This window comes from Cupriavidus sp. C3SS-1 (genome assembly GCF_057073755.1).
This window is the reverse complement of sequence record NZ_CP172700.1, coordinates 449,593-507,263: the sequence shown is the minus strand read 5'-3', so window position 1 is coordinate 507,263 and position 57,671 is coordinate 449,593. Positions and strand designations below refer to the sequence as shown.

The 57,671-nt window shown below is 66.4% G+C and carries 45 protein-coding genes and 2 pseudogenes (1 of these 47 running past the window's edge); 16 read left to right on the top strand and 31 right to left on the bottom strand.

Annotation, left to right across the window (positions count from 1 at the left end; all coding sequences use genetic code 11):
- Positions 1–732: 732 nt before the first annotated feature.
- Positions 733–1,395, top strand: coding sequence for a sensor histidine kinase (locus ACIGJC_RS18325; protein ID WP_483713503.1), 663 nt, complete (start codon positions 733–735; stop codon positions 1,393–1,395).
- Complete coding sequence (locus ACIGJC_RS18320) at positions 1,395–2,039, top strand: response regulator (RefSeq protein WP_483714463.1); 645 nt, start codon at positions 1,395–1,397, stop codon at positions 2,037–2,039. Before ACIGJC_RS18325 ends, ACIGJC_RS18320 begins: the two co-directional genes overlap by 1 nt.
- A 61-nt stretch (positions 2,040–2,100) precedes the next feature.
- Here ACIGJC_RS18320 and ACIGJC_RS18315 read toward each other — a convergent pair whose 3' ends face one another.
- From ACIGJC_RS18315 to ACIGJC_RS18235, 17 genes are all read right to left on the bottom strand, one after another.
- Positions 2,101–4,128: an eCIS core domain-containing protein gene (locus ACIGJC_RS18315; RefSeq protein ID WP_483713501.1), complete on the bottom strand. Its 2,028-nt coding sequence runs from the start codon at positions 4,126–4,128 to the stop codon at positions 2,101–2,103.
- A 93-nt stretch (positions 4,129–4,221) separates the two neighbouring features.
- Positions 4,222–6,849, bottom strand: coding sequence for an Ig domain-containing protein (locus ACIGJC_RS18310; RefSeq protein ID WP_483713500.1), 2,628 nt, complete (start codon positions 6,847–6,849; stop codon positions 4,222–4,224).
- Positions 6,846–8,213: an ATP-binding protein gene (locus tag ACIGJC_RS18305; RefSeq protein WP_483713498.1), complete on the bottom strand. Its 1,368-nt coding sequence runs from the start codon at positions 8,211–8,213 to the stop codon at positions 6,846–6,848. Before ACIGJC_RS18305 ends, ACIGJC_RS18310 begins: the two co-directional genes overlap by 4 nt.
- Positions 8,197–11,817, bottom strand: a complete 3,621-nt coding sequence (locus ACIGJC_RS18300; RefSeq protein ID WP_483713496.1) for a contractile injection system tape measure protein — start codon at positions 11,815–11,817, stop codon at positions 8,197–8,199. Before ACIGJC_RS18300 ends, ACIGJC_RS18305 begins: the two co-directional genes overlap by 17 nt.
- Positions 11,814–14,468, bottom strand: a complete 2,655-nt coding sequence (locus ACIGJC_RS18295; RefSeq protein ID WP_483713495.1) for a hypothetical protein — start codon at positions 14,466–14,468, stop codon at positions 11,814–11,816. The genes ACIGJC_RS18300 and ACIGJC_RS18295 overlap by 4 nt, the downstream gene beginning before the upstream one ends.
- Positions 14,465–15,328, bottom strand: coding sequence for a hypothetical protein (locus ACIGJC_RS18290; RefSeq protein WP_483713493.1), 864 nt, complete (start codon positions 15,326–15,328; stop codon positions 14,465–14,467). The genes ACIGJC_RS18295 and ACIGJC_RS18290 overlap by 4 nt, the downstream gene beginning before the upstream one ends.
- Positions 15,318–19,475, bottom strand: coding sequence for a hypothetical protein (locus ACIGJC_RS18285; protein ID WP_483713492.1), 4,158 nt, complete (start codon positions 19,473–19,475; stop codon positions 15,318–15,320). Before ACIGJC_RS18285 ends, ACIGJC_RS18290 begins: the two co-directional genes overlap by 11 nt.
- A 14-nt stretch (positions 19,476–19,489) precedes the next feature.
- Positions 19,490–19,900: a GPW/gp25 family protein gene (locus ACIGJC_RS18280; RefSeq protein ID WP_483713491.1), complete on the bottom strand. Its 411-nt coding sequence runs from the start codon at positions 19,898–19,900 to the stop codon at positions 19,490–19,492.
- A gap of 2 nt (positions 19,901–19,902) precedes the next feature.
- Positions 19,903–20,202, bottom strand: coding sequence for a PAAR domain-containing protein (locus tag ACIGJC_RS18275; protein ID WP_483713490.1), 300 nt, complete (start codon positions 20,200–20,202; stop codon positions 19,903–19,905).
- Positions 20,203–20,221: 19 nt separating this feature from the next.
- A complete protein-coding gene (gene vgrG, locus ACIGJC_RS18270; protein ID WP_483713488.1) occupies positions 20,222–22,009 on the bottom strand; it encodes a type VI secretion system tip protein VgrG in 1,788 nt (595 codons plus the stop codon).
- Positions 22,010–22,011: 2 nt separating this feature from the next.
- On the bottom strand, positions 22,012–22,710 hold the full coding sequence (locus ACIGJC_RS18265) for a CIS tube protein (RefSeq protein WP_483713486.1): 699 nt from the start codon (positions 22,708–22,710) through the stop codon (positions 22,012–22,014).
- Positions 22,711–22,914 (bottom strand): hypothetical protein, encoded by a 204-nt coding sequence (locus ACIGJC_RS18260; RefSeq protein WP_483713485.1) that lies wholly within the window; start codon positions 22,912–22,914, stop codon positions 22,711–22,713.
- Between the two features lie 3 nt (positions 22,915–22,917).
- On the bottom strand, positions 22,918–23,388 hold the full coding sequence (locus ACIGJC_RS18255) for a phage tail protein (RefSeq protein WP_483713483.1): 471 nt from the start codon (positions 23,386–23,388) through the stop codon (positions 22,918–22,920).
- Positions 23,389–23,401: 13 nt separating this feature from the next.
- Positions 23,402–23,860, bottom strand: a complete 459-nt coding sequence (locus ACIGJC_RS18250) for a phage tail protein (RefSeq protein ID WP_483713481.1) — start codon at positions 23,858–23,860, stop codon at positions 23,402–23,404.
- Between the two features lie 49 nt (positions 23,861–23,909).
- Positions 23,910–25,466 carry a phage tail sheath family protein gene (locus ACIGJC_RS18245; protein WP_483713480.1) on the bottom strand — a complete coding sequence of 519 codons (1,557 nt, stop codon included), beginning with the start codon at positions 25,464–25,466 and terminating at the stop codon, positions 23,910–23,912.
- Positions 25,467–25,490: 24 nt separating this feature from the next.
- Positions 25,491–26,207, bottom strand: a complete 717-nt coding sequence (locus tag ACIGJC_RS18240; RefSeq protein WP_483713479.1) for a hypothetical protein — start codon at positions 26,205–26,207, stop codon at positions 25,491–25,493.
- The gene (locus ACIGJC_RS18235) at positions 26,204–26,779 is read right to left on the bottom strand and encodes a Pvc16 family protein (RefSeq protein WP_483713478.1); all 576 of its coding nucleotides are present in this window, start codon (positions 26,777–26,779) and stop codon (positions 26,204–26,206) included. The genes ACIGJC_RS18240 and ACIGJC_RS18235 overlap by 4 nt, the downstream gene beginning before the upstream one ends.
- Positions 26,780–26,900: 121 nt before the next feature.
- Here ACIGJC_RS18235 and ACIGJC_RS18230 point away from each other — a divergent pair.
- Positions 26,901–27,395: pseudogene (locus ACIGJC_RS18230) on the top strand (eCIS core domain-containing protein); the annotation flags it as partial.
- A gap of 138 nt (positions 27,396–27,533) precedes the next feature.
- Positions 27,534–30,023 carry a hypothetical protein gene (locus ACIGJC_RS18225; protein WP_483714525.1) on the top strand — a complete coding sequence of 830 codons (2,490 nt, stop codon included), beginning with the start codon at positions 27,534–27,536 and terminating at the stop codon, positions 30,021–30,023.
- Between the two features lie 397 nt (positions 30,024–30,420).
- On the opposite strand, the gene ACIGJC_RS18220 is transcribed toward ACIGJC_RS18225, so the two are convergent.
- The 3 genes and pseudogenes from ACIGJC_RS18220 to ACIGJC_RS18210 all read right to left on the bottom strand — a co-directional run.
- Positions 30,421–31,197, bottom strand: coding sequence for an SDR family NAD(P)-dependent oxidoreductase (locus tag ACIGJC_RS18220; protein WP_483713476.1), 777 nt, complete (start codon positions 31,195–31,197; stop codon positions 30,421–30,423).
- 14 nt (positions 31,198–31,211) lie between these two features.
- Positions 31,212–31,967, bottom strand: coding sequence for an SDR family NAD(P)-dependent oxidoreductase (locus tag ACIGJC_RS18215; protein ID WP_483713475.1), 756 nt, complete (start codon positions 31,965–31,967; stop codon positions 31,212–31,214).
- 237 nt (positions 31,968–32,204) lie between these two features.
- Positions 32,205–32,405: pseudogene (locus tag ACIGJC_RS18210) on the bottom strand (IS3 family transposase); the annotation flags it as partial.
- 438 nt (positions 32,406–32,843) lie between these two features.
- Here ACIGJC_RS18210 and ACIGJC_RS18205 point away from each other — a divergent pair.
- Positions 32,844–33,737 carry a transporter substrate-binding domain-containing protein gene (locus tag ACIGJC_RS18205; RefSeq protein WP_483713474.1) on the top strand — a complete coding sequence of 298 codons (894 nt, stop codon included), beginning with the start codon at positions 32,844–32,846 and terminating at the stop codon, positions 33,735–33,737.
- A 422-nt stretch (positions 33,738–34,159) separates the two neighbouring features.
- Here the strand turns inward: ACIGJC_RS18205 and ACIGJC_RS18200 are convergent, their stop codons facing one another.
- A complete protein-coding gene (locus ACIGJC_RS18200) occupies positions 34,160–35,062 on the bottom strand; it encodes a LysR family transcriptional regulator (protein ID WP_483713473.1) in 903 nt (300 codons plus the stop codon).
- A 123-nt stretch (positions 35,063–35,185) separates the two neighbouring features.
- On the opposite strand from ACIGJC_RS18200, the gene ACIGJC_RS18195 reads away from it, so the two are divergent.
- From ACIGJC_RS18195 to ACIGJC_RS18185, 3 genes are all read left to right on the top strand, one after another.
- On the top strand, positions 35,186–36,148 hold the full coding sequence (locus ACIGJC_RS18195; protein ID WP_483713472.1) for a Bug family tripartite tricarboxylate transporter substrate binding protein: 963 nt from the start codon (positions 35,186–35,188) through the stop codon (positions 36,146–36,148).
- Between the two features lie 40 nt (positions 36,149–36,188).
- A complete protein-coding gene (locus ACIGJC_RS18190) occupies positions 36,189–37,013 on the top strand; it encodes a substrate-binding domain-containing protein (RefSeq protein ID WP_483713471.1) in 825 nt (274 codons plus the stop codon).
- Between the two features lie 305 nt (positions 37,014–37,318).
- Positions 37,319–37,888: a YdeI/OmpD-associated family protein gene (locus ACIGJC_RS18185; RefSeq protein ID WP_483713470.1), complete on the top strand. Its 570-nt coding sequence runs from the start codon at positions 37,319–37,321 to the stop codon at positions 37,886–37,888.
- A gap of 22 nt (positions 37,889–37,910) precedes the next feature.
- On the opposite strand, the gene ACIGJC_RS18180 is transcribed toward ACIGJC_RS18185, so the two are convergent.
- The 3 genes from ACIGJC_RS18180 to hutH all read right to left on the bottom strand — a co-directional run bounded on the left by ACIGJC_RS18180 (position 37,911) and on the right by hutH (position 41,716).
- Entirely contained in the window at positions 37,911–38,477 is a 567-nt protein-coding gene (locus ACIGJC_RS18180) for a cold shock domain-containing protein (RefSeq protein WP_483713469.1), read from the bottom strand.
- Between the two features lie 210 nt (positions 38,478–38,687).
- Positions 38,688–40,070 carry an amino acid permease gene (locus ACIGJC_RS18175; RefSeq protein ID WP_483713467.1) on the bottom strand — a complete coding sequence of 461 codons (1,383 nt, stop codon included), beginning with the start codon at positions 40,068–40,070 and terminating at the stop codon, positions 38,688–38,690.
- An 89-nt stretch (positions 40,071–40,159) separates the two neighbouring features.
- A complete protein-coding gene (gene hutH, locus ACIGJC_RS18170; RefSeq protein WP_483713466.1) occupies positions 40,160–41,716 on the bottom strand; it encodes a histidine ammonia-lyase in 1,557 nt (518 codons plus the stop codon).
- Between the two features lie 544 nt (positions 41,717–42,260).
- Here hutH and ACIGJC_RS18165 point away from each other — a divergent pair.
- The 3 genes from ACIGJC_RS18165 (at position 42,261) to ACIGJC_RS18155 (ending at position 45,952) form a co-directional block, all read left to right on the top strand.
- Positions 42,261–43,574: a CitMHS family transporter gene (locus ACIGJC_RS18165; protein WP_483713465.1), complete on the top strand. Its 1,314-nt coding sequence runs from the start codon at positions 42,261–42,263 to the stop codon at positions 43,572–43,574.
- Positions 43,575–43,583: 9 nt separating this feature from the next.
- Complete coding sequence (locus ACIGJC_RS18160; RefSeq protein WP_483713464.1) at positions 43,584–44,735, top strand: ABC transporter substrate-binding protein; 1,152 nt, start codon at positions 43,584–43,586, stop codon at positions 44,733–44,735.
- Positions 44,736–44,899: 164 nt separating this feature from the next.
- Positions 44,900–45,952, top strand: a complete 1,053-nt coding sequence (locus ACIGJC_RS18155) for an alpha/beta fold hydrolase (protein ID WP_483713463.1) — start codon at positions 44,900–44,902, stop codon at positions 45,950–45,952.
- A 38-nt stretch (positions 45,953–45,990) separates the two neighbouring features.
- Here the strand turns inward: ACIGJC_RS18155 and ACIGJC_RS18150 are convergent, their stop codons facing one another.
- The 3 genes from ACIGJC_RS18150 to ACIGJC_RS18140 all read right to left on the bottom strand — a co-directional run bounded on the left by ACIGJC_RS18150 (position 45,991) and on the right by ACIGJC_RS18140 (position 47,656).
- The gene (locus tag ACIGJC_RS18150; RefSeq protein ID WP_483713462.1) at positions 45,991–46,254 is read right to left on the bottom strand and encodes a hypothetical protein; all 264 of its coding nucleotides are present in this window, start codon (positions 46,252–46,254) and stop codon (positions 45,991–45,993) included.
- A 196-nt stretch (positions 46,255–46,450) separates the two neighbouring features.
- The gene (locus tag ACIGJC_RS18145; RefSeq protein WP_483713461.1) at positions 46,451–46,924 is read right to left on the bottom strand and encodes an OsmC family protein; all 474 of its coding nucleotides are present in this window, start codon (positions 46,922–46,924) and stop codon (positions 46,451–46,453) included.
- A gap of 135 nt (positions 46,925–47,059) precedes the next feature.
- Positions 47,060–47,656 carry an AraC family transcriptional regulator gene (locus ACIGJC_RS18140; protein ID WP_483713460.1) on the bottom strand — a complete coding sequence of 199 codons (597 nt, stop codon included), beginning with the start codon at positions 47,654–47,656 and terminating at the stop codon, positions 47,060–47,062.
- A gap of 331 nt (positions 47,657–47,987) precedes the next feature.
- Between ACIGJC_RS18140 and ACIGJC_RS18135 the strand changes: the two genes are divergently transcribed.
- Positions 47,988–49,727: a cation:proton antiporter domain-containing protein gene (locus ACIGJC_RS18135; RefSeq protein ID WP_483713459.1), complete on the top strand. Its 1,740-nt coding sequence runs from the start codon at positions 47,988–47,990 to the stop codon at positions 49,725–49,727.
- A 43-nt stretch (positions 49,728–49,770) separates the two neighbouring features.
- Here the strand turns inward: ACIGJC_RS18135 and ACIGJC_RS18130 are convergent, their stop codons facing one another.
- The 4 genes from ACIGJC_RS18130 to ACIGJC_RS18115 form a co-directional block, all read right to left on the bottom strand.
- On the bottom strand, positions 49,771–50,754 hold the full coding sequence (locus ACIGJC_RS18130; protein WP_483713458.1) for a Bug family tripartite tricarboxylate transporter substrate binding protein: 984 nt from the start codon (positions 50,752–50,754) through the stop codon (positions 49,771–49,773).
- 55 nt (positions 50,755–50,809) lie between these two features.
- Positions 50,810–52,018: a tricarballylate utilization 4Fe-4S protein TcuB gene (tcuB, locus tag ACIGJC_RS18125; protein WP_483713457.1), complete on the bottom strand. Its 1,209-nt coding sequence runs from the start codon at positions 52,016–52,018 to the stop codon at positions 50,810–50,812.
- A complete protein-coding gene (gene tcuA / locus ACIGJC_RS18120) occupies positions 52,005–53,414 on the bottom strand; it encodes an FAD-dependent tricarballylate dehydrogenase TcuA (protein ID WP_483713456.1) in 1,410 nt (469 codons plus the stop codon). The genes tcuB and tcuA overlap by 14 nt, the downstream gene beginning before the upstream one ends.
- A 77-nt stretch (positions 53,415–53,491) precedes the next feature.
- Entirely contained in the window at positions 53,492–54,418 is a 927-nt protein-coding gene (locus tag ACIGJC_RS18115) for a LysR family transcriptional regulator (protein ID WP_483713455.1), read from the bottom strand.
- Positions 54,419–54,583: 165 nt separating this feature from the next.
- On the opposite strand from ACIGJC_RS18115, the gene cysK reads away from it, so the two are divergent.
- The 4 genes from cysK to serA form a co-directional block, all read left to right on the top strand.
- The gene (cysK, locus tag ACIGJC_RS18110; protein ID WP_483713453.1) at positions 54,584–55,501 is read left to right on the top strand and encodes a cysteine synthase A; all 918 of its coding nucleotides are present in this window, start codon (positions 54,584–54,586) and stop codon (positions 55,499–55,501) included.
- 220 nt (positions 55,502–55,721) lie between these two features.
- Positions 55,722–56,177, top strand: coding sequence for a universal stress protein (locus tag ACIGJC_RS18105; RefSeq protein WP_483713452.1), 456 nt, complete (start codon positions 55,722–55,724; stop codon positions 56,175–56,177).
- 102 nt (positions 56,178–56,279) lie between these two features.
- Positions 56,280–56,804, top strand: coding sequence for a hypothetical protein (locus ACIGJC_RS18100; RefSeq protein WP_483713450.1), 525 nt, complete (start codon positions 56,280–56,282; stop codon positions 56,802–56,804).
- Between the two features lie 137 nt (positions 56,805–56,941).
- On the top strand, positions 56,942–57,671 hold the 5' portion of the coding sequence (gene serA, locus ACIGJC_RS18095; protein ID WP_483713448.1) for a phosphoglycerate dehydrogenase. Its footprint extends 473 nt past the window's final position; 730 of the gene's 1,203 nt are visible here — the first part of the coding sequence; it begins with the start codon at positions 56,942–56,944; the stop codon falls past the right edge of the window.

Sequence of the window (57,671 nt, the reverse complement as noted above, 5' to 3'; positions counted from 1 at the left end):
AGAAACAGCCTATACCGCTTCTACCAACACCAGGCTCGCAGTTGTTGGCGCCTGTGTACCAAGGTCACCGCCTGATTAAGGTGTCTACGTTCGCTCCGGCATGGAAGACTTTTTTGAATCCGTCCTCTGACGCATTGCGCCGAAGGCTCGCCCCCCATTTGGGTGCAAAGTGCGCAGCGGCTCGCCGCGAGGCATCCCCCCGTTAATGGGTTAAGTTGCCAGGCGATACCCATCCATTAAACAATTCTTAATTCTCGCTTGAATAAAAAGAAATGAAAAACTGCTAACCACCCCCTTGCTGCGGTCATCTTCAAAGTGAAATCGGCATGTATAGTTAGGTGCGGACGATGCCGTTGGGCCCGCGTGGCTTGGCCCTGTGTACACCGATCCGGCAGAGATAAGAATTCCGGCAGCTGGCGCCTGACGCGCCGACACTAAGACTGGCCGGAGCACAAAAAGAAATTTTCGGGATGACGGAACATGGTGAACGGGACAACGCATGCGAAGGCATTGCAGATCGATCCAATGCGCGCACAGCCTGGCCTATGCGCGGGCCATCCCGCTACTGCACAGCAGTTCGTGCTCAAATTGCGCCCGAAGCGCTCACGCCGCACGCGGCCTTTCGCCACGCTCCCCGACAAACCCGCAATTTCGGCGAAGCCCACATTACCAGCGATACTCAGGCGCCATGGAGCGACGGCCACTGATGCTCCCCGCCGGGCATTCGCCTGTATGCCCGCCGCGGGCCGACGCCGCGCGCGCGACGAGTGCGGCGAGTTGGCGCGCGCGCTGCACGACGACCTCGCGCAAATCCTCTCCTATGCGCTGATACAGCTGGACATTGCCCAGGCAGCGTCACCCGATGCCATGCCATGGCGCGACGCCGCGCTGCGGCACAGCCGCGACCTGATCAAGGATGCCTTGCGTACCACGCGCGATGTGATTGGCGGCCTGCAGGACGTAGCCCAGCCCACCGCCCCTACCTTCGATGCGCAATGCGTGCTTCTGGCCGCCGAGATGGGCCGTCTCACGCGCCGGCCCATCGACTTCGATTGCGCGCCGATCACGAGCACCCCGCCCGCCTCGGTCTGCAAGGTGCTGCTGCGTGCCGCGCGCGAGCTGCTTGCCAATGCCTGCAAGCATGCGTCCGGTGCGCGCATCGTGTTGACCCTTCGGCAGGAGACGCACCAAGGTGTCGCATGGACGGTGCTGACCGTCCGCGATAATGGCCCCGGCTTCGATCCCGCCGTGCTGCGCACGGATCAACGCGGCCATTTCGGGCTGCGTCGCCTGCCGGCCATGCTGCGGCAGATAGGCGGTTCGTTCACGCTTGATACCCGTCCGGGTACCGGCGTGTGCGCGCAGATCCGCTGGGCCCACGCCGAGAGGACGTGATGAGCATCCGCGTGGTGGTCGCCGACGATCACGGGATGATCCGCGAGGGGCTGGTCTCGCTGCTGCAGCGCGAAGCCGATATCAAGGTACTGGCCCAGGCCTGCGACGGCATGGAACTGCTGCATCTGGTGCGCTCCCACCATCCCGACCTGGTCATCCTGGACCTTGCCATGCCCGTTCTCAACGGCATCGAGGTCATGCGCCGCCTGCGCGCCGATGAAACGCCGTGCAAGCTGCTGTGCCTGTCCGTGAACAATCAGCACCGGGACGTCATCGCCGCGCTCGATGCGGGCGCCTCCGGCTATGTGCTGAAGGAAAACTCGTATGACGAACTGTCGCGCGCCATTCGCCGCGTCATGGCCAACCAGATCTACCTGAGCGGCGAACTGCTCGGCGGCGTGCTGAACGCCGTGCGCCAGGCGGCCACGCCCGAGCCCACGCAATGCCTGCCACAGCTCACGGCCCGGGAACGCCAGGTGGCGCAGCTGTTTGCCGAAGGCCATAGCACCAAGTCGATCGCGCGCATGCTGTTCCTGAGCGACAAGACCATCGCCAGCCATCGCGAGAACACATTCCGCAAGCTCGGCATCCACAGCATCGCGGAACTGACGCGCTACGCCATGCGCGAAGGGTTGAGCCAGTAGTCACCGTGAGCATGAGGCATGCTGAAACAGGTGCGATCAGTGCAAGACAGGAAACAGCCGACTAAATGTCCTTCGCATCCTTCGCATCCTTCGTGTCCTTCATTTCCTTCGCGTAGTCTTCGGAACTTGTAAAATTCGGCTTGCCGACACGCGCGCGGATGTAGCCCAGGTGCCATTGCGAGTACTCGTCCTTCAACGCTGCCTCGCTCACCTCGTCGCGCGCCACACGTGCGCTCACGTTCGGCCCTTCCTTGCCGCTTCCCGCCTTGTATCCGTCCATCACCAGCTTCGCGCTCGAACAGCCCTTCTCCGCGGCACCAGTGGGATTGGTCGGCGCCTTGTCCTTCAGGGTGTCGTCAAACGCTTGCCAGTACGCACTGTAGGTACTCGCCTGGGCCTGGAAAGAGGCGAGGCCCGTCAGCGGAGTCTTCGTCCCCATGGCCTTCCCGTAGCCTCCCGACGAATGGTGTTCTATCTCCACGACCCATTCAGGCTTGATGTGCTCGAGATACAGTTCCCGATTCTTCCTGACGCTGGCGCCATACTTGTATTTGTTCTTGCTCGTTTCTCCGACGTCCGTGCTCAGTTTCTTCACCTTCTCGGTGGACGGGTTCAGGGATATGAGGCCTTGATCGCTGTAGTGATTCAAGAACAAGACATCATCTGGCACTTTCGCCAGGTCGATCTTCAGGCGGAAACCATCGGCTTCGCGAAAGTTCTCTCCCGCATTGCCGACGGTGCCGCCCACCTTTTCGCTCGAAGTCAGGCTGACACCGCGTTGCTCGGGGCTGCTCCCAAGCTTCTGGTGGGCCATTGCGATCTGCACGGGAGTCAGATTCGAGGCCTTTCCTCCACTCGCCACTTCATCGAGGACCTTTGGGGTGGATATCGCGGGGCCGCCCCGCTCGCCACCGGCCTGCAGGTATTGCTGGAATCTTCCCGTCATCTTCTCAGTCTTGAAGAAATCCATCATCTGGTAGTAATTCTTCTCGACATAGGCATAGCGGCGCGTCTTCACACCCCTGCTGTCATTGACGTACTCCTTGACCTCTCCCTCGGCGGTCCTGAGATCCTTGAGCCCTTTCTTGAAGAAGGTGTCCCGTTGCCCCGGCGTCTTGGCGTTCGCCTCGTAGGCATTCGCGCCGAAGAGCAAGGTGGCGACCTTCACCGGCGCGGCCATGCCTTTCCCTTGATAGGAGATCACGTTTGTACCCGCCGCATAGGTCAACCCGGGTTTCAGCCTGGCCACGAGCAGGTCCTTTTCGTCGCCTAGGGCGTCTAGCGCCGCTGCATACGACGTGTTCGCGCTTCCCCCACCCTTGTACTTCGAGCCCGAGATGTTCGCGTCCATCCACGTGGTTTTCTGGATGCGTCTTTCCTTCTTTGCCTCGGCCCAGGACTCCCTGACGAGCTGGATTCCCGTTGATATATTCGCGTCGCCGCCGTCTTCCCCGAACTGGAACGCCAGCTTCACTCCGCCGGACCCCTTGGCTTGCACGACGGGGGCGGCGGCCGACGACCCCGGCTGCAGTGCAGGGCTCTGCATCGAACGCAGAGTGCCAAGCCCGGCGCCCTGCAGGACCGCTCGCGCGCCCATCCCGTCCGCTTCCTTTTCCAGCGCCGCGTCGTCGTTCAGGCCGACGCCCGCCATCTGCGTGGTTGCCCTCACGCGTCCCTGCCGCTGCTGCACGACATGCCATGCCTCATGGGGCAGGTGCTTTTCCTGGCCGGGGCCCATATGGATATGGTTGCCCTGCGCGTAGGCAAACGCATTGAGCTGCGCTGGCTGCGCGGAGTTGTAGTGCACCCGCACATCGTCCATGGCCATTCCGGAAAGTGTCTCGATGCCGGACTTGAGTGCCTCGGGCATGCCGGTCCGGTTGCCGCTCGCGCTCGCCGGCGCACCCGGCGCAGTTTCCGCGCCCAGGCCGTTCAGGCGCGCCCGCTGTGCGGTCATGCGGGGGCTTTCCTGCACGGTGGTGGCGTCGACACCGTGCGCGCCGGCGGACGACCTGGACTGCTCCGCAGCTTCGCCAGCCCGCTGGACCGGTCCCGCGGGGTCCTGGACTCGCTTCTCGTAAGCCTTCATCGTGAAGTCCTCTTGCGGGAACGGCCGAATGAAAACGTCAGCACCGCTCGATGGCAGTGGATAAGCGGTTGTGCATGTGCCGGACTACCTGACTCAGGGATGCGGCACGCGCGGCTTCAGCAGCGGCACTAGCATCGTGACAAACACCACCGCCAGCACCGCGAACAGCAGCCGCTTGCTGAAATCGGCAGACGCCAGGTCCGGATCGCAGCGCAGCAGCAGTCCGCCAATCACGGCCGGCACGATCCACGCCAGCGCAAGGTACAGCTGGAACGGACGCCCCAGTGCGCGCACGCGGCACGAAAACAGGAACAGCAGCAGCGAGACCAGCGCGACGCCCAGCAACACCCAGAACATCGCGCGCAGCGCCCAGCGCCAGTCGCAAACCAGGTTGCACGTTGCGCCTTCGCGCGTTTCGTCGGCCAGGATGGTGCTGCGCACGGTGGTCTCCACCACCTGCGCCGTAGCCGCATCGGCCGCCGGTTGCGGCCACAGCGCCACGCCGCCGAAGTTGTCGTTGAAATAGGCCATGTCGTCGCTCATCTGGCGCACGCCCGCACTTCCCGCCGACACGAGCGGCACAATGCGCCGCACGACGATGGCACGGTTGGTGCCGGCCAGGTCGGCCGACGCTTCCACCGCCTCGCGCAGCGCCTTCTTGCTGAAGGTGGTGGGTTCGGGCAGCGCGACGATATACCTGACGGTCACGTTGGTCTGGCTCCGGTAGCCGCCGGGTCCGGCCATGATGCGTCCGTCCTGGTAAGGCGGGTCTTCCGCCTGCACCAGGTAGTCGAGCAGGCGGCCGAATGTCCACGAGGCGCCGGCGGGTGCCGGTGCGGCGGCAGGCGCGGCGGACGGGCGCCCTTTGGCAGGCGCGGCGGCAGGCGGCGATGCCGGCTTCGCGGTCTCGTCCACATGACGCAGCGCCGGCACGAGATCGCCAGCCGGAAGCATCAGGTTCAGCATGTATTGGCGCTTGCCGCGGCGCATCTCGGCGATAAGCGTCTGGATCAGCCGGTGCCGGAAATCGTCGAACGCCGCGTAGCGTGGGTCGCCCGGTATCGGCGCCTGGTCAAGGAACAGCGTGATGCCGTCGCCCAGGTGGCTATCGCTGGCGAGGCCGGGAATGCGGTCCTCCCAGCGGCGTTCGAACCGGTTCAGCGGCACATCGATCATTCTCACCGCTTGCCGGGCCACCTGCTCGGCTACACGGCGACGCTGCGCCTCCGGCAGCCGCAACAGGAACTGCCAGTCGCGGCGATAGATGGTCACATCGAGCTTGCTGCCATAGCGATGTGCGGCGCGCAGGAAGTCCAGCTGTGCCGCATCGGGTTGCAGCGGCGTGATATTGCCGTCGTCGTCGAATGGCTGCGCATAGCCCATCAGCCGCTCGTACAGGCCGAAGTCGAGGGCGGGCCCGTGCTTGGGATCGCTCCAGTTTGGCACATAACCGTAGACCGCGCCGCTAGTAGGTCCCACCAGGCAGTTGCAGCCCGTGCCCGACCACGGCGGTGCCGTGACGATGGTCGCGTCGTGGGGCTGCATGGCCTGTTCGATCAGCCACGCGCGCACGCGCACCGGCATCAGCGTGGCCGGCAGATCCTGCCATTTGACCGGCGCCTCGGACAACTGCGGCGGCGTCTTCGGTGCCGGGCCCTGCCAGGCGGTGGCGCAATGCTGGCGCCATTGCTCGGCGTCCGGAGCGTTTTGCCGCGTATCCAGCGCCACCCGTTCGGTCAATGCGGCGGCTTGCGCGCAAACGCGCGCATCGAGTGCAGCCGCGAACAGCGCCCGCGTCGGATAGTCCACGTTCAGCATCGGCTTGAGCAACGTGGCCAGTTGCGATGCCCCCGCCTCGCTCAGTTCGTCGAGACCGTCGGCATCCGGCAACGGCGCGGCCACCGCCGACGCGGGCTGTCCGCCACTGCCGGCACCATCGCCGGCCCCACTTCCAGCCTCATCGGCCGCCCCTCCGGCCTGCGCATCGGCGGACTCCGGCGGTGGCGGCGGCGCAATCTTCGCGAGCACCGCCTCGGTCAGGCGCCAGCTATCGATTTCGGTGCCGCTGCGCAGCGACGTCTGCGTCGCCACGATCGGCACGTGCTGGATGGCGGGAATGGCAGCCGGCGCCGACGCGGCCGGTGACGCCGGCCCCGATGTGCGCGGGCCGATCACGTTCAGCGCGAACTGCTGTCGCACGCCCTGCCCCCAGCGGTCGCGCAGTTCCACCGTGAAGGTGCGCCGGCCACGTTGCGACGTGGTGCCGCGTACATTGCCATTCGCATCCAGCGTCAGGCCATCGGGCAGGCCTTTTTCCACCTCGCTGAACACGTAGGGCGGTTCGCCACCCGTGGCCTGGAAGCGGTAGGCATAGGGCACGTCCACCCGTGCCGATGGCAGGCTGGTGACCGCCGTCTTCTCGAAAGCCAGAGGATCGGCATCGCCCATGCACATCTCCGCAGCGGACTTGCCCGCCACACACGCCGTGCTGCCGGCAGCGGGCACCGGCGCAACGGGCGCGAGCGACGGCGCGCCAGTAACACTGGAAGCGCTGGAGACGCTGGAGGCGCCGGCTGCGGCCGGCGCGGAAGCCGCGGCGGCGGACGCAGCGGTCGCCACGGCAGCCGATGCCGCCACCGGCGTGGCGCCCGGCGCGAGCCACAGCAGTCCCGCGCCCACCGCGAACAACGCCATCACCAGGCCACGACGCGCGTGCTTCATGCCGTCCTCCCTTCCTTGCGCAGTTCGCGGGCAATGCCCAGCCGCAGATGCTCGGCAGTGAACTGTGTCGCCGCTTCGCGGCTCGCCTGCAGCACCGCATAGCGCAGCACGTTCACCATGGCGCCGCCCGACAGAGCATGCTGCTCGGCCAACGACGCAAGGTCCACATCGGCGGCGGCGCGCCCAGGCTCGCGGATCAGGCTGCGCCAGAGCCGCAGCCGCTGGGCCACGTCGGGCATGGGGAAATAGATCATGGATTGAAAGCGGCGCGAGAACGCCTCGTCGATATTGGCGCGCAGGTTGCTGGCCAGGATCACCGTGCCCGCAAAATCCTCCACGCGCTGCAGCAGGTATGCCACTTCCTGATTGGCGTGACGGTCGTTGCTGCTCTGCGTGGCCGATCGCTTGCCGAACAGCGCATCGGCCTCGTCGAAGAAAAGGATCCAGTGCCGGCTTTGCGCCTGATCGAACACGCGTGCCAGGTTCTTCTCGGTTTCGCCGATGTACTTCGACACTACCATCGACAGGTCGATGCGATACACGTCGACATCTGCACTCTTGCCCAGCAGCGTTGCCGTCAGCGTCTTGCCGGTACCGGGCGGCCCATAGAACAGGCAGCGGTAGCCGGGCTTCACGGCCTTACCGAGGCCCCACGCCTGCATCAATGCGGCCCCATCTCGCAACCACGCCTGCACCACGGCGATCTCGTCCATCACTTCGGGGTCCAGCACCAGGTCGTCCCAGTCCAGCGCCGTGGTAATGCGCCGCGCGGGAAACTGCGCGTTGTAGTCGGGCTTGTGCCAGGCACCGGTCTGCAACCGCTGCAGCGCCTCGGCGCCCACGCGCAGCGCGCCGCTCAGCTGCGGCTCGCTGCCCACCTCGCCATCAAGCTGCAGCAGGCCCGCCTGCACCAGCCGATGCTCGGGGTCGCAAAGCGCCAGTGCCGCCAGCCGTGCCTCGAGGTCGTCGCCAGCCACCACGAATGCGGCCGTTTCCCCGGTGGGCAGGAAACCCGCATGATGCCGGGCGCGGCAGCCGCCGAACTCGCTGAAGCCGCGGTCGAAATCGCGATTCTTCACGAAGAACAGGTCCAGCGCCGCCGGCCGCAGATGCGGCGCCAGCGCCAGCGCCAGGATCAATCGCTCGGTGGTATCCAGGGCAAACTGCCGCACCACGTCGGCCAGCGCACTGCCCTCGGGCAGGCCGGGCGGAGCCGGCCATACCAGCGCCCCGCCCGCGGCATCGCCGCCACCCTTGCCGAAATGATGCTGGAAGCGCAGCGCCAGCGCCGCTTCCAGCCAGTCCAGCTCCAGCCGCAGCGCCTGCGCGTGCAGCGCGGTATCGCGTTCAGCGCCAGTCGACATACAGCACCTCTTCCATCCAGGGCAGCTTGATCGTGGCGTACGACCACGGCAGGCGATCCAGCAACATGTCGAACGGGCCGGGCTTCACCACCAGCCGCCAGTGAAACCCGGCGTCGCCCTGCTCGCGCATGAGCCGCCCCTCGCGCTGCAGGAAGGTCTGGCGCAAGCCGGCCGGCGACGTATTGCCAAGTGCCCCCCAGTTGGCGATGACGGCTTGCAGCAGCCCATCGAGCAGCTCGCGTGTCGGCGCGTCCAGCGCGGTATGGGCCGCCAGCGGCTCGGTCAGCTGCATGCCGCAGAGCAGCTTCTGCAGCACGCATTCGGGTTCGCTGGCATCGTCGTGCCCGTGCACCAGCCACGCCAGGCAGCGCACCGCATGTGAGACGGCCGCCGCATTGCGCAACCGGCGATCTTCCAGCAGTCCCAGGCGGTCGAACAGGCGCTGGCAGTAGGTGGCCAGCAGCACCAGGCCCGCCGCGTCGACGTAGTGGGTATCGAACGGGCCGAACTTGGCGAGCCTGGCAAGTTCGGGCACGTCGTCTGCCGTGGCGATATCTGCCCGGTTCGCAACAGCGGGCGCCTGATGCGATTGCCGGTCCGACGCATCGCCCGGGTTCCGGGTCTGGCGCTGCGCAAGGTGAATGGACTCCTGCGCCTCGGCAGCGTCCGGCGTGCGGCGCAACGCACGACTTGCCGCCCGGAACCAGGCCGGTATGCCGCGCCTGGCGGGGGACACCGGTGCCGAAGCGGACTGCGGCGTTGTGGCGGCGGTGCGTCGGCCCCAGGCGCCGGCGATGTCGGCCACGAGCGAGAACCAGCGTTCCAGGCGCGTGCCCCCCGCCCCCCCATATCCTTCGGCCTCGCACCGGATCGACAGCGCATGGCGGCGCACCAGCCAGCCCGGCGTGACCGGCAGCGCGCGCACGAGCACATGGTCGGCCAGGAAGCGCCAATGGCTTGCCTGGCGCGCCATCGCGCCCTGGTGCGGGACCAGCGCCGATTCCACGCGCTGCAAGCCGTCGCTACACCGGCGCAAGGTTGCCACCTGGCGCGGATACAGCACGCCGAGCAGCGTCCAGCGCTGCGCGGGCCGTGTAGCGCCCAGCCAGTCGGCACACAGCGCCGGGTCGGCCAGCCACTGCCTGACCTGCTGGCGCACGCCGGCATCGCGCACCGCCGCCCGCTGTCGCGGCAGCGCCAGGATATGCACCAGGCGTTCCGCACGGGCCGTCACGCGATGCACGGCATGCCAGCGGCATGGCAACCCCGCATCGGCAAGCTTCGCGAACCCGGACACCTTCACCGGCGCGCGCGCTGGCGGATGGTTGCCTGCCGGCATGCCACGCCGATGGACGCGAGCACCCAGGCGCCGTAGCGGCCGGGCCAGGTGCCGCAGCGCCGCGACTACCGCCGGCACGGTTGCCGGCGGGGAGACGGAAGGCCGCGCCGAATGATCGCGTCCCCGGGCGGCGGCCTCGCTCCACGCCTGCAGCAGGCTGACGGCATTGAGCGCGCCCGTATCGCGCCATGCCCGACGGATGGCCACTTCCCATAGCCACGCCGCATGCCAGTGCCAGGCGCGCGCATCGGCATCGGCATCGGCATCGGCATCGGCATCGGCATCGGCATCGGCATCGTTATCGGTATCGGTATCGGTATGGGCGTCTGCATCGAGTTGCGCGATGCACGTGGCCACGGCATCGGCCACCCATTGCCAGCGGCGCGTCATCTCTAGCCACGGCTGTGCACCGGCACGGCCGCGGGCCATATCGATCATCGCGAGCAGCCCGACCTTGCGCGGCGCATCCCAGTGCATCGCCACTTGCCAGCGCCAGCTGCGCCGGCGCACGCGCCGCGCCAGCGCATCGCGCAGCGCGTGGGGCAATGGCAACGCGCGCCGCGAGGTGGGCGAGAAGAGCTCGTCCGGTGCATGGACTTCCGGCTGCAGGACGTCAGCCCGCGCACGCACGCCGCGCGGGCTCCGTCCCGATGCGCCGCCGTGCTGCCACGCCACCATTGCCCGCCGCCAGAGGCGCTCCCAGTCCTGCCGCGTGGCAGGCGGGCGCTCGCCCAGCGCAAGCTGCCGCAGGCTGAATGCCGACAGCCACGCCTGCAACGCCGACAAGCCGCCCGGACGCGTTCCGCCCGGCATGGCACCCTGCGCCAACGCCGCCAGCGCGAACTGCCGCAGCGATTCGGCCCAATGCGTGCCCAGCGGTGCGCGCGGCCGCGTGCCGGAGACCGCGCCAGATGCCGCTGCGCCGCCTGTCGCCAGCGCCCCCAGCACCTGGGCGACCACTGCCGCACCATGCCGCCTGATCCAGTTCGCGGTGCCTTCGCCCTGGCGCAGCACCAGCGCGCGCAGGTACGTGCGCAAGGCAACCGGCTCGCGCCGCGCCAGTTCGCGCAGCAGCAGCTCGACGGAACGGACATCGAGCGGCTCGCTGCCATCCAGCGCACGCGCCAACCGGTCCAGGGCGGCATCGAGCGGCCGCCGTGCCCGCAGCGCGGCGCCCTGCCCGATCTGTCTTGCCGCCATGCGATCCGCCGGCGCATCGCGCCGGGCCACGCCATCGCGATGCGCTTCGAGCGCCCGCATGCGGCGGCGCGGCGCCACTACATCGACCACCCCCAGCAGCAATTGCAGTTCCAGTGCCGATGCCATGTCGTCACCTGAGGCGTCCGGCCGCCGGCCGCTCATGCGCAAGCGCGACGGGCGCCATGCCCCAAGCCCGCCCTGCCCCAGCTGCAATGCCAGTGCAGTGCCCAGTTCGCGCTGCAGGCGCTGTATATCGTCGATGCTCAGATGCGCGCCGCGCTGGTCCCACATCGTCCGGAATGCCGCCAGCCGCCAGGCCTGCTGCAACTGCTGGACCTGGTAGATGCTCAGGCGTCCGCGCGCCTGCAACGGCACCAGCAACTGCGCATCGAGCGCGTCCAGGCTGGCCGCCAGTTGGCGGTGGCGCACCGCCACCAGCGCTTGCAAGCCCTGGTAGGGCGTGATCTGGCTCAGGCGGCTCAGCACGTAGTGCGTCGGGTGCAGTTCGCGCAGCAGCGACCACAGCCGTGGGCCCGTGCGACGCGCCAGCACGGCCAGCCACGCCGACAATCCACGCCCGGCAATCGCGCTGCGCGACCACGGCAGGTGGCCGTGCTGAAGGTAGAACAGGAAGTGTTCCAGGCGCTGGGGGTCGGAGGGTCGCGGCGCATCCCCCGTGGCAACACCGGCTGTCAACGCACCATCGTTGGCCTGCGCGTCGACGGCATCGCATGCGCCCGATGCCATCGACCGACGGGCACGCCACAGCGCCTCGCTGAGCTGGTGCTCCAGTATCGCGGCCCACTCGGCGAAACTGCCATGCGCAGCCAGCCGCCCGGTGTCGATTTCCAGCGTATCGAGCTGCCAGACCTCGTTGTCCGCGGACATCCGCGTGAACACGCGTGCGATGGTCTGGCGCCCCGGACCGTTGAGGAACGCGCTGATACGCGCCTGATGGACGTGTGCCGCGTCACGGTCGGCATCATCACGCGACGCCCAGACCAGCGTCTCGATCGCATGGGTCGCGCGTCGGGGCGCCACCGAGCGTGGCGGTTGCCGGTTCATGGCCGTGCCTCCTGTGCACCGCCAGGCAGGGCCGCCAGCCGATCGCGCAATCGCTGCGCGCAGGCATCGACATCCGCCACCGTCTGCGCGCTGTCGTCCTTTGCATGCCGCACGCGGGCCTCTAGCCACGCTGCGAAATCGGCCTCGAATGCGGCCAGCGCATGGGCGTCGAGCCAGTGCACATCGGGCAGCACATGCGCGGGGCAACCCAGCGCGATGGTCTCCGCCGCCAGTTCGCGGAAGCTCTGGTCCGCGCCGCGTGCCGTCCAACCGGGCAGGATCACGCTGATGCGGTGCGCCTCGAACCCCTGGGCCAGGGCATTGGCGGGCGCGCTGGCCTGGCCAAGCGGTCGCAGCAGGACGTGTTCCACCAGATGCAGGCCCTCGGCATCGCGCTGCACGCGGCAAGCCACCTCGTGCAGGTAGAGCGCCGGCGCCAGCACGCCGCCCGGTCCGTCACGCACGGCCAGTTGCCACCAGCGGCCGTCCTCGTCCGGCCCGAGCCACAGTTCGGGTCCGCATGCGCTATCCACGCGGTGGTAGCGCGCGGCATGCGCCGCGCAGCGGAACAGCGGCGCCGGCAAGGCCCGCGGATCGAGGCTCGGGAGATGGAAGGCCAGGCGCTCGTGCACCTCGCCCATGGTCACGTCTTCCTCGTAGTGCGCCACGATTCGCGCGCGCATTGGTGGCCACATCACCAGCGGCACGGCATTGGCCGGAGCTTCGGTGTGCGGCGCGCGGCGCGGATCCGGGTCCAGCGCCAGGCCATGCGCGCCGGGCACGCCCGCCAGCAGGCGGCTGTGCGTATGCGCAAAGCCCAGCAGCAGCCCCACGCGCTCCTGCAGCGGCGCGGTATTGCCCCGGCGGCCCAGCGACGGGCGACCGTAGTCGAACGCCCCGCCCCGGTCACGCGTATGGCGCACGATCCGTAGCAAAAAGCGGCGCTTGCAGCTGTACAGGTGCCGCTGCCATGCGCCGGCGTCGAAGTACGCGCCAAAGCGCTGGATGCTGTGCTGGTCGCAGCTTTCGCCATGCAGCGCCAGCAGCAGGTCCAGCACGCGGCTGCGGCGGTCCAGCAAGTCGCTTTCGCTGTCAAGCCCGCCAGTGGCGCTCTGCGCCACACCATCATTGACGCCGGCCAGCCCCGGGATATCGCTGGCATCGAGGGGCGCCCACCAATAGCTCGCCTCGGGATTGCGCTCGATGCTGAACAGCTGGCGCAGATGCTGCAATTGCGCGTTGCCGTGGGCCAGCCATTGCTCCAGCAGCGCCAGGTAGGCGCCGAACTGGCCCTGCCGCCGTGCATCGGCACGGGGCGCCAGATGGTACTCGCGATAGAGCGGCGGCAGATGATGCCAGATCGACAGATAGGGCCCCTCCGGCAGGTACTGCCCGGCCGGGCGCTTGAGCAGCCGGCCCGCGAACGGGGACGTGCGCGGCACGGCGGTGCTGGCCACGCGCTGCGCCTGCCGGGCATCGGCCAGCCGTTCCAGCAACGTGCCGGTATCCACGTGCAGCAACGTGCCGCGCCGCGTGACCTGCCAGCCGGCGAGCATCGCGGGCGTGTCGGGCCAGCGCAACTGCATGGCCCAGTCGTCGCCATGCCATGGCAGGCTGTCGGCGTGGAACCCGGACACATCGTCTTCTTCGCCCTCGTCGTCCTCGTGTCCCTCATGATCAGCCGCGTTACCGACCGGCGCCAGCGGCACCAGCCGCACCGCGCTGATATCGGCCACGCCGTCGATGCCGCGCAATGCCTGCGCCAGGTCGCCAAAGTACAGCCGGTTTGCAGGGTCGCGGCGCAGATCCTCGGCTGCGATCCATCCGCACTGCGCAACGGGTCCCTCGAACAGCTCCGCCGTGCCCAGCGGGTCACCGAACGCATCATGCTGCGCCAGCCTGGCCTGCAGCGGCTGTCGCGGCGGCGCGGCCGCCACGATATCGGCGCAGCGCCGCACCATTTCGACCAGGATGTCAGCCAGATCACGGGGCCCGTCCACGCTCAGGCGCACTTCCAGCGCACACCAGCGCGGGCGCAGCACCTGCGGCGTGCCGTACAGATCCTCCGCCAGGTTGCGCTGCGCGCGATAGGCGCGGGCGATCTCGCGAGCGGTGGCATCGCCGTCGCCATCGGTCACGCGCAACGCCATGTGCCAGCGGCCATCGCCCTCCGGCATCTGCAGCCGCAACTGGCGCACCGCCGGCACGCGATCGAGCAGGTAACGCAGCAGGTCGGTCTCGGTGGTGGGCCGGCACGGCAGCGCCTGTTCGGGGGCGTGCAGGGCATGGCGCCGGAAGTGGATGCGGTCATCGGGCGCGGTCAGCAGATCGGCCATGTCGGCCTGCGCGCCGAACACGCCTTCAGTCAGCGCGTAGCACAGCGATTCGAGCAGCGTGACGCCGGGATCGTGCAGGTTGTAGTCGGTCCAGAGCTGTCCGCTCGTCGCCTGCGCCAGGGCGATGCCACGCGCGCGCAGGTCGCCATAGCTGAAATCGGGGTCGCCGTGCAGCCGCTCGATCGACGCGGCGTCCGGCAGCGGTGCCTCGAACGCGTCGTGCGACATCAGCGCGGGCGGACGCGGTGGCGGCTCGCGCGTGGCGCCGGGCCCCGCCGCCGGGCCCGCAGCCGGCACCGGTTCGCCGCGCCTCATGGCTGGCCTCCGCCCATATGGGTATCGGCCCAGAGCTGCGTCAGCTGGGCCTGGATGCGCACGTCGGGGCCAAAGTCGCAGCCGGTGCGAATCTGCAGCCGATAGCTGGCGTTGCGCCCGCTGGTGCCGGTCCAGCGCAGTTGCAGCCGATCGCACCGGCGGCTGTAGAAGCCGTGCGTGCACCGGATGCCGCGCTTGCGGTTCAGGAAATTGAACAGCCCCAGCGTGGGGTTGTACGTGTTGACGGCAATGGCATGGACCAGGCCGAAGCGGCCCTTGCCGCGCATGCCGGCGCCCGCCACGATCTCGAATGCCTGGCAGCCGCCCAGGTCGTCGGTCAGGTCCTGCCACGTACCATCGGCGCGCAGCGTCACCGGATGCTCGCGCGTGTAGGCACCCTGGCGGCCCCTGCTGCGCACCGTGCCGGCCACGTCCAGCGTGGTCTGCGGCTGCTCGGTGCCCACGCCGATACGGCGCTCCTGGTCCAGGTACAGCAGCGCCGCGCGCTGCGACGCCGGCTGGCCGTCGGCGCCGCCATCGCCGCCATTCGCGCCGCTGGCGGCGGTTCCAAGCTCGTCTGCATCCTCCGGCGCATCGCGGCCCCGTATCAGCAGTGCATCGCGCGCACCGCCCAGTTCGATCTGCCACGCGGGCCGTTCGGGATCCTGGTCGCGGAAGAAGCCGATCAGCGCATCGTGGCCCAGCGGCGAGTACACCTCGAAGCCGTGCTCCACGGTCTTGCGGAAGCCCTCGTCGCTCATGTTGAGCATCGAGTCGATCAGATCCGCGAAGTGATCCTCGTCAGGCAATGCACCTTCGCGGAAATAGCGCTTGAGGGATTCGCGGTTCCTACTGGTCATGTCGCTCCTGCCCGGAAGATGGCGGCGCCGAGCGGCCCACGATGAAAGTACTGCCTACTTCCAGCCGGTTGATACCGGTGCGCTGCGGGGCGCCCGGGCCGGTCACGTCGCGCAACTCGATCAGGTGGCGACGCGTCGGCAGCAGCAGGCTCCACGGTTGCGCGGGCCGCAGCGTGCGGGCCTCGCCATGAACGATATGGGTGGCCGTGTCGCGCAGCGCGTTGAACTGGCGGTCATTGCGCACGATGTGCAGCATCGACACCCGGCCTACGGCGTCCACGCCCGGCTGCGCGCGCAGGAGAGCCTCCATGTCCTCGGCGCGCACGCTCCAGTCGAATTCCGCGCCAATGCCATCTGCATGCCATGGCGACAGGCGTTCGACGATGGCCCGGTTCAACTGGCGCAGCGCCGCGCCAGGGTGAGCGTCCAGTGCCAGCTGGACGATGCAGCGCACCTGTGCCCGTTCATACGCGGCATTGCGCACGCGCACCGTGGCGCCACGCGGCGCACGCGCCTGCAGATGACGCTCCATGGCATCGAGCATGGCGGAATCCAGGCGCGGCGCCTCGGTGCTGCTGAACAGCATGCCGGGCCGCGGATGCGGCACCACCACCACAAGTACCTGTCCGGGGTGGCTGGCCAGGTGGCGATAGCGCGCGCCGCGGCTGGCCGTCATCGCATCGCTGATGGTGACCTCATGGTGCGGAAAACACTTGGCCTTCCACACTTCGGGGAAGGCATCGAGCAACAGCCGCTCATAGTCCCAGCGCGTCACGGCGCGTGCTTTGTGCCGCAGGCGTTCGGCGCCGCGCAGGCGCACCGCCTCGGGCGGATCGGCGGCGCGCCAGCCCTCGGACGGCCCTACCTGCAGCACCTGGCCCAGGCCGGCCAGCGGCCGCAATGGCCGGTCGATGGTGCCGGGGCCCAGTGCCGCCAGTTCCAGCGGCGCGCCGGCACTGGCGCCCGCAGGCGCCACGCGCGTGGCGCGTACCGCGTGGCAGTGCACGCCATACAGGCCGGCCAGCCGGCTGAAACCCCAGTCCGCGCTCAGGCGCAACCAGTACGCGCTGCCCGACGGCCCCAGGCGGTTCTGCACCATGCCCGCCGGCAGGTTGAACTGGACGATGCCGGGGCGCAGCATGCCCTGCGTGCCATCGCTGACCACGGCGTGGGCCGGCAACGGTTTCCAGCCGTCGTCGTGCCATGTGGCCCAGCTCAGCGCGGGCAGGTCGTCGGACCAGCGTCCCGTGGCCACTTCCTTGCGCAAATGGAAGAACAGATGCAGGCCGCCCCGCGGATTCGCGCCGGACAGACCGATGTAGAGATTGCCGTCGCCGATATAGCGCGGCAGCAAACCGGGCTCGCGGCCCTGGGAGCGCTGGACCGGCGTGATGCCGAACGGATGCAGGTGGAAGACGGTGTGCTGGAGCGCTTGCCCCGCTGGCACGGCCACGTCGCCGTTGAGCGGCATTTCCTGGCTGGCCAGGTATCCCAGCGACAACGCCTCCAGCCGTGGCGTATAGGGCTCGCGCGGCAACGGGCCGGCCGGGCGCTTGAGCCGCGCATTGCGCGTCAGCGCCGCCGCCAGCAGCGTGGGATGCATGGCATGGCCGAAGGCGTTGGGCGGCTCGGCCAGGTCAATGCGGAAGAAGCCGCTACGTGCATCCAGCCCATAGGCGAAGGGCTGGCCCGCCGGGCGGGGCGGCGCGGCACGGTGCAGACGCCGCAAGGCCGACGATGGCAACACCAGGCGGTGCCCGGCGATCAGTCGTTCGCCGCCGCCCGTCGTGGTGAACAGCGGCAGCGTGCCCCCGTTACTGCCGCGCCACTGGCCATCGACCAGCAGCCTGGCGTCGCAACGGAACACGCCGGCCGGCCAGTCGCCCGGATAGCTTTCATAGTGCTCGGGAAAGCCGCCCGGATGCGCGGGGAGTCCGGCCCATTTCAGGTCGAGGTGCAAGGCCTGGAGCGGCTTGCATGCCAGTTCCGGACTGCTGAAGACCAGGTAGCTGCCCACCGCCGGTGCCGGGCCAAAAGGCAGGAACGGTTTCGACGGATCGAGCCGGCCAAGCTGGTTGTACAGCACGACATTGCGCAGATCGTGCACGCTCACCCCAAGCCGGATACCGTGCAGGCCATACTGCTGCAGCATGCCATAGGCATAGAGCCGGCCATGGGTGCGCAGCGCCAGTTGCAGCACCGGCTGGGCCGGCCACTGGTCGCCGTGCACCGCAGGCTGGCAGGGCACCACGGGCGGACGGTCAGGGCCGAGCCGCATCACCAACTCGATGGCACCGCCGGCGTGCGACGCGTCCTCAGCGCGCGGCCGCCGCCTGGCGAACACATGGTCGATGCGCAACCAGCCGCCCGGCACGCTGACTTCGGCTTCCCAGATGCCCGCAAACACGCGCTCGAAGATCAGGTTGCGATCGGGCAGGCGCGCGGCCTGGCCGGTATCGCGCGGGGGATGAATCAGCGTGAGCGGATCGTCGATTTCCACGCGCCGCCCCTGCCGTTCGGGATCCAGGCGCGCCGCATGGGCGCGCAAGGCATCGAGATCGGCCGCGCGCAGATCCTCGTCGCCAGCCACCAGCCATGCCGCGAACAGCCGGCCGAGCCGCTCGGCAAAGCGCTCGCGATCGTCGCACGCCACGCAACGGGCCAGCAGGAAGGCCAGTTGCACGTCCTCGCCGGCGAACTCCGGTGCGCGCGCCCAGGCCGCGCGTGCCAGCGCATCGGCATCCGGCTCCGCTGGTGCCGCCGACGGGCGCGGGCGCCCCGGAAAACTCTGCTGCTCATGCGCGGCATACCTGCCGAAGACATCGGTCAGCCAGCCGATATCGCGCCGGGCCGGTGGTGTTCGCAGCGCGCGTTGCAAGGCCACGTCGTCGGTCGCGGGATGCGACAGCTGCAGCCGCACGCACAATTCGCGGCTGCCCTCCTGCAACCGCAGCAACGGCGATGCCAGCGCAAAGCCCAGCCGCGCGTCCTGCGCCTGCGACGCCGAATCGCGCACGGCGCCACCCAGCAGCGGCCACCACGGCGCACGCTCCGCATACGCGGCCGACGGAGGCTGCAGCGGCAATGATTCCACCTTCATGCGCGTGGGATAGTCGAACTCGCGCTCCGGGGAAATGGTGGGGTCGCGTTCCATGCGCAGGTTGCAAAGCATGGCCACTTGCGAACCGGTCAGCGACAACGCGGTATCGGCGGCGAACTCGAGCGCCTTGCCCTGGCTGTCCTTGCCGCCCGCGAAGCGCGTGCCGGCCGGGATATCCACCGGCCCGGCGTAGTGCACGGCCCGGCCCAGCAACAGGTGCACGGAATCCGGCACGACGCGGCGCGGCGCCAGGTGCAGCACATCGCGATAGTAGAAGTCGATCAGGCGCTCCGGGAACGCGTTCAGCGGCGCACGGGTGTACTGGAACAACTGCAGCGCGGTCAGCAGCAGGCCCATCGACGGCTCGTGCCAGCCCGTGCCGATGCTGCGCTCGAACTGCACGCGCGCCAGCGGCTGCAACCGTGCGATGGCCATGCTCAGCGACAGCCAGCCGCGCCGCAGCCATTGGCGCCGCACGAACGGGTCGTCGGCGGGCAGGGCGCGCATCGGCGTGGCATCGTCCGATGCCGCGGCGCGCGCCCAGGCTGGGTGCAACGCGCCGCCGCCATGCCCGAAGCCGTCGATGCCGGCTTGCAGCCACGCGCCCAGGCCCTGCTTGATCTGCGCGAGCAACGCTTCGCCCAGCGCGTCGCCAATGCCATCGCCATCGCCGTCGATGTCGATCCGCGCTTGCCCGTCGCCAGCCGAACCCTGCGCGCCCAACCACCGGCACCAGCCGTCATAGGCCTGCACCAGCCGCCAGAGGCGCGCCCAGAGTGCCTGTTCGCCCTCGCTGTCCAGCGCGGCCACGAACTCGGCTTCGAGCCGCGCCAGCGGAAACGAGGCCAGGTCGGCCAGCAGCACGGTCTGGTCCTGCCGCAGCGCGGCGTCCCAATGCCCGGCGCCCGCCTGTGCACCAAAACGCAATGTGGCGGCGTGGTCCAGCGTCATGCGAATGCGCTGCGCCAGCCCGATCTCATCGGGCAGGAAGTGGCGGGATCGAAGCGCTTCGGCAAGTCGCTGGTCTTGCCGCGTACCGTTAGCCATGCCTGTGCGCCGCCTCAGTAGGTCTTGACCGGCTCGGTGGCCTGGTCCAGGTACAAGGGATAGACGAGGTTGTGCCGCGTGTTGGTGGTGCGCACCACATAGTCGAGCCGCAGGTCGATGCGTCCCTCCAGCTCGGCCACGTCGGTCTCGATACGCTCCAGCAGGATGCGCGGCTCGAAAAACAGAATGGCCTTGCGGATCATCTCCCTGAGTTCGGTCAGCGCGCTCTCGTTGATCGATTCGAATACGGCACGCCGTACGGCGCAGCCGTACGCGGGCTGCATCACGCGCTCGCCCGGATAGGTGCCGAACAGGATGCGCAGGCTTTCCTCGATGTCCTCGACATCGGTCACCATGCCAACCTGCCGGTTGCGCGGATCGAAACCCAGCGGAAACTGCCACCCGCGGCCCAGGAACGGATTCATGGTCAGCCTCCGATCAGTACGGTGGGCAAGCCGAGCACGATCACGCCACCGTGCGCCGTGGCATCGCCTACGCGCGCGGCCGGGCGTCCGCCGATCATCACCGTGGCCGAACCCTGCACGATGACGTCGGGCGGCCCCACGCAGACCGCGTTGTCGCCGAGCACGGCGGCAGGCAGCTTGCCGACCAGCACGTTCGGCACGCACGGGCCGATCACCGGGCCGCCCACATGGGGCACGGGCGGCAGGCCGGGCGTCTGCATCGGGCAGCTGTGCATGTCGGTCAGGCGGGCAGCAGGTGGCATGGTTATCGTCCGTGCGGTTTCAGTTGATCATCACCATCGCGCCCTGCACCGTGGTCTGCCCGGCTGCCGACAGCTCCGCCGTTGCCGCACCCTTGCCCACGAAGCCGACCTGCGCCTCGCACTGGACATTCAGGCCAGACGCCTTCACGTCGGCCTGCGCCGTCATCTCGATCGACAGGTTCGCGCTCATGCGGATATTTCCCTGCGCTTTCAGCGTGATGTCATAGGGGCTGTCGCACGCAATGCCGGCCTGAGACAGCTTGACGCTGTTGCCGTGCTGGTCCTGCACCAGGATCGACTTGTCGGTGTCGTCCAGCACCACCTTGTTGTTGCCCGGCGTGGTGGCGGTAATGATCTTTTTCTCCTCGTCGAACGACACCACGTGCCTGGCGCGCGTGACGATCGCCTTGGTGTTGTTCTCCGCTTCCAGCGCATACGGTGGCACATGGGCGGCGCTGTAGACCGCGCCCAGCACCACGGGATGGCAGGGATCGTCGTTGAGATAGCCGACGATGACCTCGTCGCCCGGTTCGGGCAGGAAGAACGCGCCGAAGCCGTTCGAGGCGTAGCCCTGGATCAGGCGGGCCCATACGCCCTCGGTCTGCGCCTGCATGACCGGAAGGCGGATCTGGATGCGCTGCGCGCCAGCGGGATCCCCGTCGAGCTTGATTACCACGCCGATCTGCAGCCCGCCAATGCCTGGCATCAGCCCCGCCGCCACTGGCGCCTGCACGTCGCTGTGCGACGGGCGCGCATCCGGGTCCAGGCCGAATTCCACGTCGGTATGCCAGATGCCCCCCACCATCGCGTGCTCGACGGCCGTGACATACACCGCGCCGGAGAAACGCTCGCCGACATTGGCCACATTCACAAGCACGCCGGGCTTGGCCAGCGCGGTGCCCTGGCACCGCAGATGCCCGCGAATCCGCGCCAGCGCGGCGCGCGTCTGCACCGCCTTGGCCCAGCCGCCCAGCATCTGCGCGTCTTGCGTCGTGGCCGTCTGCATCTGCCACACCGGCAGGCCGATCACCTGGGCCAGGGTGCTGCCGGTCAGATTGCCCTGCTGATTGAACGCTTCCGGCTTCGCCGCCTCCCCCTGCACGATGGCCTGCGCGGCGGGATCCCATGCCGTGGCCTGCACCGATTCGTATTGCAGCCGTGCATCGATGTCCGCGTCGAACTCATACAGGTCGGCACCCCACGTCAGGCCAAACGCCGGGTTGCCGCTGGCCGTGGGCGCCAGTACGTTGACCGTGCCGTCTTCCACGTCCACCAGCATGCCGTTGAACTCGGCGCGCGCGAGGAGGAAATCCCAGTCGGAGCTGTAGAACTGGACCAGCTCGCCATATGTTCCCGTAGTGGCGCCCACGTTGGCCGAGAGGCCGTGCGCGCCGATCAGCCTGGACATCACATCGGCGTCGGTGCAGTCCACGAAGTTGGCGTTGCTGCGCCCGATTGTCATCTTCACGGCCAGGTCGCGGCATTGGATGATCAGCCGCGATTCATTCTGCCCGTCGATTCGCATCCCGTGCCGTACCACCACGCCACGGAACACCTGGGATTTCTCGTCGCCAAAGCCGGCGCTGATTGACACGGTGGCACCCGGGGCAAAGGTGGCCGCATCGCTGACGGGGAATGTACCGGTCGGCATGTCGCCGTCGCCGATCACGATTTCGGCCCATGGAATTCGGTTGAACGCGCGGCGAATCGTGACCGATAACAGCGCAAGGTCCGGCAGCGGCTTGCCATTGCTGGACACGCTGATATTGAGCACGCCATCGGTCGCGATCGACGGATAAGTCGGCATGGCTACTCCAGCGGCGGAAAATGCAGCGTCATGCCCGGGGTCAGCGCGCGGAACTGGCGCAAGCCATTGAAGCGCGCCACGGCCATGTAGTAGCGGCTGTCGCCGTAGATCCGCTCGCACAGCAGAGGCAGCGTGTCGCCGTCACGCACGCGCACCATGTGGCTCAGGTCCGGCGAACTGGCATCGGCTTCCAGCCTGGCCTGCTTGGAGCTTGTGTACGAATCGAACGCGAGCGCGGCGGTGGCGCGCAACGGTACGCCGCTGGGCCGGAACAGCGTGTAGTCGGTGGCGAAGCTGGTCAGCCGTCCCGTGAAGATCAGCTGGCCCCACAGGATCTGCACGATGCTGGGCTGGTGCTGCACGCCCTTGTATTCGTAGATGACCTTGCTCATGGCATTGAGCTGGTCTTCCACCTCGGCCGGCACGTTGCTGCCCGGCGCGCGCGGAATCACGCCGGTGCCATCGAACACCGCAGCGAACGACAGCTTGCCCGGCTGCATATGGCTGAACGGCCGGCCCGAACCAGTGTCGCCCATCGGCTTCTGCTTGCTGAAGCAGGTGTTGCGCTCATGACGCAGCTGCGACGGGTTGATCAGCAGCGAAACGGACTTGCCGGCGCCGCCCTGCGGCGTGACCACGCCGTTGTTGTCCACGCACGCCGTGATCTTCAGCGGCGTCAGCTGGGCCGATTGCACGGGCATCTAGCGCTCCCGGAGCCGCGCCAGCTGGGCCTGCAACGCGCGCATCTGCGCCCGCTGCTCGCGGTGGCGGTCGCTGGCGGCTTCGTCCTCGCCACAGCATTGGCCGGGGTCGCGCGCCTGGGCCTGGGTATCGCGTGCCGGCTCCGCGCGGCGCCCGTCGTTCAGCTCGGAGCGGATCACCATCTGGCGCACTTCGATCGTCATGGTTCATAACTCCCGGATGCAGTTCAGGTACGCCAGCTCGATGGTTTCGATCACCACGCTGTTCCTGGTCGAGTTGAATTCGTCGACGCCCCAGCGCACCGGATACGCCGCCAAGAACGTCCAGCCCCGCACCTTGTTGCCCACTTCGTCAAGCAGGTACACGCTGACATCCATCGGCACCACCTGCTGCGCCAGGCCGCCGCCCAGCACCGACTTGCACCAGCGCATCAGCGGCGAACGCATATCGGCCACGCCGCGCTTGAGCACCAGCTTGTCCTGCTTCACCCCGCGCGGCAGCTTGTAGACGAAGCGGTTCTCCCCACCACACTGCACATCCTCGGTCTCCATCACCTGGTCCATGCCCGTGACTTCCTGGAACGAGCAGTCCACGCCGCTGGCAATATTGTTGAACCCCACGGAGAATGAGAAGGACACCGGCATGAAGTCGGTGCCGAACCGTGCCGATTTCTGCATGGCGAGCGTGGCGTCAGCTGTTGGCGATGGTCAGCCCCTCGTGGGCGATCTCGATGGTTTCCACCGCCACCTCGTTTCCCTGCGCCTTGAGGTCGGTGCCGGTGATCTTGGCCGGCCATGCATTGGTGAGTGTCCAGACCATGGTGGGCTTGCCCGATTCGTCCAGCAGGCTGATGATCACCGGCACGCGCTTGATGGTGTTCATCTTGATCTGGTTGAACCAGTCCCAGAACTTGTTGTCCGCCTTGAACACGCCCTTCTTCATGGTCACGTTGCCGTACTTCTTCAGGCCGGGCATCTTGACCGTGGAAAACACCGGGCTGTCGCCCTGGCGGTACTCGATCTGCTGCGCCTCCACGTCCAGCCCCGAGACTTCCTCGAAGGACATGACGGTGGAATCCCACTTCACCTGGAAATGGAACTTCGGAATGGGCCAAACATTGCTGGACTGTGCCGAGCCGTCGTCTGCCATGACAGTTCTCCGTGATTACGCGTTTCTGGTTGGCGGGGCCGCGCCAGGGTCAGGACTTCTGCATCTGCTGCTGGAACGTGATCTCGATGAACTCCGCGGGACGCACCATTGCTACCAGCACCGTGACCCGCAGGATGCCCTCCAGGATGTCATCGGGCGTCATGGTCTCGCCCAGGCCCACATGCACGCTGAAGGCATCCTCGGGCGTGGCGCCGGCCAGGCCGCCGCGCTTCCAGATGCCAGTCAGGAAGTTCTGGATCATGCTGCGGATGGTGACCCAGGTGTTGGCCACGTTCGGCTCGAACACCAGTGCCTTGGCAGCCAGCCGGCACGATTCCTCGAGCATGATCATGGTGCGGCGCACGTTGATGTAGCGCCAGTCCAGGCTGTTGCCATCGAGCGTGCGCGCGCCCCAGACCAGCACGCCTTCGCCGATGAAGCTGCGGATCGCGTTGATCGACTTGCCTTGCGTCGTGACGTTCAGTTCTTCCTGGTCGACGGCGGAGATCGCCACCGACGGCGAGATCACACCTGCCAGGCTCACGTTGGCCGGCGCCTTCCACACGCCGCGCGTGTTGTCGACCATCGTGTAGATACCCGCCATGGCCGCGCTGGGAGGCACCAGGTTCAACTGGTACTTCACTTCGTCCAGCACCGTATTGAACAGGCTGCTGACCGATGTCAGCGTCTTGTTGAGCAGCGCCTTGTTGGCCAGGATGGCGTCCTCCGTCAGCGCAGGCGTGACCGTGGCCCAGTCCTTCGAGATATCGCCAATGGCCTCGGCCAGTTCGCGTGTCTTGGGCGGGGCGTCGTCGGGAACCGTATCGGGCAGGCCAAGGTCGGCACGCAGCAGTTGCTGCAGCACGTCGGGGTTGGCGACGTTCTCGTAGCTGATGTCCTTGTCGCCGATGATCGTGGTGTTGAGCCACGGATAGTAGGCAGCCGCAAAATCCAGGAAATTGATGCCCAGCGCGTTGCGGAACGTCGCCACGGGATCGCCGCCGGGGTCGGTGCGCGGCTTGTCGCCGCCCCAGATGTCGAGGATGGCCACGCGGTTGCGCATCTTGTCGCCGCAGTGCGCCAGCATGGCCTGCTGCAGGTCGATGCACTCGGGCTGCTTGAAGCGGATGGCCTCGGGAATCACCACCATCGTCGGCTCCTGCTCCTTGAGCAGTTCGTCGATGCCGGCCTTGAAGCGGTCGAGGTCCAGGTCCTGCGCGTAGTCGCCTACCGAGACGATGTAGCACGGCCCGCCGCCGTTCTGGAAGAAGTGGCGCAACGCGCGGTAAAGCATGTAGCCGCCGCCGTCCTTGCCCTCGGGCATCTGCAGCACATAGTCCTTGGCCGCCACGCGAAACGCCGGTGTGGCCGACGCATCTGTCATCTCCGCGATGTTGAAGCGCGGAAACGGTGCGTAGCCGAAGTACTGGTGGTATTCCGCCATCGAACTGATGCGCCAGGGCTTCATGCTCAGCGGCTTGTTGCGGTTATCGGCAATCTGCGTATGCCCAATAAAAGCCGGCACTGCCGTCGCCACCTCCACCACGGAATTCGGGAAGGCGTTCTTTTCCACGATATAGACGCCAGGCGTCTTCATTGCACCCATTTCACACTCTCCCGTTGAAGAAGGTCAGCGGTTGACAAAGATTTCCGACACATCGGATAGCGCCCCGCCCACGATCTCGCGGCGCAGTCCCGCGGGGCTGGCGAGCGGCAGCCGTGCCACCAGCACACGCGCATCAGTGCCCGTGCCGCGACGCAACTGGAAGCGCTGGCGCGGCCGCTCTGCCAGCGCGATCGGCACGGCCGAACGGATCACGGTTACTCGTGTGCCGTCCGGCAAGACCTCCTGGTCCGAATCCCCAAACCCGACGACACCGGCCATATCGGTCACCTGCAACGGGTTGCCCCAGTCCCCCACCAGCAGATACTTCCAGTACGTCTTGCGCACCGGCAGCGCCACCGTCAGGTCCACCGGCGTGCCGGACAGCCAGTCGGCCTGGCTGGCACAATCGCTGCGCGCCAGTGCGAACGACAGCGGGAACGGCCCGGTAGAGACCAAAGCCCGCAGGTCGGTGTAGTAGCCCCAGAGCGGGTCCGACGACGATGCCGAGAATTGCAGCCCCCCGTCCGGCCATTCGGCGCGCTCGCTCCACAGGCCGTCCAATGCACGCTCGGTGGCCATCACCACGAAGCGGCGCGCGTCGCCGCGCAGCAACAGGCCGAAGCGCGACATCAATGCCGCCGTGGGGCGGTCGGCCTGCAGTTGGAGGCCCTCGGGCCAACCCGCCGAAAAGTACGGGTGGTGCACCGTCAGGCCACATAGCGGCCGGTATCCGCCGGTCATGGCCGCGCCCCCACGTCGGGCCGGCTGACCAGCGGCTCGCGCCCCAGCGTGGCGCCGCTATCCAGGCAAACCAGCCTTGCGCGGTACAACACCGATGGCCAATAGCGGCCGCCGTGGATGCTCCACAGGCTGTGCATTTCCGATGACCCCAGGTTTTCGATATTGAGCACGATGCGGTCGATGCGCTGATCGAGGTCCGGCGAATTCTGGTGATCGAACACCGCGGTGGCATGGAAGAACGCCATCGCGTCCGACAGGAACTTCAGTGCCTCGGGGTAGTTTTGTCCGCTGAACGTGGCGGCACACATGACCAGCAGGTTCAGGTACAGCGGCCCCACGCCCACCACCCTGCTGCCGTGCTCGCCGGTGGGAAGTTGCGAGTTGCGGTGCGCGGCCGTTTCACGCTCGATACCTGCCAGGAACAGCACCAGCTTGCCCGACGCCTGCTGCACCACGCCCCCGTCGGGTTCCTGCAGGTTCGACACCACGACCAGATCCTCCGCCAGCACCACATTGCGGCGGAACATCTGGTTTAACTGCGTGGCGAGATGACCAAGTGCACTGTCGATCATGTTTGTTGCGGTCCAGCGGCCGAGGAGACACGCCGCAGGGCTCAATCAATCTGGCTATGACGCATGTTGAGACCGGCGCCGCCCTTGGCACATCGGCGCATTGCTGAACCTGACTTCGGAAATGCTGAGGCGCTTCGGGATACTCCGTAGGCAATCTGCCGAGGCGTCTCGGCACGGTGGCGCGGCCCTTGCCAGACGGCCAGCCGTCGCCAACAATCCGTGCAGTTCACTCCAACCGACGGGGATCACGATGCGCGCGTATCAGGAAAAGACCGACCGTCATGACGTCAAGGTCGAAGACGCCGCCCGCCGCGACACACGCGACGCTGGCACAGGCACGCAAGGGCGCGAAGTGAATGGCAACAGCGATGGCATCGACCAGAGCCCGCGTGTGGTGGCGCAACGCTCACGGCTGGACAGGCTCGGCGCCATCCGGGAATCGGGCCAGCCAGCCGCGCTGAAACCAAATCGCACCGGCCTGCCCGACACGCTGAAGTCTGGCATCGAGCAGCTGTCGGGCATGTCGATGGACCACGTGCGCGTGCACTACGATTCCGCCCAACCGGCCCAGCTGAATGCCCATGCCTATGCACAAGGCCACGACATTCACCTTGCGCCAGGCCAGGAACGGCACCTGCCCCACGAAGCGTGGCACGTAGCACAGCAGGCGCGCGGACGCGTCGCGCCCACCATGCAAACGCCTGACGGCGTACCGGTCAACAACGATCCGCAACTCGAACGTGACGCCGACGTGATGGGACATCGGGCGCTGCGGATGACGACCAACGGTGACCGCGCGCCCGCGCATGGCGGCACGCGTGCTGGAGGCGCCAGTGTCGTCCAGCTCAAGGGTGTGGCCGGTACCAAGATCGGCTTCGACAAGCGCCTCGTGGTGCCGGACCAGGTCAAGATCGACGAGGGCATGGTGCTGCTGAGGGCGGCATGGCGGGAAGCCACCGGTCAGCGCCACGCGGAAAAACGTCGAATCGCCAAGAAAATGGCCAAGTTCAATCCGGTGATAGCCGGCGGCAACGCCAATGCCATCGCAACGTTCGAGGAAGGGATGGACAGAAAGAGGCGGCCCGCTCTGTACCAGAACAAGGACACCGCATTGGCAAACCTGACCGCCATGAACAACCAGGTGGCGGCCCTGCGCGACCAGTTGTTCCGCAACCACCACAGCATGGCGATTTTTGGCGCGCTGACCGACTACTCCGCGATTCCGGCCCGCGACGCGGTGACTGGCCCATTGATCGCCAACGCCCTCAGGCAGATCAAGCTGGACGCGAACATGCAGAACCTGGAGCAGCAGGCAAACCAGTTGCGGATACTCCATACGCAAGCCGAGGCCGCGCTCCAGCAGGATAAGCTTGCCAGGCCCATGAGCCACGGGCTGACGCAGGCTTACTACGACAGGCTCGTGTCGGACATTGCGGAAGAAAAGGTCCTGCTTGCCCGGACACAGGCCTTTCGCAACGGCACGCTCTCGCTGCATAACAACGAGATTACCTACCATCACCCAACCGGCCCCGTGGTGATCTGCGATCTGCGCGAGGGCGCCGCCGCCTTTGCCGCCGTACCCGACGATGGCAGCCCGCGGCCGCCGCGCGAGGTGTTTCGCAAGAAAGGCATGGAAGACCTGGCCGTGGAAGGCGGCGACGCCAAGGAGTATGTCAAGGACAGCCGGAACACACTCACGCGCCGCTACGCGTATGTGGAGAAGAATTACTACCAGATGATGGAGTTCTTCATGGTTGGCCACATGACCGGCCGCTTCCAGCAATACATGATGGTCGCCGCGAATCGCAAACCCGGGGTGCACACGTTCACCACGCAGATGATCCGGAACGTCCCCACTGCGCCGCGGGCAAGCATGACGGACACGCAGGTGGCGGTGGCGCACCAGATGTACGGCAGCCTGCCGGAACAGCGCGGCGTGAGCCTGACGTCGACACCCAAGGTTGGCGTGACCTATGCGAACACCGGCGGCAATTTCCGCACCGACAGCGGATTCAAGCTCAAGATCGACTTGGCGCGCGTGCCTCCCGATGTGCTCTTCCTGAATCACTATGCCGAGGGCGGTGTCAGCGACATGGCACCCGCCGACTATTCCACCAATCAACCGCACAAGCCCGGTGCACCGTCGTACAAGTACAGGCAGAGTGCCACGCACGCTCGGGAGCTTTTTCTCGAACACATCCGTCCCGAATGGGTGGTCGAGATCGAACATCACGAGAAAGGCGACTACGAGAATGTCGGTGGCAAGAAGACCGTGATCCGGGAAGACAACGCCACAAGCCTGCTCGATGCCGCCATGCTGGCCTTTGGCGGCAAGTCATTCGAGGCCGGCTTCGAAGCCGGCCTCGATGCGCGCGCGGAGAACGACGGACTCAAGGCCGACCCAGACTACATCAAGGGGAAGTCCACCGGCGGACTGGTGGCGCAGGGTTACCAGAAGGGGCTGGAAATTCGAAACCGGTCGGGCTATGCCAGCGCCATGACGGCATTCCTTGAAACGGTGGAGCACAACGACGCGAGAGGGCAGATGTCCGCTTGGCATGTGGGATACTTGCAAGCCCGCACCGGGCAGCCCATGGTGAAATCGTCGCTCGAACTGCGCATGCTGATGAATGCGAGCAAGGAATACGCCCAAGGCCCGAGCGACGGCGGCACGGTTGCGTTGGCGCGCGATGGAACCAGGCTCGCGATACGGCTGTCCACGCCGCAGCCGTTGAGCGGATTCAAGACCCGCGTGATCCATATCACCTTCGACTCCCTGCGAGGGGCCAGGATGAAGCAAGGGAAGGACAAGGGCGGACGCACCGAAATCACAATCGAAACGGGCTCGCTGGATTACGCATTCACCGTGGCCACGCCCCAGGCGCCCGCGTTCCTGGCATCGCTGCAGCAGTACGTCAGTGAGCATGCGCGAAAGCTCACGCTGGGCAGCGTTGCGGCGGGCGGCCGACATGAGGTCTTCCTGGATTCGGGTAAGCTGAAGCTTGACATGCAAGGGCGGGACAGCGCAGGTCTGCTTAAGCAGAAGCGCAGCCACATTGACCTTGCGTCGATCCGCGAGGTGGAATTCGATAATCTTCCTGGCAAGGTACACGTCAGCATCACCCACGCGGGAGGCGATTATGGGATGACAGTGACGCGAGCCGAGGCCGAGAAGGTGCGGGCTTTGTTGCTGGCGAACGGCCTCACGGAGAGGGTCGTGAAAGCGATACCGAAACCGGATTAGATCGCCAGCACGCCCTACGGAATATTCGTCGTCCTGCGCCAACTGGTCCTGGCCAATTTCCAAGCTCGGCCGATTCTGTTGAAAAACTCGGCGCCGGTGGGAGTCGGCGACCATCCTTAAGATTCTCGATCGACGAGGACGCCAGCCATGCTGGGGCAGCAAGACGGAACGCAGGATCGGCTCTTCTACTCATTCAACCTTGCGCAGATTTCTTGCCAATACCTCTCCGGCTTTCGGCTTCCAGCAAGATGCAGATGATCTGTTCGTCGGTAAATCGCTTCTTCATTACCGAAAACAAAGGGATACCGGATTGGGCGTATCTTGGTCAGGGGCCTGGAGCTTGTTGAGGAGGCCGGGGTAAGGCGCGGGTCGCCGGCTATGCCGGCCACCCGCGCGCTCAGACGGGCGAGCCCGGCAACCCCTCATAGTAGAAGCCGGCTGCCGCACCGCCATCCACCGACAGTTCGCTGCCGTTGCAGTAGCTGGCCTCGTCGCTTGCGAGGAAGAGCGTGGCGCGGGCGATTTCCTCCGGGGCGCCAATGCGCTGCAGCGGTACCTGACGATATTGGCCGGCCAGATCCTCCCGCGAGGCGCCAGTGGGGTTGGACATCTGCGTATCCACCCCGCCCGGATGCACCGAGTTGACCCGCACGCCATGGGGGCCAAGCTCCAGCGCCGCGACCTTGGTCAAGCCGCGCACCCCCCACTTGCTCGAGACGTAGGCTGCCAGGGCATTCACGCCGCGCAGGCCATCGACGGACGAGATGTTGACGATGGCCCCTGCGCGCTGCCCGCGCATGAAGGGCGCCACGCTGCGGATGCCGAGGAAGGTGCCGGTGAGGTTGATCGACAGTGCCCGCTCGAAGTCGGCCTTTGGCAGCTCTTCGATGGCCCCGAACACCAGCACCGCGGCGTTGTTCACCAGCACATCGATGCGGCCGTGGCGTTCCACGGTTTCGCTGGCCAGGCGCTCCCAGTCTTCTTCGTTGCTCACATCCAGGCGGCGGAAGCTGGCCTTGTCGCCCAGTTCCGCTGCCAGGGCCTGGCCTTCGCTTTCCAGCAGGTCGGCGATCACCACGGTCGCGCCTTCCTCGACGAACAGCCGCGAGGTCTGCGCGCCCATGCCGCGCGCGCCGCCGGTGATGATGGCGACCTTGCTTGCCAAACGTTGCATGACTCTCTCCTCGATTAGCCCCAATAGGCCTGGCCGCCATCCAGCGGAATGGTGGCACCGGTCAGGTAGCGGGCGTTGTCGCTGACCAGGAAGGCCACGGTGCGGCCGATGTCGGTTTCGCAATCGCCGACCCGGCGCATCGGAATGTTGTTGAAGAAGGCTTGCGCCTCTTCCGGGTTGCCCTCGATCCAGCCGCGCAGGCCGGGGGAGAGGGCATGGGGCGCGATGACATTGACGCGGATGCCGTCCACGCCCCATTCGCAGGCGGCGCCACGGCTGAGGGCGCGGATCGCCTCCTTGGTGGCGGCATAGTGGCCGTAGCCCGAGGCGTCCCAGCGCACGGCGGCGGAGGAGGCCAGGTTGATCACCGCGCCGCCGCCCTTGAGGTGGGGATAGCAGGCACGCATCAGGCGCAGGGTAGCCATCGGCCCGGAGTCGATGCCCTGCATGAAGGCTTCGTCGCTGACCTCGAGGATGCGCCCCAGCGGCACAATGTGGGCGTTATTGACCAGGATGTTGAGCTCGCCCAGGGCCTCGACCACCTCGGCCACGCAGCGGTCAATGTCCGCCTGCTTCATCACGTCGCACTTGACCGCCAGCGCGGTGCCGCCGCGCCGCCGGATTTCCGCGCAGGTTTCTTCCAGCGTGGCTAGGGTACGTCCCGCCACTGCAACCCGCGCGCCTTCTGCGGCGAGCGCATAGGCGATGCCCTGCCCAACGCCCTGGCCGCCACCGGTGACCAATGCCACCTTGCCTTTCAGCATTCTCATTTGCAGTATCTCCCGACTATCAGGTCCGGGGATGCTCGCACCGGCGGCGCGACGGGCCATCGTCCAAGGGGATTAAGGCGGCGCGGCGGAAAATCGTCCAAGGGGACTATTCAGGGTTCCCGCACAGTCAGGAGCCGCACGCTGTCCGGCTTTGCTTGCGCAAGTGCCACGGCATTCGGGAACAGTGGCAGGCACAGGTGAACCGCCCCGGTTTCGGTGGAGGCCCCTTCGCTTGAGTCAGGCCACCATAGGCTGCCTCTCAAGTTGCCGATAGTAGTTGACCTCATACTCGGCCGGCGGCACATATCCCAACGGCGCCATCAGACTGTGGTTGTTGAACCAGGACACCCATTCGAGCGTCGCCAGTTCCACCGATTCCTTGGTCTTCCAAGGCGCGCGGCGATGGATCAACCCCGTCTTGTATAGCCCGTTGATCCGTTTACGTTGACTCCGGTCAATCTCGACCCTCGTCACTGTGGTGGTCTGATTTCCTCGGGCAGGAACTGATTACGACCTTGCCTGGACCTCTTCCAGGGAGTGAGGGAGGCCGTCGAGGGGATCGCGCCAAATCGTGGGCTTACTACCTGCAAGGCGCGGCCCCTCTGCTTGAGAAATGGATGGACGCCATCGTTCAACGTAAGACCGGAGCTGGTTATTGAGTACGGCCGTCCGAATTTGCAGGCCCCAAGTCAGGGCGTCTTGAAGCTCGAACCTGCCGGTGCCGTGTCAATCACAAATATCAACCCACGATACCGTCCCCGATCGTCGCGCATTGACGTTGGTCAACTGCGCGATCGCGGTGGCGTCTACAGTCGTATCAGCATGCCGGCGACCAGAATGGCCGCCTGTTCGGACGCTTGGATGGAGAACTTAAAAATGAAAAACACTCCCGTAGTCGCCGCTATACTGATCGCTGCCGGACTGCCGCTCGGCGCCTCAGATCTTTATGCTCAAACGCTGGAAAAGATCGCGTCAAGCAATAAGATCACAGTCTCCTATCGGGAGGCCGCCGTGCCGTTCAGCTATGTGCTGGCGCCGCACAAGGCAGTCGGATTCTCGGTCGATCTGACGGAAGCGATCATTGACGATGTGCGCAGCCGGCTGAAGAAGCCTTACCTTAAGGTCGACTACGTCCCCGTGACCGGGCAAAACCGAATTCCGATGTTGGTAAACGGTACCTATGACCTGGAATGCGGATCCACCACCAACACCAGTGCCCGGGGCAAAGAGGTGGCGTTTTCGATCAATGTGTTCTACGCCGGAACGCGCCTGCTGACCAAAAAAGGCTCCGGCATTACGAATTACTCCGATCTCACGAAGAAGACGGTGGCCAGCACGGCTGGTAGCACCAACGAGAAGCTGCTGGGCAAATACAGCGCCGACCACAATTTGGATATCCAGCTCGTCTCCGGCAAGGACTATGCGGATGCCATGCAACTGGTATTGAACGACCGCGCCGTGGCGCTTGCCCTCGATGATGTGTTGCTGTTTGGCCTGCGAGCCAACTCCGGCAATCCTTCCGCACTCGAGATCGTAGGCGATACCCTCCAGGTGGAGCCGTATGCCTGCATGGTTCGAAAGGACGACATCGAGTTCAAGAAGTTGGTGGACGGCACTATCACGCGGTTGATGAAGTCCGGCGAGTTCGCGCGGCTGTATAAGAAATGGTTCGAATCGCCGATCCCTCCCGCCGGCGCGAATCTGAATATGCCGATGAGCGACGCATTACGTGCCAACATCAAGGCGCGCAGTGATAAGCCTGCACAATAGATCCCGATAGGCGAGGGGCGAAGATGAGCGACTCTCCCGGGTTACCCCCCGGGACCCCTGCTCTCGCCGTGCACGACGGTTATCGGGGCTCTCGCGCGGGCGCGTGTGAAAGTGACTTCCGCGAGCGCCCAGTATATCTGGCCGAGGCGCAGGAGATTCTTCGCGCGTTGAACGACATTCTCGTTGGTGAAGATTATGTCTTGACACTACCGAAGCGCGTAGATTGAGCGGGCACTCACGCGTTGCTGATGCATGATGCAGTGGCTAAAAAGGAGCGGCGAGCACGCCGTCGTAAGGCAGTAAGGGCGCTGCGCGCCCTCGAACGCTGTAGTCAAAACGGTCTGAAACATGACTGCTTGACTGTCAGCAGTGGGCCGGCAAAAAAAACCCGCCAGCCGTTAGCAAAAATCATCCCGGCCGCCTCAAGAACCCGGCGCGGCGCCCGATATCAGCGTTCCATACAACGCCTGCGCAGCAGGCTGCAATGGCCTGTCACGGCGCCGTATCAGCGCAAGGATCCGATCTACGGTGGGTTCGACCAGCGGAATGCCACAAAGGCGGGGATGATCGTGCGGTAGCGCCATGCCCGGCAGCACTGCCATCCCTAGCCCAGCCTCTACCAGGGCCAGCACGCCAACAACGTGGTTGGCTTCGTAGTGTATGGTGGGTCGTCGTTCCAGGTGGGCAATGGCGTTCTCGATCAAGCTGCGATTGCCACTTTGCTTCGACACGCTCACCATTCGTTGGCCCGCCAATTCTTCCCAGGCAATACAGTCTCGTCCGGACCATGGGTGGTCGCGCCGCAACGCCAGCCGGTAGGGCTCGGCGCGGACAGCATGAAATTCGATGTTGGGTTCCTGCGCACCCATGAAATTGATCCCAAAATCGGACTCTCCCGACATGACGCTGGCCAGCACTGCATTCGCGTTTTCATCGATCACGTGCACACGCACGCCCGGATGCTGGTTGCCAAACCGATGAATAGCCTCGGGCAGGAAGTGCAGCGCTGCCGACGGGATCGCCGCCACAGTCACCAGCCCGCGCTGGAGAGAGACCTCGTCGCCGAGCCGCAGCACCGCGCCGTCAAGAATTGCCAGCGCTGCACGGGCCTCCTCCAGGAACTGCCGTCCGATGTGGGTCGTCTCCACCCGGCGCGTGGTCCGCTCGAGCAGGCGCGAGCCGAGCGTTCTCTCCAGCTTCTCGATACGCCGGCTGAGCGCAGGCTGGGAAATATGAAGCGCCTCCGCGGCCATTCGAAAGCTGCCTTTTTCCGCGATGGCGACAAAGGCCTGAAGGTCCTCGAGACCGAAATTAATGCGTATCATGCATCAGTTATTGAAAACATTGCAATTCACAGATTAGTCGTTACGCAATACGCTAGCAATGCCTAGGCGGGACGTCGTGACGTGCCGTGAAGCGCACAAAAACACGAATCCCGGAGACCCCCCTTGAAATTCGCAATTCGCTTGCTGTTGCTCCCCCTGACCCTTGCCGCCTGTACCGTGACCGCCAGCGCCGAGACCTGGCCAGCGAAGCCCGTGAAGTTTGTCGTACCGTTCGGTCCCGGCGGTGCCAACGACCTGGTTGCCCGCGCCGTGGCCGACGCGGCGTCCAAGCAGCTTGGCCAGACCATCATCGTGGAGAACAAGCCGGGCGCCGGCTCGGTACTGGGTGCCGATTATGTCGCCAAGTCAGCCCCGGACGGCTATACGTTCCTGGCGCCGGCGGCCGGGGTCATCACCAACGCCATGATCAAGGCACACCTGCCGTACAAGGAGCAAGACCTGGTACCGGTGGCCTTGCTTGCAGTCAGTCCGTCGATCATCGTGGTGCCAGCCGACTCGCCGATCAAGGACCTCAAGAGCCTGGTCGCCCTCGGCAAAGGGAGCAAGAGCCTGAACTTTGCTACGGCGGGCACCGGTAGCACGCCGCATTTCGTTGCCGAGATGCTGAAAGTGGCGACCGGCGCCAAGCTCGAGATCATTCCCTACAAGAGCGGGTCGGAGGGCATGGTGGCCGTGGTCGGCAAGCAGGTGGACGCAACGTCGGAAGCCAGTGTGGTGGTGCTTCCGCAGGTAAAGGGCGGCAAGCTGCGGGCCATCGCTTCAACCTGGAATACGCGCATTGCCGCAATGCCCGATGTGCCCACCACTACCGAACTCGGCTATTCCGGCATCTTCATCGGCCACTGGTCTGGTGTATTCGCTCCGCGCGGCACCCCCGAGGCGATTCTCGACAAGATGAACAAGGCCATCGACGCCGCCCTCAAGTCCCCGGAACTGCGCGCCCGCCTGATCCCGCAAGGCATTCAGCCAATGGGCGGAACGCGGGCAGATTTTTCCAAATTCCTGGCAGCAGAAAAGGGCCGCCTCGGCCCGATCGCGCGTGCCGCCAACATGAAGGAAGACTGAGGAGCGGTGCAGCGCACTGCCATCAGTCGAGGGAGACAGCATGAAATTCGCAACGTCTGCAGCCAGGCACGCCATCCCGCTCCTGCTGCTCTGGTTGGCAGGTCCAGCCTGGGCGGATGAGATCCGTGTCATCACTTCGGGCGGCTTCACGGCCGCCTACCAGAAACTTGTGCCGCTGTACGAGGCCGCCACACAGGACCACGTCATCACCGCGTACGGTGCATCGATGGGCAATGCCCCCGATTCCATTCCCAGCCGGCTGGCGCGAGGCGAGACATTCGATGTGGTGATCCTGGCGGACTCAGGGCTCGACAAGCTGGTAGAGGAAGGCAAAGTGGCGCGAGGGAGCCGGGTCGACCTGGCGCGCTCGCTGATCGGCATGTCCGTGCGCAAGGGGACGCCAAAGCCGGATATCAGCACTGCAGAAGCCGTGAAGCAATCGCTGCTCAACGCCAGATCGATCGCCTATTCCGCCAGCGCCAGCGGCACCTATCTTTCCAACGAGCTGTTTCCCCGGCTCGGCGTCGCGGACAAGATCAAGGACAAGGCCCACAAGATCTACAGCGAGCGCGTCGGGACCGTGGTCGCGCGCGGCGACGCGGACATCGGCTTTCAGCAGGTAAGCGAATTGCTGCCGTTCAAGGAACTGGATTTCGTTGGCCCGCTGCCCGAGGACCTGCAACAGAAAGTCTTCTTCGCAGCCGGAACGATTGCAGGTCGCCAGACAGCAGCCACCTCGCGCTTCGTCAGATTCCTGGCCTCGCCAGCGGCGGCCGCGATTGTCGGCAGCACCGGACTCGAACCTGTGGCGACCCCGCTGCCGCCGCCAGCGCCGCCAGTGCTCGGACAACCGCCGAAGCCCTGATGCCTGCGGGCCGGCCGGATCTGCCCGTTCCCACAGGTTCACGGACAAGCAGAGAAAAGCCCCTCGGCGCGGGGTGGCTCCGAGGGGCTGAAGGCCTGTAGACAGGAGGAGATCCAGCGCCTACGCGGCCAGTGTACGGGGCTGCCGGCAAGGGGCGCATCCCCCAAGCGGGTCAAGCCCCAATCAAGTTTTTCCTTCTGCGCGGTGCAGGCCGCAGGGTTCCCGGGTGCAGTGAGGTAAGCTGACCGGGCACCCGTCGAAGTTCTCCGGAAATCTCGGCGATTCAAACCCATCAGCCTGGCGAGATGCACGGTCCAACACTCACGTTCGCCAATCAGGAAGCCTGGGAAGCCTGGCTCGAAGCCAACGCAGAGGCTGTGCCCGGTGTCTGGCTGCGCATTGCAAAGCGATCTGCCGAACGGTCCACCGTTTCTTATGCCCAGGCACTTGAGAGCGCGCTTTGCTACGGTTGGATCGATGGGCAGAAGCAGGCTGACAGCGAGCACTACTGGTTACAACGATTTACGCCCCGAACCGCCAGAAGCATCTGGTCCAGGATCAACAAGGCAAAAGCCGAGGCCTTGATTTCCGCCGGGAGGATGCGCCCCGCAGGGCTTCGCGCAATCGATCGAGCCAGGCGCGACGGAAGTTGGGAGGCCGCCTATGCATCCGCCAGCACGGCGAGCTTGCCCGATGATCTGCGGCAGGCCCTCGACGCCAACCCGAAGGCAAAGCAGTTCTTCGCTACCCTGAGTAGCCAGAACCGGTATGCCATCCTGTTCAGGATCCAGAACGTAAAGAAGGCCGAAACGCGCGCAAGGAAAATTTCTCAATTCATCGACATGCTGAACCGTGGCGAAAAGCTTCACCCATAGCCTCTAGCTGCATTCTGTGGTGCTACTTCGACCACGGCGCCGTACACCACTGCTGCTCGCAAGGCACCCCATCATGGTTGCCGTCCATCTTGGTATCGGGACAGTTCTTCAGAAAGAATTTTGCTTCGCTACACGACGTCATCTGCGAGCAATGGGTTCGGCCGTCACAGTGGAAATGAACTTGTGCCACCTCGCCCGTATCGGCAGGCGCAGCCGCCTCGGCAACCCGCCATTCCTTGCTGCGTGCATGCCGGCTATAGGTAGAGTAGGCGTAGGCGCCAATCGCGACTGCCAACAACAGCGCGGTCAGCCGGGGCGTGAATGAGCGGCGACTCCGTACCTGTTGTACCAGTTTATGCGGCCGCTTCAAGCCTTGTCCCACTACCTTCCGATACACCCGGATCGCCGCGGGCTTGCCGTCCTTGCCGGCGCCGACCTCATAGTCCAGCGACTCTCCGACTGTTGGCCGCAAGCCGTCCCGGGGAAATGCACTGATGTGAACGAAGACTTCGCGGCCAGGGGCGGCGGGCGCAATGAAGCCAAAGCCGCGATCGTCATTCCAGGATTTGAGCTTGCCGGTAAATCGCATGGGGAGAATCGCAAAAAAAGCCTGAGACGATCCAGGCGACCGTTCCAGGCTTCATTCCGTAGGGATAAGCGCTGCCTGCGCCGCGCAATGTAGTGGCATCGCGTATCGGGTGTCAATACATGCTGGCGGCTCAAGGCCTCGATGTAGCGGACAGGCGCCCATGCCGGAACTGCCAGGCCTCGAACCGCGTCACGCCTGGCAAGACCAGCATCACGACGCGCGGGTCTCGCCGGCGAGGATCCGGTCGCCCTCTGGCTTGCCCCGCAGGTACCACGCGAGCGACAGCAGCGCCACCCAGCCCGCGCCGACATACAGCGCCACGCGCGTGTCTTCGACATACCCCAGCACGCCGATGACGAACAGCATGAAGGCAATCGCCAGCGCCGGTCCGGCCGGCCACAGCGGCACCTTGAACTTGAGGGCGCGGACTTCCTCGGCCGACAGGCGACGGCGCATGGCAACCTGCGACAGAAGGATCATGAGCCACACCCATACCGTGGCGAAGGTCGCGATCGATGCAATGATCACGAACACCTGCTCGGGAATCAGGTAGTTCAGCACCACGCCGCCGAGCAGCGCGGCCGCCATCGCCAGCACCGTCACCCACGGCACACCGTGACGCGAGGTGGTGCCGAAAAGACGCGGTGCGTGGCCTTGCTCCGCCATGCCGAACATCATCCGTCCGGCACCGAAGATGTTGCTGTTGATGGCCGAGATGGCGGCGGAAATCACGATGACGTTGAGGATCGCCGCGGCAGACTGGATGCCCAGCCCGGAGAAGATCTGCACGAACGGGCTGCCCTGGCCGCCAATGCCGGTCCACGGAAAGATCGCCATCAATACGGTCATGGTCAGCACGTAGAACAGCAGGATCCGCGCCGGCACGGCGTTGATGGCCCTTGGAATGACCTTCTCCGGATGCTTCGCTTCACCGCCGGTGATGCCGATGATCTCGATGCCGCCGTACGCAAACATCACCACCGCCAGCGACGCGATCAGTCCCCCGGCACCGTGCGGCAGAAAGCCTCCATGGGCCCACAGGTTGGTCAACCCCGGCGAGTGTTCGCCGTTCATCTTGACGCCGAGGAACAGGATCAGGGTGCCGCCAATGATCATGGCGCCGATAGCGAGGATCTTCACCAGCGCCAGCCAGAATTCGAGTTCCCCGAACACCTTCACGTTGCACAGGTTCAGGCCGCAGATCAGCATGACGATGCCGAGCACCCAGATCCATTGCGGCACCTCCGGAAACCAGAATCCCATGTAGATGCCGAATGCCGTCACGTCCGCCAGGCAGACGATGATCATTTCGAGGATATAGGTCCATCCGGTCAGGAACCCCGCGAGCGGCCCGAGGTACTCGCTGGCATACCGGCCGAACGAGCCGGACACCGGCTCGCGAACCGCCATCTCGCCGAGCGCGCGCATGACCATGTAGACGGCCGCGCCGCCCAGGATGTAGGCCAGGATGACGGCCGGTCCGGCAAGCTGGATGGCGGATGCCGAGCCGTAGAACAGGCCCGTGCCAATGGCCGAGCCGAGCGCAAGGAAGCGGACATGCCGCGCGCTCAGGTTGCGTTGCAGTTTTTTCAAGCTGTCTCCAGGAAGATATCGGAATGGGAGCCGCTGCTCCCATGGCGCGCGGGGCTTCGCCCGTTCCGCGCCGGTGCAGGTGTTTTGCCTTAGAGGCTGGGCAGCATGCCCGCGGACAGCATGCCCGTGAGGTGACGGCCGGCGATCAGTGCGCTGGCGCTTTCGATGTCCGGCGCGAAGTAGCGGTCCTTGTCGTAGAACGGCACCGACTGGCGCAGCAGGCCGCGCGCGCGTTCGAGCGTCTCGGAGGTCTTCGCGCCTTCGCGGAAATCGAGACCCTGGCACGCCGCGAGCCATTCGATGGCGACGATGCCCTTCACGTTGTCGGCCATTTCCCAAAGACGCTTTCCGGCGTTGGGGGCCATCGACACGTGGTCCTCCTGGTTCGCGGAGGTCGGCAGGCTGTCGACGCTGGCCGGATGGGCGAGCGCCTTGTTATCCGACGCCAGCGCGGCGGCCGTGACCTGCGCGATCATGAAGCCGGAGTTGACGCCGCCATTGGCGACGAGGAACGCCGGCAGCTGCGACATATGCTTGTCCATCATCAGCGAGATGCGCCGCTCGCTCAGTGCGCCGATTTCGGCCAGGGCCAGCGCGAGGTTGTCCGCCGCCATGGCCACCGGCTCCGCGTGGAAATTGCCGCCGGAAATGATGTCCCCTTCCTCGGCAAACACCAGCGGATTGTCGGAGACGGAGTTTGCTTCGACGGCGAGGACATCCGCCGCATTGCGGATCTGCGTCAGGCAGGCGCCCATCACCTGCGGCTGGCAGCGCAGCGAATAGGGATCCTGGACCTTTTCGCAGCCCGCATGGGATTGGCCGATCTCGCTCGTGGGGCCCAGCAGGTCGCGGTAGATCGCGGCCGAGTCGATCTGGCCGCGCTGACCACGCGCCGCGTGGATTCGGGGATCGAACGGCGCACGCGAGCCGAGCGACGCTTCGACGGTCAGCGCCCCGCAGACACTCGCCGCGGCAAACAAGTCTTCCGCCTGGAACAAGCCCTGCAGTGCGTAGGCGGTGGACACTTGCGTGCCGTTGAGCAAGGCCAGCCCTTCCTTGGCGGCGAGCGTGAGCGGTTGCAGGTCGGCCAGCGCCAGCGCTTCACGCGCGGGCAGCCACTGTCCGCGATGGCGTGCCTGGCCTTCGCCGAGCAGCAGCAGCGACATATGGGCCAGCGGCGCCAGGTCGCCCGAGGCACCGACCGAGCCTTTTAGCGGAATGCAGGGGTACACCTCGGCGTTAACCAGCGCGATCAGCGCGTGGATTACCTTGCGGCGGATACCGGACAAGCCGCGCGCCAGGCTATTGATCTTCAGCACCATGATCAGGCGCGCCAGCGCGTCATCGATCGGCTCGCCGACGCCGGCCGCGTGCGAGAGCACCAGCGAGCGCTGCAGGCTCTCCAGGTCATCCCGTGCAATGCGCGTCTGCGCCAGCAGGCCGAAGCCGGTGTTGATGCCATAGGCCGTGCGGCCCTCGGAGATCACGCTTTCCACGCACGCCACGCTGCGGTCGATCGCCGAGAAGGCGCGCTCGTCGAGCGTGATCCTGACGGGATGCTGGTGGACGGCGCGCAATTGCGCGAGCGTCAGCTCGCCGGGTTGCAGGTGCAGGGCGGTAGCCGACTGGTTTGCTTGAAGGGACATGTTCAGATTCACTGGGTGGCGCCGGGCATCGGCGGGGTCATACCGCTTGGCATCGGCAGGGGTGCTTATCTATGGTTGTACGTTATTGTATATACAAGCAGATGGATACTAGGGTATACCACTCCTGGTAACCCGCCCTGCCCGTGGGCAAGGCGCGGAACGCCCCGCTAACGGCACCACCGCATCGGGATAACCCTAGGCCCGCGTGACGGCGAAATGACAGCTTGGATGTCTAGCATCGCCGTCCCATAGCCCGCCATGGGCATTGGTCATAGGAGACAACTGTCATGCGCATCGCCGGCATGGTTGACAAAGCACAGCGCTCACGACAAGTCGGGTTCGTCGCGTCGCGTGCGGTAGAGCACACAGCACCGCTTCGCGCGGGCCTTTCGCGCAACATATGCTGCCTCACCGAGGCGTCGCAGCCCGCGATGCGATGCACGATTCTTGCCGCCCGCCACCCCGGCGAGCGAAAGCCCGATGCTGCGCGCACCGCCGCATCGGCCTGCCGGGTCGCGAACTACGCAGCGCCTGAGAATCGCCCATGCTGACCGCCATCGCCTATACGATGATCATCGTCTTCATGGCGCTGATCATGACCAAGCGCCTGTCGGCGATGGTTGCGCTGATCCTGGTGCCGATCGTCTTCGGGCTGCTGGCGGGCTTCGGCCTCGAGTTGGGGCCGATGATGCTGGAAGGCATCAAGAAGCTCGCCCCGACCGGCGTCATGCTGATGTTCGCGATCCTGTTCTTCGGGATCATGATCGATGCCGGCCTGTTCGACCCGGCCGTGCGAGTCATCCTCCGGCTGGTCGGCAATGATCCGACCAAGATCGTGATGGGAACGTTCGTGCTGGCGACGGTGGTCTCGCTCGACGGCGACGGCTCCACCACCTACATGATTACGTGCGCCGCCATGCTGCCGCTGTACAAGCGCCTGGGCCTGAGCCGCCTGGTGCTGGCCTGCGTCATCATGATGGCGGGCGGGCTCATGAACATCCTGCCGTGGGGCGGCCCGACCGCGCGCGCGGCCAGTTCGCTGGGCGTGGACGTGGGCCAGCTGTTCGTGCCGATGATCCTGCCGATGATCGTCACCGGTGTCTGGGGCCTGTTCGTCGCGGGCCTGCTGGGGCGCCGGGAAAAGAAGCGGCTTGGCGCCATTGCCTTGCAGCAAGCCGACCGGCCGGCCGACGGTGGCCCGGCAGTCACAGCCAGCGACCCGGCGACCGCGCGGCCGCGGCTGCTGTGGTTCAACCTTGCGCTGACGGTAGCCCTGATGGCACTGCTGATTCACGGCGCGATCCCGCTGCAGGTGCTGTTCATGGTGGCCTCGGCCATCGCCCTGATGGTCAACTACCCCAATATGCAGCACCAGAAGGAACGGCTCTCTGCGCATGCCGGCAATATCGTCCCGGTCGTTTCGCTGATTTTCGCCGCGGGCATTTTCGTGGGCATCCTGTCGGGCACGAAGATGGTGGATGCCATCGCCGCCAGCGTGATTGCCGGCCTGCCCAACTGGCTGGAGCCGTACCTCGCGGTGGTGACGGCGGTGCTGAGCGTGCCGTTCACGTTCTTCATCTCCAACGATGCCTTCTACTTCGGCATCCTGCCGATCCTCGCCAAGGCCGGTGCCGTGCACGGCATTACCGCGGCGGAACTGGGCCGCGCTTCGCTGATCGGCCAGCAGGTCCACCTGCTCAGCCCGCTGGTGGCGTCGACCTACCTGCTGGTCGGCCTGGCGGAGGTCGAGTTCGGCGACCATCAGCGCTTTACGCTGTTGTGGGCACTGTCGGCGGCGGTGGTGATGCTGGCCGCGTGCATTGTCTTCGGCGTGATCCCGTTCATGGGCCGGACCTGAGGCACTGCCATGCAAAATCACCGCACCTCACGGCTCGCCCGCCGACGCGCCCTGCTCGGGCTGGCGCTGGGCTGGCCGCTGGCATCGTCCGCGCAGAACGCCAATGAATTGCTGGACTACGCGCCACGGGCCAAGGCGCCGCCCGGCTACGACCCCGCCTATGCCGGCATGGTCGGAGCGGCCGAGGACGAAGGCCGGCTGGTGATCTACGCGACCACGGACGCCGACGTGGTGAGGCCGCTGCTGGCGGATTTCCAGTTGATGTATCCCCGCGTCCGGGTCGAGTACGACGACCTGACCAGCACCGAGCTGTATCACCGTTACCTGGCCGAGACCCAGCTCGGGACCGAGTCCGCCGACGTGCTGTGGAGTTCGGCGATGGACCTGCAGGCCAGCCTGGTCAGGCGCGGCTATGCCATGACCTACGCCTCGCCGGAGGCATCCGCCCTGCCCGCCTGGGCCCGCTGGCAGGATCAGGGCTGGGCCACCAGCATCGACCCGGTGGCGATCGCCTACAACCGGAAGCTGCTCCGCCCCGCCCAGGTACCACGCACGCACGCCGACCTGGCAAAGCTGATGGCGACACAGGCCGGCCAGCTGCGCCGCAAGGTCATCACCTATGACATCGAGAAATCCGGCCTCGGGTTCCTGCTGGCCACGCAGGATGCCGGGGCGGGGCCGGTCTTGTGGGACATCGCCACGGCACTGGGCAAGCTCGACACCCGCTATGTGTCCACCAGCGCCGCCATGCTGCGCCAGGTCGCCAATGGCAGCATGGCGCTCGCCTACAACGTGCTTGGCGCGTACGCGCTTGGCCAGGCGCGGAACAATCCGGCCATCGGCGTCGCCTTCCTGACTGACTACACGCTGGTGCTGTCACGCATCCAGCTGATCAGCCAGCGCGCGCGCCACCCGAACGCGGCGCGCTTGTGGATCGACTACACGCTGTCGCGGCGTGGCCAGAGCCTGATGGCGCAGCGCGCCGGACTGTACGCCGTGCGCAGCGATGTCGGCGGCGACACCACCGCCGCCCGGCTGGTGACGCAACTCGGCACCAGCATGCGGCCGATCCTGAACGACGCCGACCTGACGCGTCATCTCGATATCGCGGCCTATCGCGAGTTCGTGACACGCTGGCGCGCCGCCACGGGGCAGAAGTAGCAACACCGCGGAATCCGCCACTTCAGGCGGATTTCTTGTATCGGCATATTGGCCCGGCACGCGCTTATACACAGCGATACAAAGCCCCGGGATTCCCGACACATGCCGCCTGGAGCGGCCTCCTAGACTCGTGCTCAGGTTGATCAAGCACACAGGAGAAACAGATGTCGGAACGAATCGATGTGCCCCGCCGGGGCTTTCTGGGCGTCGCGGCGGCAACGCTGGCCGCGGCGCAACTGGGCCTCTCGCAAGCCGCCCGGGCACAGGCCAGCGTAGCGAAGGCGGCACCCCTGCCCCGGACCAGGCCTGGTACGCATACGGGCTTCGCACCAATCCGGCAGGTCAACGCCGGCGTGCTGAACGTCGGCTACGCCGAGGCCGGCCCGGCCGACGGGCCGGTCGCGCTGCTGCTGCATGGCTGGCCCTACGATATCCATAGCTTTGTCGACGTGGCGCCGCTGCTGGCGGCGCGCGGCTATCGCGTGATCGTCCCCTTCCTGCGCGGCAATGGCTCTACCACCTTCCTGTCGGCGGACACCAAGCGCAATGGCCAGCCTTCGGCCATCGCCGCCGACATGATCGCGCTGATGGATGCGCTCGCCATCCGCCACGCCGTGGTGGCCGGCTTCGACTGGGGCGCGCGCACCGCAGATATCATGGCAGCGCTGTGGCCGCAGCGATGCCGCGGACTGGTGTCGGTGAGCGGCTACCTGATCGGCAGCCAGGCCGCCGGCACGCAGCCGCTGCCGCCCGAGGCCGAACTGCAATGGTGGTACCAGTTCTACTTCGCCACGGACCGCGGCGCGGCCGGCTACCGCAAGTACACGCGGCGGTTCGCCAAACTGATCTGGAAGCTGGCATCGCCGCAATGGAACTTCGACGACGCCACTTTCGAGCGCAGCGCGGCCGCATTCGACAACCCCGACCATGTGGATATCACCATCCACAACTACCGCTGGCGGCAAGGGCTGGCCAGCGGCGAAGCGCGGTTCGATGACATCGAGAAGAAGCTGGCCACGGCGCCGGCCATCCTCGTGCCGACCATCACCATGGAAGGCGATGCCAACGGCGCGCCCCATCCCGAGCCCAGCGCCTATGCCAGCAAGTTCACCGGCCGCTATGAGCACCGCGAACTGACCGGCGGCATCGGCCACAACCTGCCGCAGGAAGCGTCTGCCGCCTTTGCGCAGGCCGTCCTTGACGTAGACCGGCGCTGAGGCGGGACGATGGTTCGGTGCCCGAAGGGGCGCGCCAGTTACAGCGGCACGACCTTCGGCGGGCCTTTCGGCTGGAACGGGAATCCCGGCGGAAATTCGGGCAGTGCCGGCATCGGCGGCATCGGGGGGAACGATGGCAATGGCGGCATCGCGGGCATCGGCGGCATTGGCATGTGTCCGCTGGGGTCAGGCTCCCCGACCGCAATGGACCGCATATCGTTATAGCCGCCGCGGATGGCGGCACGTGCGCCGAGGTCCAGTTCGCGGGTGCACGGCAGGTTTTCGATCAGTAGCGTGGACATGGGAATCTCCTGTAGTCATGGAAAGCGAACGGCGGAAACGACGTTCGACCGGAACTATGCAGATGCCGTGCCACGGAAGGCACGGGTCTTCAGGTGCGCGCTACGGCCTTGCGTGGAGGCCATCTGGTGGGCCGCGGCCAACAGCCGCGCGAAACGTCAGCGCGGCCCGAACAGCGGTATCCACCTGCCTTGTTTCCTAAGCGCCAACCTGCTCGATGGTCGGCTCGCACAGGATCGGAAAATTGACCGAATTGGCAATGAAGCATTGCTCGTGTGCGGCATGGTGCAGCTGCTTCGCCCGTTCGGGATCATCCGACGCGCGGATGGCGACGCGCGGCCGCAGCACGATCTGCGTGAACTGGCTGCGCTCGCCCTCGACCATCGTGCCATGCGCTTCATCCGCATACGCCAGCACGGCGATGCCCGCGTCGGCGCACAGGTGCAGGTACCAGAGCTTGTGGCATGCCGACACCGACGCCACCAGCAGGTCCTCGGGATTCCAGCGTGCCGCGTCGCCCAGGAACGCCGGGTCCGACGAGCCGGGAATGGCTGGCTTGGCCCCCGAGCGGATCATGTAGTCGCGTGCATAAGCCCGGTAGCCCGACGTCCCGCTTCCCTTGTTGCCGGTCCATTCGACCGACACACGATAGTGATGTTCACGCTTGGCCATGTCTGCGCTGCTCCCTAGTCGATGCCGTTGAAGTGCAACGCATGACGGGCCGGCCGGCCCTGCGTCGCCGGACTCCATTATTCCAAAGGACGCGAAACACGGTCGAAGGCCGCGGCTCCGGGCGCGGAAAACGGCTCAGGCGATCGAGCGCCGCAGTGCGCGCGACGGGTGGCTCGCCAGCCGCCGCGCCATCTGCAAGGAGACGCCGAAGCGGTCATAGAACGCGGATTCCACATCGCCGGCCGCAGGCCAGCCGACAAAGCGCTTCAGGTCCGCCATGGCGACGTCGCCGGTCAAGGCTTCGAACAGCAGGCGCATCAGCCGTTGCGTGCGGCAAAGGTCCGTCAGCGCCGTGCCTTGCGAGAACAACAGGCGGCGCAGCTGCGCCGCGGGCATGTCGAGCCGCTCCGCGATAAATCCGGCGCTCCACGCATATTGGGGCTGGAGAAACACGCGGCGCGAGATCCGTTGATGGAGGGCGTCCCGCGGTGCGCCGGGCATGCCGCGCCGGATCTCGAAGGTGCAGGACGACGGCTGCGCACCGCTGCCATCCAGGTGCATGTCGATGGTTTCAAACGGCTCGATCGTGACTTCCTGCCCAGGCATCAGCAGGCGCTCGTAGCCGCGCCGCCGGATGACCGACCTGCCCTGCGTGGGCACGACCGTCAGCGGAAACGCCAGGAACAGGCGCTGCAGGCTGACGTGCGAGTGTGACTGCAGGTGGGCGCGCATGGTGGGTCGGAGGTCGGTCGGGAGTCGGTCGCAAGTCGGTCGTTTCGGGCAGCATCATCGCCGCTAACCGTGCGGCGCACCATCTGCAATTTCCGAACGCACCGTTTGCCTGCGCCACACGCAGCGGTCCCGCTGCCGAGCCGTTCCAGGTCATTCCCAAGCGCTCCGCGCGAGCCCGTTCGACAGGTTTGCCGCCGGATGCCGTTATCATGAGGGGGCCTGGTATGTCTGCCGGCGCACGGCAGACTCACCGTTGCCTGAATGGCAAGGGACTGCCGGGCCCGCCGCAGGACCGCTGCCGTTTTCAATCCGCCGCTCCCATTCGTCCTGCATGGAACACAACATACCTCTTATCACCACGCTTGCCGCCGGCTTCGGCATCGCCCTGGTCCTTGGCTACCTGGCCGAGCGATTCAAGGTGCCGGCGCTGGTCGGCTACCTGGTCGCCGGCATCATCATCGGCCCGGGCACGCCGGGCTTCGTCGCCGACGTCCATCTGGCGTCCCAGCTTTCCGAGATCGGCGTGATGCTGCTGATGTTCGGCGTGGGGCTGCATTTTTCGCTGAAAGACCTGCTGGCGGTCAAGCGCATCGCCGTGCCCGGCGCGGTCGTGCAGATGGCACTGGCGACGGCGCTCGGCGCGGGCGTGGCGTGGCTGTGGGACTGGCATTGGGGCAGCGGGCTGATCTTCGGGCTCTCGCTGTCGTGCGCCAGCACGGTGGTGCTGCTCAAGGCGCTGGAGACGCGTGGCGTGCTCGAAAGCATGAACGGCCGCATCGCCGTGGGCTGGCTGGTGGTCGAAGACCTGGCCACGGTGCTGGTGCTGGTGCTGCTGCCGCCGTTGGCCGGGATTCTCGGCGGATCGACGGGCACCGAAGCGGCCGAGGCCACATCGCTATGGACCACCATCGCGATGACGCTGCTGCAGGTGGGCGCCTTCATCGCGCTGATGCTGGTAGCAGGCCGAAGAGTGCTGCCGTGGTTCCTGTGGCTGGTGGCGCGCACCGGCTCGCGCGAGCTGTTCACGCTGTCGGTCATCGCCGCCGCCATCGGCATCGCCTATGGCGCGGCGCAGCTGTTCAGCGTCTCGTTCGCACTGGGCGCGTTCTTCGCGGGCATGGTCATGCGCGAATCCGAGTTCAGCCACCGCGCGGCGCAGGAATCGCTGCCGCTGCGCGACGCGTTCTCGGTGCTGTTCTTCGTCTCGGTCGGCATGCTGTTCAAGCCGGCGATCCTGATCGAGCAGCCGCTGCACGTGCTGGCCACCGTGGCGATCATCATCCTGGGCAAATCGGCCGCGGCCTTCGGGCTCGTGCTGGCCTTCCGCTATCCGCTCAATACCGCGCTGACGGTATCGGCCAGCCTTGCGCAGATCGGCGAGTTCTCTTTCATCCTGGCCGGCCTGGGCCTGTCGCTCGGGCTGTTGCCGGCCGAGGGCATGAGCCTGGTGCTGGCGGCCGCGCTGATCTCGATCGCGCTGAACCCGGTGCTGTTCGCCGTCAACGAACCGTTCCGGCGCTGGATCCTCAAGCGCTCGGCACTGGCCCGGGGCCTGGAGCAGCGCGGCGACCCCTACGCCGAACTGCCGATGAGCACCGAGCGCAAGTACCTGGAAGGCCAGGTGGTGCTGGTCGGCTATGGCCGCGTGGGCCGGCGCATTGCCAGTGCGCTGCAGGCGCGCCGCATTCCGTATGTGGTCGCGGAGCAGAACCGGGAGCTGGTGGAAAGCCTGCGCAATCGCGGCATCGCGGCGGTCTCCGGCAATGCCGCCGAGCCCGCCGTCCTGATCCAGGCCCATATCGCGCGCGCCGCGATGCTGGTGGTGGCGATTGCCGATCCGATCGATGTGCGCCAGATGGCCGGCATCGCGCGCACGCTCAATCCGTCGATCGAGGTCGTCCTGCGCACGCACAACGAGGACGAGTCCGTCATGCTGCGCAAGGAAGAGATCGGCACGGTCTTCTATGGCGAGGAGGAACTGGCCAGGGGCATGACCGCCCATGTGCTGGAGCGCTTTGCCCCAGGGCCGCAGGTTCACGCCTCAGGCCATGCCGCAGGACACGCGGCCTGAGCTACAGGACTTGAAAACGCGCGGGGCATTGCGCCCCCCGCCATCAATCCGCGGCGGCACCCGACGACTTCGCCACCTTCGTCCACCGCTGCGTCTCCTTGCCGATGAAATCGCCCAGCTGCGCCGGCGTCATGTCGCCGGCGGTCACGCCCTGCTCCTCGAAGCGTTTCAGCACATCCGGCTGCTTCAGCGCCTTCGCCAGCTCCGTGCCCAGGCGCTGCGTCACCGCGGCGGGCGTGCCGCGCGGCGCCATCAGCGCAAACCAGGTAGTCACCTCGTAACCCTTGATCCCGCTTTCCTCGAGCGTGGGCACGCCTGGGTAGGCCGGGGACCGTTTCGCGGTGGTGACGGCCAGCGCCCTGACCTTGCCCGAACGGACGTGGGGCGCGGCCGAAGGGCTGGTTTCAATGGCCATCTGGATCTGCCCGGCGATCAGGTCGGTCATCATCGGTGCGCCACCCTTGTACGGGACGTGGACGATGTCGGTGCCTGTCATGGACCGGAACAGTTCTCCCGACAGATGCTCGGTACTGCCCGGTCCGGCGGAGCCGTAGTTGACCTGCCCGCGGTGGGACTTGATATAGGCGATCAGCTCCGCCACGGATTTCACAGGCATCGACGGGCTGACCAGCAGCACATTGGGCGTCAGCGCCACCAGGCCAACCGGCACCAGGTCGCGCGTGAAGTCGTAGGGCAGCGACTTGTAGATGCCGGGCGCCATGGTATGTGCCACGGTGGCCAACAGCACCGTGTAGCCATCCGGCGTGGCGCGCGCGACGTTGGCCGCGCCAAGCGTGCCGCCGGCGCCGGGGCGGTTGTCCACCACCACGGGCTGGTGCAGGGCTTCGCCGAGTTTTTGTCCGATGGTTCGGGCGATGATGTCCGTGGTGCCGCCGGAGGCGAACGGCACGACGAGGGTGACAGGCTTGTCGGGCCAGCTCTGGGCGGCGGCGGGTGCCAGGCCGGACAGTGCCAGGCCCGCTCCGAGCAGGCAGGCCAGAGCAGTGCGGCGAACGGTATTGGTCATCGGACGGTCTCCTTGGGGATAGATGGTTTTCTTGTCGGTGCGGCAGCGTTCAGCTTCAGTCCGAGCCGAGCTGCAACGCATTAGGCTGGCGCTTCTCGATGGCGGACTTGAGCAGCGCCGCGCAGCGGTAGATGCCGTGCGCGAACTTGCCGAACGGCAGCGTGGCGAAGAGCGCCATGACCACGCCCAGGTGCACGGCCAGCAGCATGGCCATGGCGCCGGTATCGCGGCCGGCCAGCAAGGCCAGGCCGGAAGCCGCGGTGAGCAGCAGCAGCGCGATGAAGCCGCGATCCATGGGGCGCTGGGCCGCATCCCCGCGGGCCGGGTCGCGCCGCAGGTTCAGCCACAGGAGTCCGGCCGGGCCGGCGAGCAGCCCGATGCCGCCGGCCATGCCCAGCAGCACGGGCAGGCTGCCCACCGGATAAGGCGCATGCATTCCCAGCACATAGTGGTACAGCGTGGCCACCGCGGTCGATGCAAAGCACGCCATGAAGCCGTAGAACGTCAGGTGGTGGAAGCGTCGGCGTGCCAGCGTGAAGCGGTCGTCCTCCTCGTTGCAGCCCTTGCCGTGCCCGCCGTCGAGGTACCGAAGCGTGAGCGCGTTGAGGGCGGCTTCGCCAACGGCCGGCGGGGTAGCGCGCCCCGGCGACACGTCGCGCCAGAAGGTCCGCACTCCGATGCCCAGCGACAGCACCGCAAAGCCGAAGACCGCGCCGAACATCGCGGCCATCATGTTGTGCGGGAAGATCGCGTAGAAGTTGCCGGCCAGCGGCGAGTGCCACAGCGATCCCTGCCGCGCGATGACTAGCAGCAGGAACAGCGCCAGGCCGAAGGCCAGCGCCAGCGCCACGGTCAGGCCATTGCGCCGGTACAGCGCGCCCAGCGGCGCCGGCCATGCGTACTCGGCGTAGGTCTCGCCACGGACCCGCGCCATGGCCTGCGGGACATTCACCGCGAATTCATGCGGCGGTGCGTACTGGCAGGCGTGATAGCAGGCGCCGCAGTTGTGGCACAGGTTGGCCAGGTAGTTCACGTCCGCCTTGCCGAAGGAGAGCCTTCTCGTCATGGCGGGAAACACGGCGCAAAAGCCCTCGCAGTAGCGGCAGGCATTGCAGATCTGCATTTGCCGGGCTACCTCGGCTTCGTTGCCGCTCAGGGGCAGTACGCGGATGGGGATGGTTTTCCTGTCATCGGCGCCTTGCCGGGCCATGCCGCCTGCGGCTTCTTCGCCGGCCTCGCGTACCAGCGCTTCAAGCTGCTTCACGTCGTGCTCCTTTCGATTGTGCGGCCGCCCGTGCCGCCTGCGTGCCGGCAATACGGCCGAACGCGGTGCCGATCGACATGCCGACCCCGGCCGTATAGCCCTTGCCCAGCACATTGCCGGCCATCATCTCGCCGGCCACGAACAGGTTGGCGCTGGGTTGTCCGTTGAAATGCACCGCGGCGTGCTCGTCGACCTTCAGGCCAAGGTAGGTAAAGGTGATGCCCGGGCGCAGCGCGTAGCCGTAGAACGGCGCGGTGTCGATGGGGCGTGCCCAGTGCGTCTTCGGCGGCAGCAGGCCTTCCGTGCGGCAGTCATCCAGCGTCGTGTGGTCGAAGGTGCCGCTGCGGCAGGCGGCGTTGTAGGCCGCCACGCTGTCCACGAAATCCTGCTCGGGCAGACCGAGCTTGCGGGCCAGTTCGGGCAGGTTGTCAGCCACCGTGCCGGGAAACACCGGCGGCATGAAGCGGCCGACGGCCTTGGCATCGATGATCGAGTAGGCGATCTGGCCGGGCTGCTGGGCCACCAGGCGGCCCCAGATGGCGTAGCGCTTGGGCCAGAAGTCCTCGCCCTCGTCGTAGAAGCGCTCGGCATCGCGATTGACCACCACGCCCAGCGATACGCAGTCGATGCGCGTGCAGATGCCGCCGTCATACAGCGGCGCGCGCGCGTCGATGGCCACGCAGTGCGACTGCGACGGATCGCCGATCGCGTCCGCGCCGGACTCGATCATGTGTTTGAGCAGCACGCCCATGTTGAAGCGCGTGCCGCGGATCAGGAAATTGTCGGCCGGCCATTCGCCGCGCTCGTTCTGGCCCCACGCTTCGCGCAGCCAGGCTCGATTCGATTCGAAGCCGCCCGCCGCCAGCACGCATGCGCGCGCCGCGAAACGCTGGTCGCCGCTGCGCGCGGCCACGAAGCGGCCGCCGTCGAGTTCGATGGCATCGACCGGTGTCTCGTATCGGACCTGGACGCCCATGGCCTCGGCACTGCGGTAGTAGGCATTGACCAGCGCCTTGCCGCCGCCCATGAAGAAGGCATTGGTACGGGCCACGTGCAGCGCGCCCGAGAGCGGCGGCTGGAAATGCACGCCATGGCGGCGCATCCACGGGCGGCAGGTCGAAGACGCGCGGATGACCAGCCGCGCCAGTGCCTCATTGGTGAGTCCGCCGGTGACCTTGAGCAGGTCCTGCCAGTACTCCTCTTCCGGGTAGCTGTCGACCAGCACGTCCTGCGGCGCATCGTGCATGCAACGCAGGTTGCGCGTGTGCTGGGAGTTGCCGCCGCGCCAGGCCCTGGGGGCGGCTTCCAGCAGCAGCACGCTGGCGCCGGCCTCGCGCGCCATGAGTGCGGCGCACAGGGCGGCGTTGCCCCCGCCGATTACGAGTACGTCCCACATCAGTACAGTCTCCGTGATTTGCGGCGACTGTACTGAGCGGCCCGATGCCCCGCCAGACGGGATCGGGCAACGGGTGTTTACGAATCGTGAAGGGTAGCGCCGGGCCAGCGGCGGGCGCGCACCAGATCGCGCGCCACGGCGGCGAGCGTGCCGCGCGCGGCCAGGCCCGCGGGAGACAACTCGTCGTCCGACAGGCTGGCCAGCAGGTTCGGGCGCCGCGCCGCGGTGTCGGCAATGGGGATCATCGCCAGGGGCTCGCCGCCCAGGCGCGCCACCGCCGCGCCGGGCTGCACCGTGGCGCCAAGTCCCGCGCGCACGGCATCCATCAGCATGGCCAGGCCATCGATTTCCGCGACCACGTTGGGCTGGTGGCGGCCCCGCGCGAAGGCGGCATCAAGCACGGAACGCAGACCGTGCGGGCTGCTTGGCAGGATCAGCGGCAGCCCGCGCAGTTGCGCAAGCCTTGCCGTCTTGCCCGTCGGCAGACCGGGCATGTCATCGCGGCTGATCAGAAACAGGCGCTCGGTAAGCAGCGGTGCCAGGCTCCAGCGATGGTGGCCCTCCGCCTGGAACAGGACGGCCAGGTCTAGCTGGCGCGTGCCGATCATCGTCGCCAGGTTGCCTGACAGGCTTTCCACGAGATGCAGGCGGATGTCGGGATAGCGCTCGCGCATGGCCTGCATGAAGGGCAGGCCCAGCACGCTGATGGTGCTCGGCGCCATGCCTACACTGACGTGGCCGGAGAGCCTGGCAAGCTGGGCGGCGCGTACTGCGTCGTCGGCATGGCGCACAGCCAGTTGCGCCTGGCGCCAGAATGCCAGTCCGGCATCGGTCGGCACGACGCCCGTCGAGGTGCGCCGCAGCAGGCGCGTGGAAAGCTCGCCCTCCAGGCGACTTATCTGCTGGCTGAGCGCCGATGTGACCACGCCCAGCTTCTGGGCGGCCTGCCCCATGCTGCCGAGTTCGACGACCTGCAGAAAGTACCGCAATTGCCTGAGCTCCATCCGGCCCTCCTCTCAACCAGTTCCCCTCCAGGCACGCGGACGATCCCTGGCAGCGGCTCGTGATCATTATCCGTGAACGGCGGGAGCGGCCATGAAAATTTCAATAGAATCCCGGTTGGTCCGCATTCGCGCAGCGCCGTGACGCTGCGCCCCTTTGGAGGAAACATGAAGGCAGTCAATATCCTGGAAACCATCGGCAATACGCCGCATATCCGCATCAACCGGCTGTTCGGCAATGGCCATGAAGTCTGGATCAAATCGGAACGGTCGAACCCGGGCGGGTCGATCAAGGACCGCATCGCGCTGTCGATGGTGGAAGATGCCGAACGCCGTGGCGTGCTTAAGCCGGGCGGCACCATTGTCGAGCCGACGTCGGGCAATACCGGCATCGGCCTGGCGATGGTGGCCGCGGTCAAGGGCTACAAGCTGATCCTGGTGATGCCCGACAGCATGTCGCTCGAACGCCGCCGCCTGATGCTCGCCTACGGCGCGACCTTTGACCTGACCCCGCGAGAGAAAGGCATGAAGGGCGCGATCGCCCGCGCCGAGGAACTGATCGCCGCCATTCCCGGCGCCTGGATGCCCCAGCAGTTCGAAAACGCGGCCAACATCGAAGTCCATGCGCGTACCACCGCCCAGGAAATCCTGGAGGATTTCCCCGAAGGGCTCGACGTGCTGATCACCGGTGTCGGCACGGGCGGCCATATTTCCGGCTGCGCGCAGGTGCTCAAGCAGAAGTGGCCGCAGCTCAAGGTATTCGCCGTCGAGCCGTCGGCTTCGCCCGTGATTTCCGGCGGCGCACCGGCACCGCATCCGATCCAGGGCCTGGGCGCCGGCTTTATCCCGGCCAACCTGAAGACCGGCCTGCTCGATGGCGTGATCCAGGTGGATGCCGAACCGGCCCGCGACATGGCGCGCCGCTGCGCCAGCGAAGAAGGCATCCTGGTCGGCATTTCGTCGGGTGCCACCCTCGCCGCGATCGCCGGCAAGCTACCCGAGTTGCCGGCCGGCGCACGCGTGCTGGGCTTCAACTATGACACCGGCGATCGCTACCTGACGGTCGAGGGCTTCCTGCCCGCCTGAGGCGGGCGTGTGTGCACCGGCGGGCAACGCCGGTGCACGGTTCGATGCGCGCCATCGGATCCCGCGGCAGCAGATCTCCGCTCGCCGCGGTGCGTTCAAGTCTTGATGCCGGTCAAGCTGCTATCGCCCGCTGCGGCTACGCTGGACCAGAAGGGCCCACTCGGTGCCTCTTACGATTTGCCGTCCCCCGATCACTCGCAACGACTCACCGGAGGTTTCCATGTATCAGCGCATCCTGCTAGCCGTAGACGGCAGCCAGTCTTCCGATCTCGCATTGAGCCAGGCCATCACCCTTGCCACGGCGACCGGTGCGGAGGTCAAGGCCCTGTTCGTGGCCGACGACAGCGACGCATTCTTCGATGTCGCCTACTTCGACGCCAGGGCCCTGATGGAAAGCATCCGTAGCTTTGGCCGCAAGGTCCTGACGGAGGCCGAGGACAAGCTGGAGGCGGCCGGCATCAGGCATACGACCCAGCTTGTCGACAAGCCGGTGGCGCCCGGCCAGATTTCCGCGACCATCGTCGCCCAGGCCGATGCCTGGAGCGCCGACCTGATCGTGCTGGGCACGCATGGCCGGCGTGGCGTGCGGCGCCTGCTGATGGGCAGCGTCTCCGAAGGCGTGGTCAGCAAGTCCAGCCGGCCGGTGCTGCTGATCCGCAGCGAAGTCGAAGGCTAGCGCACCGGGTCCGCGCGGCCCTGGCGCCGCGGGCCTATTGCGCACTTTGCTCCACTGGTCGGACAATCCGGCCATGCGGGATCTCCCCGCCTGGAGCCTTTGATGAGAATCCGCCTTGCATACGTAGCCTCGCTGGCGTGCGTCGCAGCCCTGATCCTGGGCGGCTGCTCGGCGCTGCACCCGGAACAGACCGGCCAGCGGCTGGTCGGCAGCGACCAGAGCGCCGTGCGCAGTACATTCGGCGAACCCACCGATTCCTTCCGTTTTCCGAATGGCACGTCGCGCTGGCTCTACTCCCAGCAGCCTCTCGGTCATGCGGTCTACGCGGCGGACTTTGACGCCACCGGCAAACTCGTGAGCTATCGGCAGATGTTGACGGAAGCCGAAATCTATCAGGCCAAGGTCGGTGCCTGGACCAAGCAGGATGTGCTCGAGCGCTTCGGCAAGCCGCGCGAGCCCATCCAGTATTACCCGCTGATGAAGCGCGAGGCCTGGAGCTACCGGATGTTCCAGGATGGCTACCAGACCGCGCACTTCAGTTGCTACTTCGACGACAACGGTGTGCTGCAGCAGACCATGATCATTGTCGACCCGCTCGGCGGCGACCGCCGCGGGCGCTCGCGCTAGCCGTCGCGCCAGGGGAGCCAATGCTGGCGAAAGGGGCTCCCGGACTGCGGCGGCGTTTTCGCGCAGAATAGACCTTGCCGCGACGCAGCAAAGACTGCGCGCGCCTTCCCTGATCTCTTCTTGCGCGGAACCTGAACGTGACTACTGCGATCCTGCTTGAAAACATCCACCCAAGCGCCACGGCGCGCCTGGGCGAAGCCGGCCTGACGGTCGAACGCCGCAGCGGCGCGCTGGCCGGCGACGAGCTGCGCCAGGTGCTGTCCAGCCATGACCTGGTGGGCATCCGCTCCGCCACGCACCTGCGCGCGGACGACATCCGCAGCGCACCGGCGCTGCTCAGCATCGGCTGCTTCTGCATCGGCACCTCGCAGGTCGACCTGGACGCCGCGACGGCGGCGGGGATTCCGGTCTTCAACGCGCCGTTCTCCAACACGCGTTCGGTGGCCGAGCTGGTCGTGTCCGAAGCCGTGATGCTGCTGCGCAAGATACCCGAGAAAAATACGCTCGCGCATGGCGGCAAGTGGGCCAAGGGCGCCAGCGGCGCGTTCGAGGCGCGCGGCAAGACCATCGCCATCGTCGGCTACGGCAATATCGGCTCGCAGGTCGGCGTACTGGCCGAGTCGATGGGCATGCGAGTGGTGTACTACGACGTGCTGGCCAGGCTGTCGCTCGGCTCGGCGCGCGCGGCCGGCACACTGGAAGAGGCTGTGTCGCAGGCGGACGTAGTCACGCTGCACGTTCCCGCCACGGCACGCACGCGCAACCTGATCGACGCTGACGTGCTCGCGCGCTTCAAGCCTGGCGCGATCCTGATCAATGCCTCGCGCGGGACTGTGGTCGACATCGATGCCCTGGCGGCAGCGCTGC

Coding starts and splice junctions, on each gene's coding strand:
- ACIGJC_RS18325 (WP_483713503.1), top strand. CDS start 733: ATGCCCGCCGCGGGCCGACGCCGCGCGCGCGACGAGTGCGGCGAGTTG.
- ACIGJC_RS18320 (WP_483714463.1), top strand. CDS start 1,395: ATGAGCATCCGCGTGGTGGTCGCCGACGATCACGGGATGATCCGCGAG.
- ACIGJC_RS18315 (WP_483713501.1), bottom strand. CDS start 4,128: ATGAAGGCTTACGAGAAGCGAGTCCAGGACCCCGCGGGACCGGTCCAG.
- ACIGJC_RS18310 (WP_483713500.1), bottom strand. CDS start 6,849: ATGAAGCACGCGCGTCGTGGCCTGGTGATGGCGTTGTTCGCGGTGGGC.
- ACIGJC_RS18305 (WP_483713498.1), bottom strand. CDS start 8,213: ATGTCGACTGGCGCTGAACGCGATACCGCGCTGCACGCGCAGGCGCTG.
- ACIGJC_RS18300 (WP_483713496.1), bottom strand. CDS start 11,817: ATGAACCGGCAACCGCCACGCTCGGTGGCGCCCCGACGCGCGACCCAT.
- ACIGJC_RS18295 (WP_483713495.1), bottom strand. CDS start 14,468: ATGAGGCGCGGCGAACCGGTGCCGGCTGCGGGCCCGGCGGCGGGGCCC.
- ACIGJC_RS18290 (WP_483713493.1), bottom strand. CDS start 15,328: ATGACCAGTAGGAACCGCGAATCCCTCAAGCGCTATTTCCGCGAAGGT.
- ACIGJC_RS18285 (WP_483713492.1), bottom strand. CDS start 19,475: ATGGCTAACGGTACGCGGCAAGACCAGCGACTTGCCGAAGCGCTTCGA.
- ACIGJC_RS18280 (WP_483713491.1), bottom strand. CDS start 19,900: ATGAATCCGTTCCTGGGCCGCGGGTGGCAGTTTCCGCTGGGTTTCGAT.
- ACIGJC_RS18275 (WP_483713490.1), bottom strand. CDS start 20,202: ATGCCACCTGCTGCCCGCCTGACCGACATGCACAGCTGCCCGATGCAG.
- vgrG (WP_483713488.1), bottom strand. CDS start 22,009: ATGCCGACTTATCCGTCGATCGCGACCGATGGCGTGCTCAATATCAGC.
- ACIGJC_RS18265 (WP_483713486.1), bottom strand. CDS start 22,710: ATGCCCGTGCAATCGGCCCAGCTGACGCCGCTGAAGATCACGGCGTGC.
- ACIGJC_RS18260 (WP_483713485.1), bottom strand. CDS start 22,914: ATGACGATCGAAGTGCGCCAGATGGTGATCCGCTCCGAGCTGAACGAC.
- ACIGJC_RS18255 (WP_483713483.1), bottom strand. CDS start 23,388: ATGCAGAAATCGGCACGGTTCGGCACCGACTTCATGCCGGTGTCCTTC.
- ACIGJC_RS18250 (WP_483713481.1), bottom strand. CDS start 23,860: ATGGCAGACGACGGCTCGGCACAGTCCAGCAATGTTTGGCCCATTCCG.
- ACIGJC_RS18245 (WP_483713480.1), bottom strand. CDS start 25,466: ATGGGTGCAATGAAGACGCCTGGCGTCTATATCGTGGAAAAGAACGCC.
- ACIGJC_RS18240 (WP_483713479.1), bottom strand. CDS start 26,207: ATGACCGGCGGATACCGGCCGCTATGTGGCCTGACGGTGCACCACCCG.
- ACIGJC_RS18235 (WP_483713478.1), bottom strand. CDS start 26,779: ATGATCGACAGTGCACTTGGTCATCTCGCCACGCAGTTAAACCAGATG.
- ACIGJC_RS18225 (WP_483714525.1), top strand. CDS start 27,534: ATGGGACATCGGGCGCTGCGGATGACGACCAACGGTGACCGCGCGCCC.
- ACIGJC_RS18220 (WP_483713476.1), bottom strand. CDS start 31,197: ATGCAACGTTTGGCAAGCAAGGTCGCCATCATCACCGGCGGCGCGCGC.
- ACIGJC_RS18215 (WP_483713475.1), bottom strand. CDS start 31,967: ATGAGAATGCTGAAAGGCAAGGTGGCATTGGTCACCGGTGGCGGCCAG.
- ACIGJC_RS18205 (WP_483713474.1), top strand. CDS start 32,844: ATGAAAAACACTCCCGTAGTCGCCGCTATACTGATCGCTGCCGGACTG.
- ACIGJC_RS18200 (WP_483713473.1), bottom strand. CDS start 35,062: ATGATACGCATTAATTTCGGTCTCGAGGACCTTCAGGCCTTTGTCGCC.
- ACIGJC_RS18190 (WP_483713471.1), top strand. CDS start 36,189: ATGAAATTCGCAACGTCTGCAGCCAGGCACGCCATCCCGCTCCTGCTG.
- ACIGJC_RS18185 (WP_483713470.1), top strand. CDS start 37,319: ATGCACGGTCCAACACTCACGTTCGCCAATCAGGAAGCCTGGGAAGCC.
- ACIGJC_RS18180 (WP_483713469.1), bottom strand. CDS start 38,477: ATGCGATTTACCGGCAAGCTCAAATCCTGGAATGACGATCGCGGCTTT.
- hutH (WP_483713466.1), bottom strand. CDS start 41,716: ATGTCCCTTCAAGCAAACCAGTCGGCTACCGCCCTGCACCTGCAACCC.
- ACIGJC_RS18165 (WP_483713465.1), top strand. CDS start 42,261: ATGCTGACCGCCATCGCCTATACGATGATCATCGTCTTCATGGCGCTG.
- ACIGJC_RS18160 (WP_483713464.1), top strand. CDS start 43,584: ATGCAAAATCACCGCACCTCACGGCTCGCCCGCCGACGCGCCCTGCTC.
- ACIGJC_RS18155 (WP_483713463.1), top strand. CDS start 44,900: ATGTCGGAACGAATCGATGTGCCCCGCCGGGGCTTTCTGGGCGTCGCG.
- ACIGJC_RS18150 (WP_483713462.1), bottom strand. CDS start 46,254: ATGTCCACGCTACTGATCGAAAACCTGCCGTGCACCCGCGAACTGGAC.
- ACIGJC_RS18145 (WP_483713461.1), bottom strand. CDS start 46,924: ATGGCCAAGCGTGAACATCACTATCGTGTGTCGGTCGAATGGACCGGC.
- ACIGJC_RS18140 (WP_483713460.1), bottom strand. CDS start 47,656: ATGCGCGCCCACCTGCAGTCACACTCGCACGTCAGCCTGCAGCGCCTG.
- ACIGJC_RS18135 (WP_483713459.1), top strand. CDS start 47,988: ATGGAACACAACATACCTCTTATCACCACGCTTGCCGCCGGCTTCGGC.
- ACIGJC_RS18130 (WP_483713458.1), bottom strand. CDS start 50,754: ATGACCAATACCGTTCGCCGCACTGCTCTGGCCTGCCTGCTCGGAGCG.
- tcuA (WP_483713456.1), bottom strand. CDS start 53,414: ATGTGGGACGTACTCGTAATCGGCGGGGGCAACGCCGCCCTGTGCGCC.
- ACIGJC_RS18115 (WP_483713455.1), bottom strand. CDS start 54,418: ATGGAGCTCAGGCAATTGCGGTACTTTCTGCAGGTCGTCGAACTCGGC.
- cysK (WP_483713453.1), top strand. CDS start 54,584: ATGAAGGCAGTCAATATCCTGGAAACCATCGGCAATACGCCGCATATC.
- ACIGJC_RS18105 (WP_483713452.1), top strand. CDS start 55,722: ATGTATCAGCGCATCCTGCTAGCCGTAGACGGCAGCCAGTCTTCCGAT.
- ACIGJC_RS18100 (WP_483713450.1), top strand. CDS start 56,280: ATGAGAATCCGCCTTGCATACGTAGCCTCGCTGGCGTGCGTCGCAGCC.